We start from the raw sequence: 56,699 nt of genomic DNA, 5'->3' as shown, positions 1-56,699 counted from the left end.
ATCGGGGTCGCAGCATGAGGTCATGGAGGAAATCATCCGTGCCCTGAGGGAACTCCAGGGTGAATTCACGCGACGTGGTCTCGACACCACCATGTCCGACAAATCCCATTGGTTCTCCGTCGATCCCATTCCCACCCTCACGTGCTGCGAGTACCTGGGGCGCTGCGAGATCACCGTGACCGGGTTCGACTGCTACACGTGGCTCAACGGCAGCGGCGACCGCATGTACATGGACCGCGAGTTCGCCGAGGCCGTCGTGAACGAGGTGATCGCGACCCGCGCGGGGTTGGCAGGACGTCTCGGGTGCGCGTATCCGGCCCCGGCCCGATTCCGGCCGCGCCCCGTCTCCGTCGTTCCCCGGCCGCGACTGCCGCCGCTGCCCCGGAGGAAGCGAAGGCGTTGAAAGCGGACTTCTCCCCTCATATTGCTCGGGTGGAAAGTCGCACATTTCGGAAGTCCTGTGACTACTTTTCAGTAGCAGGTGCGCGGAGCAAGAAAAGGCCCTACTCTCTTCGCGCACGACGAATTCAGAAGACCCCGCGACGGTTAGACACCGCCCGGGGTCGTGGCCAGCAAGCAAGAATCTTTCAAGGAAAGGAAATTGCCAGCGTGCGCAAGTTTACCGCTGCCCTCATCGCCATGGCCAGGGCCTACGCGAAAGCCCTGCTCACCCCCGCCCGCGGACGCCACTCCGCCGCCGCGCGGCGGCGCCGTTCCACCCGGGTCCGCCCCTATGCACCGCTGCCGCTCCCCGAGCGGGCCGCCGCACCGACCCCGCCCAGGCCGACCGTGCGTCCGAACCGCCCCGCCGCTCCGGTGTCCCTCACCGCCCCGACCACGGCAGCCCCCGTCGCCGACGACGTCGCCCTGGTGCGCCCGTACTACGTAGCCCACGAACGGGAACTCGCCCGCGTCCAGGCCCGCGCGACCGCGCGCCTTCGCTCCTGGAGTGCTCCGTCCACGCCTTCGGCCCCGAAGACCCCGGTTCCTCCGCCCGCGCCGTCGACCGTTCCGGCCCCGCGTGTCCCCGTCGGCGACCTCCTGGCCACGCCCTGAGAGGGCCGTGCGGATACGGATGTCCCACTCTCATCAGTTGATTCGACCACCCTGGCCGTGGGGTCCCCGACCCACGACCGCTCCCCCTCAAGGAGCCCAGTGCCCAGCCGAGAACACGAGATCCCGCTGCGGATCATCCAGAACCTGCCCGAGATGGTGCCGGTCCTCCTCCAGGAGTCCCTGGGGATCGACCCACCTCCGCACACCGAAACGGTGCTCACGTCATCCGTCCTGACCAACTGCGACCCGAAGGAGTGGAACAGCGACGGTGCCGTCGTGCTCCGCAACGGCACCGAGCACGTCCTCGCCGTGGTGGTCGAGCGTCAGCACCGGGCGGACAGCCGAAAGAAGTCGAGTTGGCCCGCCTATCTGGTCACCCTCTACGCACGCCTGGGGTGCCCGGCGATCCTGCTCGTCCTGTGCCCCACGGACGGCATGGCGTGCACGTGCGCGGAGGCCATCCACATCGGTCACCCGGGCTTCGTCCTGTCGCCTCTGGTGATCGGCCCGTCCGCCACACCCGTCGTCGTCGACGCACGACGGGCGCGTGAGTTCCCAGAACTCGCCGTTCTCTCGGCCAGGGCGCACGGCGACGCCAACCCCGCGACCCTCGACGCGCTGATGGAGGCCCTGGACTCCATCGACCCTGATCGCCGCGCGTTCTACTATGACTACGTTATGGCTGGTCTTGGCGAGGCCGCCCAGAAGCACATGGAGGACCTGATGGCCGTGGACACCTGGGAATGGCAGAGCGACTTCGCCCGCAAGTACGTCGGCATCGGCCGCGAGGAGGGCCGAACGCAGGAGGCTGCCCGGAACGTGATCGTGATCCTCCAGGAGCGCGGTTTCACCGTCCCCGACCAGGTCCGTGAACGGATCGAGTCCTGCACCGACCTGGAGACCCTGGAGAAGTGGGTTCCCAAGGCTGTCGCCGTCGACCGCCCCGAGGACCTGTTCGACTGACGGTGACGGCGGACGAAACGGGCCCCGCTCCGGCCATCCGGAGCGGGGACCCTTCCGTGGACCTCAGGCCCTGGTCGCCCGCCCGGCGCGCAGATGCTCGGCCACCGCCGAGGCCGCCGCGCGCACCAGCGCCCGACACGGCTCGTCCGACGGCTCCGGCACCTCGTCGACCGGGAACCAGCCCAGGTCGTTCGACTCGTTCGGGTCCCGCACCAGCACCGCGTCCGGCGGCGCGATCGCCGCGAACTGCACGTCCAGGTGGTGACTCCCGCCCCCGCACGGAACCGCGTGCCGGTCCAGCCGGACCGGGGTCGGCAACAGGGTGATCCCCTCGATCCCCGACTCCTCGGTCGCCTCCCGCAGCGCCGCCCCGGCCAGCGTGGCGTCCCCGGGCTCGCAGTGGCCGCCGGTCTGCAACCACAGGTTGTGGATACCGTGCAGCACCAGCGCCACCCGGGAACCGTCCGCCGAGATGATCGCCGAACTCGCCGTCACGTGACCCGGCAGGCACTCCCGCCACATCGCGTCCTCGTGCGCGTCCAGGTGTTCCAGGTACGACCGGCGCAGCTCCTCCTGCCGGGCGTCGGGCGCGCTCCACGCGCCCAGCACCGCCCGGGCGTCCGCGTGCAACGACACTAGGCGTCCTCTCCGCGGTCGTCGCCCTCGTCCTTCTTCTCCTCGTCCTTCGCGCCGTCCGCGTCACCGGTCAGCTTCGAGATGTCGAAGTCGGCGTCCCCGAACTCCCCGCCGCCGCTGACGAACGCGTCCGGGTCGTCCAGGTCCGCGCCCGTGGGCATCAGGTCCGGGTGCTGCCACACCGCGTCGCGCCCCTCGATACCGCGAGCCTCCTCCAGCGCGGTCCACAGGGCCGACGCCTCCCGCAGCCGCCGCGGACGCAGTTCCAGTCCCACCAGGGCCGCGAACGTGTGCTCGGCGGGCCCGCCGGTCGCCCGGCGCCGCCGGGTCGCCTCGGCCAGGGCCCCCGCCTGCGGCAGCCGCTCGGACACCGCGTCCGACACCACCGTGGCCACCCAGCCCTCGATCAGCGCCAGCGTGGTCTCCAGGCGGGCCAGCGCCGCCTTCTGCTGCGGCGTGTCCTCCGGCTGGAACAGGCTCTCGCCGCCCACCCCGCCGGACAGCGCCTCCTGGAGGGCCTCCGGGTTGGTGAGGTCGATCCCGCCGAGCTTGTCCTCCAGACCGCTGACGTCGAACGACATCCCGGACGCGTACTCCTCGACCAGCCGGGACACGTGCGAGCGCAGCCACGGCACGTGCGAGTACAGGCGGTGCACCGCCGCCTCGCGCGCGGCCAGGTACAGCCGCACCTCGTCCTCGGGGATCTGGAGCCCCTCGCCGAACCTGGTCACACCGGGCGGCAGCAGGGCCGCGTTGCCCTCACCGGCCAGCGGCAGACCGATGTCGGTGGTGCCGATCACCTCACGCGCCAGCTCCCCGATGGCCTGCCCCGCCTGCTGGCCGACCATCATGCCGCCCATCTGCTGGACCATGCCCAGCAGCGGACCGGCCACGGACCGCATCTCCTCCGGCAGGTTCTGCCCCATCGCCTGCACGGTCTTGGACGTCAGCGGGTCGCACAGCTGCGCCCACGAGTCGATCGTCCGCTCGATCCACTCCGACCGGCTCCACGCCTGGGCGGTGTGGATCCCCGACGGCAGGTCGGTAGCCTGGTCGAGCCACAGGTCGGCGAGGCGGAGCGCCTCCTCGACCTTGGCGTAGTCGTGCGGCGGCACGCTCGGGTCACCGTGCTGGGACACCGTGTGCCGCGCGATGTTCTTGGCCATGTCCCAGTTGATCCCCGACTGCGACGACGCGCCGCCGGAGCCGCCCGGGCCCGGCTGGGCGGACATCATGTCGGCGAACTGCCGGAGCATGTTGGCCATCTGCTGTGGGTCGCCGAACGGGAAGTCGCTCGGCGTTCCGGAGTCTCCCCCGCCCGGGCGGCCGCTGCCGGCACCCGAGCCGGAGTCGCCAGAGCGGCGTCCGGACTCGTCATCGGGATCGTTCGGCATGCTGAAACCGAATGGCAGGTCGCTCACAATCAGACCTCAGGCAGGATTAGGTTTGGTCTCCACTGTCACGTTAGCTGGGAGTCGCCCGGAGTGAATACCGAAAGCAGCCAGGTTCGCCCAGAGCACAGCCCGTCCGAAGGCGCGGGCCCGGTGGTCGCGGTCACCGGCGCCGCCTCCGGCGTGGGTCGGCTCCTCGTGCAACGCCTGGCCGAGCGGAATGGTTCCGTGGCCGCCCGGGAGGTCGTGGCGATCGACGACGAGTTCTCCGACCTGGACGGCGTCACCTGGCGGATCGCCGACGTGTGCGACCCGGGGCTGGTCTCGCGGCTCGACGGCATCGACGTCCTGGTGCACACCGCCGACGACCGCTCCCTGGACACCAAACCCGCCAAGCGCCGCCAGCACAACGTCCGCGCCGCCCAGACGGTTCTGACGGCCGCCGCCGCCTCGGGCGTGCCGCGCGTCATCCTCGTCACCGGCACCATGGTCTACGGCGCGGCCCCCGACAACCCGGTGCCGCTGCCCGAGGACGCCCCGCGGGTGTCCGACAACAGCGCCGGGCTGACCGGCGACTTCGCGGAGATCGAGGCACTCGTCGAACGCGCCCGCCGGGCGCACCCGAGCCTGTCCGTGACCGTCGTCCGCCCCGCGCCGCTGGTCGGCCCCGGCCTGGACACCCTGCTCAGCCGCCACTTCTCCGCCCCCCGCCTGCTCACGGTCAAGGGCCACGAACAGCGCTGGCAGTTCTGCCACGTCGACGACCTGGCCGGCGCCCTGGAGCTGTGCGCCCTGCACGGCGTCGAGGGCGCCGACGGGGTCGTGACCGTCGCCAGCGAGGGCTCCCTCTCCCAGGAGGAGGTCGAGGAGATCGCGGGCATGAAGTCCTTCGAGGTCACCGCCAACCTGGCCTTCGGCGCCATCCGCCGCCTGCACCAGGCGAGGATCACCCCGGCCGCGGAGGGCGAACTCAAGCACCTCGTCTACCCCTGCGTGGTGGACTGCCGGACCCTGCGGGAGGCCGGTTGGAAACCCCGCTACGGCAACGGGGAGGTGCTCACCGCCCTGCTGGAGTACCGGAGCGGCAAACCCGCGCTGGTGGGCCGCGAGCTGGGCGCCAAGGAGGTCACCATCACCGCCGCGGGCGCGGCCGGGGCCGCCGCCGCCGCGATCGGGACCGCCGCCGCCATCCGCCATCTGCGCCGGCGCGGCCGCGGCTGAGCGCCGGACCCCGGGCGCGCCCCCGGATTCGTGCCCGACGACGAGACCGCCCCCCACCGGCATGGAGGACCCCACAGGGGTTGGCCCGACCCCGGGACCGGGCAGGTCGGGGTTGGTACCGTCGAAGCGTGCAAGAAATCACTCTCGCCGCCGTACGCGACACGCCCCTGTCCGTCGACGAGGTCCTCGCCGCCGTGGCGGACCCCCAGGCCGGGGGAACCGCCGTGTTCATCGGCACGGTCCGGGACCACGACCACGGGCGCGACGTCGCCCGACTGGCCTACTCGGCGCACCCCTCGGTGGAGGAGCGGCTGCGCGCCGTCATGGAGAAGGTGCTCGCCAGCACCACCGTCCCCGGACGGCCGGTGGTGAAACTGGCGGCCGTCCACCGCGTCGGGGACCTGGAGATCGGGGACGCGGCGGTGGTCGTGGCCGCCGCCGCGGCGCACCGGCAGGAGGCGTTCGACGCCTGCCGCCGCCTGATCGACGACCTCAAGGCACAGGTGCCGATCTGGAAGCACCAGTCCTTCGAGGACGGTCAGGACGAGTGGGTCGGGACGCCGTAGCCGCCCCTGCCGGAGGAGACCGGGCGCGCGGCGGGGTTCCGCACGGGCCGTAGGGTATGGGCATGCTTCGTCGTGTCCTGACCCTCGTCGTCGCCCTCGTCCTGCTCGTGGGGCTGGCCCTGGGCAGCCTCCACCTCCCCATGCCCTACATCGTGGCGACCCCCGGCGTCACGGTGAACACCGTGGGCGAGTTCGAGGACGGCCCGGTGATCCGGATCGAGGGAGCCGAGAGCTACGAGCACGACGGCGCGCTCTCCATGGTCACCATCCAGTACGCGGGCGGCCCGCAGCGGCGGCTCAGCGCGCTGGAGGTCCTCACCGCCTGGCTCTCGCCGAGCAACGCGGTCATGCCCGAGGAGCTGCTCTTCCCGGCCGACCGCACGCCCGAGGAGGTCAGCGAGCGGCAGACCGTCCAGATGAACGACTCCCAGACCGACGCGACCGCCGCCGCGCTGGGCCAGCTCGGCATCGGCTACGAGGCGGTCCCGGTGGTCGCCGACACCGTCGAGGACATGCCCGCCGACGGTCTGGTCCAGGCCGGTGACGTCATCGTCGAGATCGACGGCGAGCCCGTCCCCACGGACACCGGCGACGGCGAACGGGCCGTGGGCAGCGCGGCGGTCGTCGACGCGGTGAGCGCGCGCGAGCCCGGTGACGTCGTGGAGATGGTGCTGGACCGGGACGGCGAGACCGTCGAGGTCGAGATCACCACGGCGGAGGGCCAGGACGGCACGGCCGCCGTCGGCATCCTCATCACCGACGACACGGAGTTCCCGATCGACGTGGAGATCTCCGTCGGCGACATCGGCGGGCCGAGCGCCGGGATGATGTTCGCGCTCGGCATCATGGACCGGCTCAGCGAGGAGAGCCTGACCGGCGGCGCCCGCGTGGCCGGATCGGGCACCATCAGCGCCGACGGCCAGGTCGGCGGAATCAGCGGCATCCCGCAGAAGATGGTCAGCGCCCGGCGCGACGGCGCCGAGTACTTCCTCGTGGCCGCCGACAGCTGCGACCAGGTCGCCGACTCGGCGGCCTACGGGGAGCTGGAGGTGGTCCGGGTGGAGACGCTCGACGACGCGGTCGACGCCCTGGAGACCATCCGGACCGGCGAGGGCGCACTGCCCCGCTGCGAGGGCCTGGAGTAGGTCCCCCCCCCGCCCGGGACGGTCCGAAGCCGAGCACAGGACCGAAGCAAACAGGGCTCAGCCGTTCTCGGCCCGACCGTCCTCGTCGATGTCCAGGGTCAGCGCGAGCGCGGAGGTCAGCGCCGGGATCAGGTCGGCCCCGCTGAGCACCTCGGCCTCGCTGTCGTGGCTGCGCATCCGCATCGCGCAGTGGCGCGACCCGTCCCGCAGCACCCCGGCGACCATCCGGATCTCCTCGGTCTCCCGGCCGGAGGAGACCGGGTCCTCGCCCACGGTCAGGGTCTCGTCCGACCCCTTCACCACCAGGCGCTCCATGACCAGCGCGCACCCGGCCACGTCCTCCGGCCACAGGATGCGGCCCAGCGCCTCCTCCAGGGGGACGTCGTCGGGGAGCGGCTCCTGCTCGACCGGCGTCAGCTCCTCCGGGTCGACCGGGGAGTCGATCCCCAGCAGATCGGCCAGGGCCGGTTCCGCCTTCAGCAGCTCGGCGGTGGGCACCAGGGCGTACAGGCCCAGCGGCCGGTCCCACCCCTGCTCGGCGGCGTGGCGTTCCAGGTCCATGACGGCTTCGCGAATGTTCGACACACTCCCATGGTGACCGATGCGGGAGCCTCGCCGGTCCCGATCCCGGACAGTAGGGTCACCTTGGGCGCGCCGGTTGCCGGTCCGATACCCCAACGATGCTCGCTCGTCACCCGGACGGGGGGATTTCGGGAACCCGGCGTCCTCCGAATAAGTTCTCAGTAATAAGGCGCCACACGCGCACCGAACGCATCTACAAGCCAGAACGAGGGGGAGGCGTGAGCTTCCGATCGCCCGGCGCACCACCTGCGCGTATGCCTCGCCGATCAAGGTTGCTCGCGCCTGTCGCGGCGACCGTGGTCGTCATCATCGCGGGCCTGGCGCTCGCCGCGAACTTCTGGACCGATTTCAAGTGGTTCAGCTCCGTCGGATACACGACGGTGTTCCTGACCGAGCTGTGGACGCGCGTGCTGCTGTTCGCCGTCTCCGCGTTGGTCATGGCCGTCATCGTCGGCGCCAGCATCTTCTTCGCCTACCGCTCCCGGCCCGGCGTGCGGCCGATGAGCCTGGAGCAGCAGGGGCTCGACCGCTACCGGCAGTCGATCGACCCGCACCGCAAACTGTTCTTCTGGATCGCGGTCGGCGCACTCGCCCTCCTGGCCGGAGCCGCGGCCAGCGGTGACTGGCGGTCCTACCTCCAGTTCGTGCACGCGACCGACTTCGGCGTCGCCGACCCCGAGTTCGGCAATGACATCGGGTTCTTCGCGTTCGTCTACCCGTTCGTGCGCACGCTGCTCGGCTACGTGTACGCGGCGGTCATCCTGGCGTTCATCGCCGCGGTCATCGTCCACTACCTGTACGGGGGCGTGCGCCTCCAGAACGACAGCGGCCAGCGCGCCACCCCCGCCGCCCGGGTGCACCTGTCGGTGCTCCTGGGCGTCTTCGTGCTGCTGCGCGCAGGGTCGTACTGGCTGGACCGCTACGGCCTGGTCTTCTCCGACCGCGGCTACACCTTCGGCGCGTCCTACACGGACGTGAACGCGGTCAAGACGGCCCTGACGATCCTCACCGTCATCTCCGTCATCTGCGCCCTGCTGTTCTTCGCCAACATCTACTTCAAGAACACCATGGTCCCGATGGCCAGCCTCGGTCTGCTGGTCCTGTCCGCGGTGCTGGTCGGCGTCGCCTACCCCGAGATCGTCCAGCGCTTCCAGGTCCGGCCGAACGAGCTGCGCCTGGAGGAGCCCTACATCGAGCGCAACATCGAGTCCACGCGCGCCGCCTACGGCATCGCCGACGCCGAGGTGGAGAGCTACGACGCCACGACCGAGCTGACGCCGCAGGAGCTGGCGGCCGAGGCCGACACGATCCCGAGCGTCCGCCTGGCCGACCCGTCCGTGATCTCGCAGACCTTCCAGCAGATGCAGCAGGTCCGCGGCTTCTACGAGTTCCCGGACGTGCTGGAGGTCGACCGGTACCCGGACGCCGAGGGCAACCTGATCGACACCATCGTCGCCGTCCGCGAGTTGGAGGGGCCGCCCGCCGACCAGGACAACTGGCTCAACCGGCACCTGATCTACACCCACGGCTACGGCATGGTCGCCGCCGCGGGCAACCTGATCGACGCCGAGGGCCGCCCGGTCTTCACCGAGTACAACATCCCGCCCCGGGGCGAGCTGAGCGAGGTCACCGGCGAGTACGAGCCGCGGATCTACTACGGCCGCGAGGGCGCGGAGTACGTCATCGTCCAGGCCGAGCGCGAGTACGACCACCCGGTCGACCCGGAGGAGGAGACCGAGGAGGTCCCCACCCTGGAGGACGCCCTGGAGCCCACCGAGAGCCCCGAACCGGACGAGGCCCGCGCCCCGTCCGACTCCGACACCGAGGGCGGCTCCGAGGAGGGCGCCCAGGACGAGGGCGCCGACGGCGGCGAGGGCGCCGGCAACGGCGGTGACGAGGGCACCGAGGACGACGGGTCCCAGGCCTACAACCGCTACGAGGGCAGCGGCGGCGTCCAGCTGAGCAGCTTCTTCGACCGGATCCTGTACGCGATCAAGTACCAGGAACCGAACATCCTGCTCAACAGCGCCATCACCAGTGACTCGCGCATCATCTACGAGCGCGACCCGCTGGAGCGCGTGGAGCGCGTCGCCCCCTTCCTGACCGTGGACAGCAGCCCCTACCCGGCGGTGGTGGACGGCAGGGTCCAGTGGATCGTGGACGCCTACACCACGTCCAACGGCTACCCGTACGCCAAGCCGATCGACTTCAACCAGGCGGTCACCGACACGTTCACGGACGGTACGGCGCAGCAGGTCGGCGCGCTGCCCGGCAACGAGGTCAACTACATCCGCAACTCGGTCAAGGCGACCGTCGACGCCTACGACGGCACCGTCACGCTGTACGCGTGGGACGAGCAGGACCCGGTCCTCCAGACGTGGATGAGCGCCTTCCCGGGCATCGTGGAGCCCCGGGAGGAGATGAGCGAGGAGCTGCTCCAGCACGTCCGCTACCCGGACGACCTGTTCAAGGTGCAGCGCGAGATCATGCGCGAGTACCACGTGACCAACGCCGAGGCCTTCTACGGCGGTCAGGACTTCTGGACGGTCCCCGCCGACCCGACCACCGGGGACGACGCCCCGATGCCGGCGTACCGCCAGACGATCAACTACCCGGGTGACGACGAGCCCAGCTTCTCGCTGACCACCACGTTCGTCCCGCGCAACCGCGAGAACCTCGCGGCCTTCATGGCGGTCAACAGCGACCCCGGCTCGGAGGACTACGGCCAGCTGCAACTGCTGGAGCTGCCGCGCAGCACGGTCAACTTCGGTCCCGGCCAGATGCAGAACGCCTTCGACTCCGACGCGGCGGTCCGCGAGGTCCTGCTGCCGCTGGAGCAGTCCAACGCCGAGGTGACGCGGGGCAACCTGCTGACCCTGCCGTTCGCGGGCGGTCTGCTGTACGTCGAGCCGCTCTACGTCCAGGCCGGTGGCGGCGGTGCGGCCTCCTTCCCGCTGCTCCAGCAGGTGATGGTCGGCTTCGGTGAGGACGTCGCGATCGGCGGCAACCTCCAGGAGGCGCTGAACAACCTCTTCGGTGAGGGCGAGGCGCCGCTGCCCGACCCGGAGGCGCCCGCCGAGGACGAGGAGCCCGCCGAGGGCGACGCGGACGAGCCCGCCGACGAGCCCTCCGGCAACGAGGCGCTCACCGACGCGCTGAACGAGGCCGTCGAGGCATGGGAGGAGGCGCAGGAGAACCAGGAGCGGGCCAACGAGGACCTCCGGGAGGCCCTGGAGGCGATCGAGGAGGCGCTGAACGAGTAGTCTCCCGACCCCGCGCGGGGTTCGGGTGACCGGTCGACGGGGCGGGGCCTTCGGGCTCCGCCCCGCCGGCGTCGGACCGCCTCCGGAACGGGGTGGCCCACGTCTCGCGGCGTCGATTTGGGTTCACGGCGCGGACACGCTACTGTTGAGAACACAACGACGCGGGGTGGAGCAGTTCGGTAGCTCGCTGGGCTCATAACCCAGAGGTCGCAGGTTCAAATCCTGTCCCCGCTACCAGCGAAGAGCTGGTGTGGTCGGAGGGTGACCCTCCTTCCACACCGGCTTGTCGCATTTTTCTGGAGGTCGCCCTCCAGACCCCCGAGAGTGATGCCGGGCCCGGGAGAAATTCCGGGTCCGGTGCTTTTCACTCACCGCCCCGCTCCGGCGGGGATCGGAATGCATTCCGAACGGGTGGAAGTCGGCGGTGGTCGATCCAGGGCGCGAGTCCTGATACGGTTACCGAAGGTCGGGCCGCGAGGTCGGACCGGGGTGGATCCCCATCGGTCGTTCCTCAGGAAAAACCGATTTGCCACCCGGGGCGATAAGGCCCTAGAATAGGGATCAACGACGCGGGGTGGAGCAGTTCGGTAGCTCGCTGGGCTCATAACCCAGAGGTCGCAGGTTCAAATCCTGTCCCCGCTACCACCGAGGCCGGTGCGGTCGGAAACACAGTTTCCCTCCGCACCGGCCTTTTGCGGTTGAGCGGAAATCTCGCCCGGAACCACCGCGGCGGGGAAATGCCGGAAAGAGTCGGGGCCGATTTCCGTCCGCCGCCGGGAGAACACGTCGGGTCGCGGCCTCCCGGGAGACCGCGACCCGACGCCGGTGGTCGGAGGGTCAGCGCGTGCGGCCCTCCACGAGCTCGACCACGCGGTCGGCCCGCTCGGCGACCTTGGGGTCGTGGGTCACCACGACCACCGCCGCGCCGCGCAGCTCGGCCTGGGCCAGCAGCTGGTCCATGATCATCCGGCTGCTCGCGGCGTCCAGGGCGCCCGTGGGTTCGTCGGCGAGGATGAGCGCGGGTTCCCGGCTCAGCGCCCGCGCCAGCGCCACACGCTGCTGCTCGCCGCCGGAGAGCTGGTGCGGCTGCGAGTCGAGGCGGTGCCCCAGACCGACGGACTCCAGCAGTTCGCGGGCGCGGGCGCGGCGGCGGAACACGGGCACCCCGCCCAGCACCATCGGCACGCCCACGTTGGCCAGGGCGCTGCGCCGCTCCAACAGATGGAACTGCTGGAAGACGAAGCCGATGCCCTCACCGCGCAGCCGGGACCGGCGGCCCTCGCCCAGGCGGGTGGTGTCCACGCCGTCGAAGACGTAGCTGCCGCCGCTCGGCCGGTCCAGCAGGCCGAGCAGGTTGAGCAGGGTGGACTTGCCCGATCCCGACTGGCCGACGATCGCCACGACCTCGCCGCGCGCCACCTGGAACGTGCAGTCGTACAGGACGTCGATACGCGTGCCCGAGACCATGAAGTGCCTGGTCACACCCTCCACACGGAGGAGTTCGGAGGTCTGGGCCGCCGGCGGTGCGGCCTCCGGAAGGGGTGTGTCGACCGACATCTACTCGCCCTCCATGAAGTACTCGTCCTCCGCGAACTCCTCCTCGGGGTCCCCGGGAACGTCGAACCGGGGGTCGAGCGGGACCGGGTCCAGGATCTGCTCCCCGACGCTGAGACCCTCGGTGACCTCCACCAGGGAACCGTCGGACACACCCAGGGCGACCTCGCGCGTCTGTCGGGAACCGTCCTCGGCCACGACCACGACCTCGCCCTCGTCGGAGGCGCCGCGCACGGCGGTCACGGGGACGGCGATGACGTTGGAGACGTCCTCCACGGCGACCGACAGCTTCCCCGTCACGCCCTCGTACGCCTCGACGCCGGCGGGGACACGGCAGACCAGCTCGGTGCCGCCTCCGCCGCCCCGAGCGTCCTCGCCGTCCTCGGCGGGGGCGCCCCCGCCGCCCCGCTCGGCCGGGCCCAGGGAGACGAACTCGCACGTGGTGGGCGCGGGACCCTGGTCGATGCTCAGTTCGATGTCGCGGGGCTCGCCGCCGAAACGGTACAGGTCGTTCGACGGGACTGACGCCACGGCCCAGAACTCGTCCGGGGCGACCGTCGCCACGACCGCCCCCGGTTCGACGACGTCACCGTCGCGCAGGTCGCCGATTCCGGAGACGTCACCGGTGCGGGGCGCGTAGAGCGTGACCTCGCGTGCGGCGGGGGCCTCGGCCCCCTCCCCGCCGGTGGCCGTGGTGTTCGGAACGGACAGGGTCACGATCGGGGCGCCGTTCTCGACCGGGGCGCCGTCGCCCACCCAGACACGGGTGACGGTGCCGCCGTTCCGCGCCGCGACGTCCTCGCCGGGGGCGGCCCGGACGGTGGCGTCCAGCACCATCACCGAGCTGACCGAGCCCAGCTCCACCGTGAACGGCACGCTCGCCTCCAGGGCGGCCTGCTCCACGGGGACCTCCGGGCCGCCGACACCGCCGAGCACCCGCGGCAGCATGACGTAGGCGCCGCCGCCCAGCCCCGCCAGGAGCACGAGCCCGGTACCGGCGATGATCCACTTCTTCTTGCTCATCTTGAGTCTCCTACTCGCGGAGTCCGGCGACGACGGACGCGCGCAGCGCCCGGGCCGCGGGGATGATCCCGGCCAACAGTCCGACGGCCGCGGCGCTGCCCAGCCCCAGGAGCACACCGCTCGGGGGGACGCGCAGGTCGACGCCGGGCGGGACGAGGTCGAGCTCGGTGACGACCGCCGATCCCAGGGCGGCCAGCGCCCAGCACCCGGCGAGGGCGACGATCCCCGCCACGACCGACACGACCACGGCCTCCATCACCACGGCCACGAAGAGCGTGAACCTGGACGCGCCCAGGGCGCGGTAGGTGGCCAGCTCGCGACGGCGCTCGCGCACGGTGACCAGCCCGACGTTGAGCACGCCGAGCAGACCGGTGCCGAGGGTGATGAAGGCGATGCCGAGGAGACCCCAGGTCATGTAGAGCAGGGGCTCCTCCAGCATCTCCGCGCTGTCGGCGCGGTAACTCCAGATCGCGTTCTGGGGGTCCTCGACCCCCCACCGCCAGGCGACCGTCCGCAGCGACTCGGAGAACCCCTCTCCGTAGTCCTCGACCCCCGGGTGGTCCGGGTCCAGCCGGACGACGTAGGCGTTCGAGCCGCCGTAGAACCCGAACCCCTCCTGTGGCGCCTCCTCGGAGTCGGGCGGGGCGAAGAGGATCTCCTCGGTGGCGGGGGAACGCAGGAGGTAGGCACTCTGCCAGGTGAAGTCCATACCCGAGTCGGCGATGACACCGACGACGCGGGCGTCCACCCACCGGTCCGTGCCGATCTGCACCCGGGTGAGATCGCCCATCGAGGCGGCGAGGGACTCGTTGACCACCAGGACGGGGGCGAGGGACTCGCGGTCGGCCTCGGTGAACCAGCGTCCCCGTGTCATGGTGATGCGGCGGATGTCGCCGAGTTCGGGGTCGACGCCGCGGATCTCCACGTCGGGCACGTCGGCGCCGCCGGAGCGGACGCGGACGGCGCCGCTCGGCATCTGGTAGAGCGAGACCTGTTCGCCGCCGGCGCGGTACAGGTCCTCCTCCAGGGCGTCGCGGTCGGTGACGTCGCCGTTGATCTCGACCTGGAGGGTCGCGGCGCGTCCGCCCTGGATCTCGCTGTAGGCGACGGCGTAGCGCTGCCCGAAGTCGCTGCCCGTGACCACGAGGATCAGCGCGCCGACACCGACGACGACACCGGCGCAGGACAGGATGGTCCGGGCGATGTTGGCCCGGGAACCGGTGAAGGCGAGCACGATCCCGGCTGTGAGGGAACGTAGCATTCGGCCCCTTCCCGTGTGTGGGGCCCGGCGCCGTCGGGGCGGCCGGGCCCGCGTGAATCGGGTGGTTTCACGACACCCAACGAAGGGAAGAGGAGTTTCGGTTCACGGCGGGACCGGGTGTGTGGCCGCAGGGGGCGGCGGAACCGGTCGGGGGTCAGCCGACGGAGAAACCGTCACAGGTCAGCGGGGCGCCGGAGGCGCTGTCGCTCCAGATAACGGTATGGACACCATCGGTGGGGGCGGCCACGGTGGCCCCCTCGGCGGGGGCGGTGAAGTCCTCGGGGTAGTCGACGTGGGACCAGGACCCCGGGGAGAGGGTGGCGTCGGCGGAGGACGAGGAACCGTCCGGGGCCAGGACGGTCACGGTCACCCCGGTGACCCCGGTGCTCTCGGCGGCCAGCAGGCCCAACCGGACGGGGGCGCCGGGGGAGACGTCGGTACGCGGCGCCTTGGTCCGCCAGGTGTCCGGGGTGGGGGAGTCGACGGCCGGGGAGCACATGAAGGTGTCGGGGTCGAACACGGTGTCGGGGAGGGCCGTGGGCTCGGACGAGGCGGAGGCGCGCACCTGGTCGGCGATCATCGCGTCGAGTTCCTCGGGCGTGTACCCGTGTCCGCCACCGCAGGCGGCGGCCGAGACGAGGGCCGCGGCGGGGGCGAGGAGGGCGGCGGCGCGGCGGAGCGCGGCGCTCAGGGGTGTCGTGGTCAGCACACCCGGCAGATTACTACCCGGGGTGAGGATTTGGGTGTGGAAAGTGACGGTCGTCGGTCGGGCGCTCACCGGCCCCGGGTGGCGGACACGCCCTAGCGGACGGGGGCGGGGCCGCCGTTGAGCCAGGTCAGAGCGGAGTCGTGGAGCAGACCGTTGCTGCACACCAGCGGTCCGCCGTCCTCGAAGTCCCCACCGCGCAGGTTGGTCGCGCGTCCACCGGCCTCCTCCAGGATGATCGGCAGCGGCGCGGCGTCCCAGAGCGACAGCTCCGGCTCGGCTGCCACGTCCACGACGCCCTCGGCGACCATCACGTGGGACCAGAAGTCGCCGTAGGCGCGCGTGCGCCAGACCGAGCGGGTCAAGCCGAGGAAGGAGTCGAGCAGACCGCGCTCCTCCCAACCGGTGAGCGAGGAGTAGCTGAACGAGGCGTCGGCGAGCTCCGACACCTTGGACACGTGGCAGCGGGTGGCCTTCGACAGGCCGCGTCCGGTCCAGGTGCCGCCGCCCCTGGAGGCCCACCAGCGGCGGTGCAGGGCCGGGGCGGACACCAGGCCGACGACCGGCCGGTCGCCCTCCAGGAGCGCGACCAGGGTCGCCCAGACGGGGACGCCGCGGACGTAGTTCTTCGTCCCGTCGATGGGGTCGATGACCCACACACGGTTGCTGTTGCCGGTCTTGCCGTACTCCTCGCCCAGGACCGCGTCCCGGGGGCGGGCGCGCGAGAGCACACCGCGCAGGGTCTCCTCGACCAGGCGGTCGGACTCGGTCACCGGGGTCAGGTCCGGTTTGGTGTCGACCACCAGATCGAGCGCGCGGAACCGCTTGAGCGCGAGGTCGTCGGCAGCGTCGGCGAGCACGTGGGCCAGCCGCAGATCATCGTCAAAGGACGCCATGGCCGGTAACGCTACCCGGCCCGGGACGCCGGTGGCGATGGGGGCACCCCCGCGTGACCAGAGTGTTAGTCACACCGGGGCCGCCGGAGGGTCCGGGAGGACGGGGCGCCGGGACCGTTCGGTGGGAGGATGGGGGGATGGAGACCGCGAGCGGACGCAGGCACGCCGAGGGGATGTCGGCGCGGGAGCGGTTGATGGACGCCGCCTACGCCGAGATCGTGGCCGGGGCGTGGCAGGGACAGCGGATGGCCGACATCGCGGCGGCGGCGAAGGTGTCCAGACAGACCCTGTACAACGTGTTCGGCAGCAAGGAGGGGCTCCTCCAGGCGATCGTGGTGCGCGAGGTCAACGGGCTGTTGGACACGGTCGTGCGGCTCCTGGAGACGGAGGAGCACGATCCGGCGCACGCCGTGAGCCGGGCGACGCGGCTGATCCTGCTGAACGCGCGCGACAACCCGCTGCTGCGGGCGGTGGTGACCGGTGACCGGGAGCTGCTGCCGGTGCTCACGACGAGGTCGGCGCCGCTGCTGGACGTGCTGGGGGAGCGGATCGCGTGGCGGGTGGGGGAGCGCTGCCCGTGGGTGGACGCGTCGCTGGCGGAGTCGGTGGCGGACGTGGCGGTGCGGCTGACGGTCTCCTACGCGTTGCAGCCGATCGACCCGGAACGGGCGGCGGAACGGGTCGAGCGGGTCGTGCACGGGATGCTGTCGCGCGGACGCTGAGAAGGGGGGCGTCTCCGGTGTGGGAGGAACCGCTGTCGGAGCGGGAGCGGCGGAAGGTGCTGAGGAAGTACATGCCGCACGGCCGGATCACCGCGCTTCCGGTGCGCCGCGCCGAGCGGTTGGTGCTGTTCGACCAGGTGGCGCGTGCCTTCGAGCCGGGTGTCCGGTACACGGAGGCCGAGGTCAACGCGGTGCTGGCGGGGTTCAGCGCGGACCTGGCGGTGCTGCGGCACGGCCTGGTGGACGAGGGGTTCATGGAGCGCGACCGGTCGCGGTACTGGCGCTGCGGCGGGACGGTGGACCTGTAGGGGCGCGGTCGGGCCGGAGGGGGTGCCCCCCGGCCCCGGGTGTTCGTGTGCCGGAGCGGTCAGTCGAAGAGCTGGTCGGCGTCGGTGACCGTCACGGCCCGATCGAGCCAGGACTCCAGCTCGGTGAGGTCGGCGCACCGTTCGATGCGGTCGCGGGCGGAGTCCGAGACCGGGACGTCGCGCACACGGAGGACACGCAGCAGGGCCTTTCGCTCGCCCTCGATCCGGCCCACCACCTGACCCTCGATGCGGCCTTCCTTGAGGCCCTCCTCACGCCCCTGCCCGACGTACTTGCGGGCGAAGTCGCTCTGCCACTCGTAGGTGCCGGTCGCCATGAGTTCCTCCCACTTCTGCCGAGCCGCCGCGCTGAGCTTGGACTCGATGAAGTCATAGTAGACAAGCCTGGTGTGTTCGGGCAGGGCGTCCAGGGCCGCTTCGGCGGCCTTGAGGACGGCGGGGTCGTCGCCGTGTGCGGCCACCGACAGCACGGACAGTTCCGGCAGACGCCTCGCCTGGTCGACGTCGTCGACCACCGGTGTGTTGCTCGGCCCCAGGACCGCGGGCGCGAAGGCGGTCCCGCCGGCCTCGAACTCGACGGGGGTCCGCGCCCACACCTCGGTGTTCCTGTCAGGGCAGACCACCATCAGTCTGACCGGGCAGCGCAGCATCTCTCTGACGGTGGCCACGTACAGCGGCCAGGTGTACGGCTTGTCCTGGTCCTTCTTCTGTTGGACCTCGGCGATGATGGCCAGCACCTTGGCCCCGTCATGGTCGTGCAGGACGATGACGTCGTCGGACCTGAAGGGCACGGGCTTGAGCTTGGTGTGGTCGGTGCAGCCGATCTCCGCACGGGCGAAGTCGGGCACCGGGAAACCGATCGTGTCGCGTAGCACGGCAGGAGCCAGTTCCGGATTGTTCTGGAACAGGCGCACCTGGAGCTCGTGGTCGAATCCGGGCATGGCAGGAGACTACCGAGCGTGACCGACAGATGTCGGGAAACCGGTGAATCCGTCCGTGCCCGGAGCGCTCCGGCGCGGCCGGGCGCTAGGCCCCGGGCTCCTCGTCGAGGGTGCCCTCCCGGCTGGCGAGCAGACGGCGCATCGACCCCACGCGGTCGGGGTCCAGGCTCCCCTCGGCGAGGGCGGAGGCCACGGCGCAGCCCTCGGCGCCCTCCTGGTGGGTGCAGTCCGCCGGGCACCCGTGGGCGACCTCGTCGATGTCGGCGAAACCCGCCACGATGTCCTCCGGCTCGATGTGCGCCAGCCCGAAACTGCGCACCCCGGGGGTGTCGATCAGCCAGCCGCCCTCGAAGGGCAGCGCGACGGCGGAGGTCGAGGTGTGGCGGCCCCGGCCGGTCACCGCGTTCACGTCGCCCACGGCCCGGTCGGCCCCGGGGATCAGCCGGTTGACCAGCGTCGACTTGCCCACCCCGGACGAACCCACGAACACGCTGGTCCGGCCGGCCAGCCGGGACCTGAGCCCGGACAGGTCCCCCTCCGGGCTCAGCACCTCGTACGGCAGCCCCAGGGGCTCGTAGACCCGGAGCAGGTCGTCGGGGTCGGCGAGATCCGCCTTGGTCAGGCACAGGAGCGGTTCGAGCCCGGCGTCGTAGGCCGCCACCAGGCACCGGTCGACGAAACGGGGCTGGGGCGCGGGGTCGGCGAGCGCGCACACGATGGCCAGCTGGTCGGCGTTGGCGACGATCACCCGCTCGACGGGGTCGGTGTCGTCGGCGGTGCGGCGCAGGACGGAGCGGCGGTCGCGGACCCGCACGACGCGGGCGAGGGTGTCGGGCCGCCCGGACAGGTCCCCCACCACGTCGACGCGGTCGCCGACGACGATGGAGCCGCGGCCCAGCTCACGGGCCTTCATGGCCACGACGGGGACGTCGTTCACCAGACACCGGTACCGGCCCCGGTCCACGGCGGTGACCAGACCCTCCACGGCGTTCTCGTGCCTGGGCCGCTTCCGGGTGCGGGGCCGGGAACCGCCCCGGGCGCGTACGCGGATGTCGTCCTCGTCCAGGTGGCGTCCCCCGCCCCGCGTCCGGCTCATGCCAGGACCTCCGCCCAGAGGCCGGGGAAGTCGGGCAGCGTCTTGCGCGTGGTGGCGATGTTCTCCACCTCCACCCCGGGCACCGACAGGCCGATCACCGCGCCGGACGTGGCCATCCGGTGGTCGTCGTAGGAGTGGAACACGCCGCCGTGCAGCGGGCGGGGGCGGATGACCAGGCCGTCGGGCAGCTCCTCGACGTCACCGCCCAGGTGGTTGATCTCGGTCGCGAGCGCGGCGATGCGGTCGGTCTCGTGGCGGCGCAGGTGCGCGATCCCGGTGAGCCGCGAGGGCGTGTCCGCCAGGGCGGCCACGGCGGCGATGGTCGGGGTGAGTTCGCCGACGTCGCGCAGGTCGGCGGTGATGCCGTTGATCCGACCGGTGCCGCGCAGGGTCAGGTCGGTACCGGAACGGGACACCTCGCCGCCCATGCGGGTGAACAGGGACCGCAGTTCGTCGCCGGGCTGGGTGGTGCGCTCGGGCCACCCCTGGATGGTCACCTCGCCCCCGCTGACCAGGGCGGCGGCCAGGAACGGCGCGGCGTTGGACAGGTCGGGTTCGACGGTGATCTCGGTGGCCTTGACCGGTCCCGGCTCCACCCGCCAGGAGTTCTCCCCGGTGGAGACCGCCACCCCCACGGCTCGGAGCATCTCCACCGTCATGTCCAGGTGCGGCTGGGAGGGCACGGGCGGACCCTGGTGGCGCACGTGCACGCCCTGGTCGAACCGGGCGCCGCTGAGCAGGAGCGCCGAGACGAACTGGGACGACCCGGAGGCGTCCAGGGTGACCTCGCCGCCGGGCACCGCGCCGGTGCCGTGGATGGTCATGGGCAGGGCGCCGCAGCCGCCGTCGTCGATGTCCGCGCCGAGGGCGCGCAGGGCGTTCAGGAGTTCGTCGACGGGCCGTTCGCGGGCGCGCGGGTCGCCGTCGAAGTGGACGTCGCCGGTGGCGAGGGCGGCGAGCGGCGGAACGAAGCGCATGACCGTTCCGGCGTTGCCGACGTCGACCGACGCCGGGCCGCGCAGCGCGGCGGGGGTGACGACGAGGTCCGCGCCGTCCTGGACGACGCCCACGCCCAGGGCGCGCAGCGCGCCGACCATGAGTTCGCTGTCACGGCTGGCGAGCGGGCGGCGCACGACGCACGGCGTCTGTGACAGCGCCGCCAGTACGAGCGCCCGGTTGGTCACGGACTTGGAGCCGGGCAGGGACAGCCGCGCGCTCACCGGGCGCTGGGCCGTGGGAGCGTGCCAGTGGTGGTCGGCGGGGCGCGAGGAGTCAGGCATGCCTCAAGGTTATCGGGACCGAGGCCGTGGACGGCGATGACGGGCGTATTCTGGGAGCGCCATGGTGTATCTGGATCACGCAGCCACGACCGAGGTCCGTCCGGAGGTCGTCGCCGACCTCACGGAGGAGCTCGGCTCCCTCGGCAACCCCTCGTCGCTGCACGGCCACGGCCGCGCCGCGCGCCGCACGGTCGAGGAGGCGAGGGAACGCCTCGCGGGCGCCCTCGGCTGCACCCCGCACGAGGTGGTCTTCACCGGCGGCGGCACCGAGTCCGACAACATCGCGGTCAAGGGCCTGTACTGGTCCCGCAACGCCGAGGACCCGCGGCGGCGGCGGATTCTGGTCAGCGCGGTCGAACACCACGCGGTCCTGGACCCGGCGCACTGGATGGCCGAGCACCAGGGGGCCGTCTTCGAGGCGCTCCCCGTGGACGGCTCGGGGCGTGTCGCCCCCCACGCGCTGAGGGAGGCGATCGAACGCGACCCCGGTTCGGTCGCCCTGGTCTCGGTCATGTGGGCCAACAACGAGGTCGGCACCGTGCAGCCGGTGGCCGAACTGGCGGCCGTGGCCGCCGAACACCGGATCCCCTTCCACACGGACGCCGTCCAGGCCGTCGGAGCGGAGGCGGTGGACTTCGCCGCCAGCGGCGTCAGCGCCCTGACGGTGAGCGGCCACAAGCTCGGCGGCCCGGTCGGGGCGGGCGCCCTGGTCGTCGGCCGGGGACTGGCTCCGGTTCCCGTCCTGCACGGCGGCGGCCAGGAACGCGACATCCGCTCGGGCAGCCTGTCCACGCCCCTGCTGCGCGGGCTGGCCACGGCCGTCGACCTCGCCGTGGCCGAGCGGGAGGAGCACGCCAAGCACCTGGCCTCGCTCCGGGACGAACTGGAGGAGCGCGTGCGGGCTGAGGTGCCGGACGTCGTCGTCAACGGCGACCCCGACGGGAGGCTGCCCGGGATCTCCCACCTGTCCTTCCCCGGCTGCGAGGGGGACGCGCTGCTCATGCTGCTCGACGCGCGGGGCATCTCCTGTTCGACCGGGTCGGCGTGCTCGGCGGGGGTCGCCCAGCCCAGCCACGTGCTCCTGGCGATGGGGGCCGACCCGGACACCGCGTTGAGCAGTCTGCGGCTGTCCCTGGGCCGGACCTCCACCACGGAGGACGTCGCGGCGCTGGCCGGGGCGATCGGACCCGCCGTCGAGCGGGCCCGCGCGGCCAGGGCCAAACGGCGTCGCTAGGTTCCGTCCGGGGCGGAGGCCCGCGACGGGCACGGCTCAGTCGCCGGAGCGCTGGATCGTGACGGACTCCAGCACGACGTCCTCCACCGGGCGGTCGCTCTGGTCGGTCTCCACCCGGGAGATCGCCTCCACCACCGCGTAGGACTCGTCGTCGGCCACCTGGCCGAAGATCGTGTGCCTGTCGTTCAGGTGGGTGGTCGGCGCCACCGTGATGAAGAACTGCGACCCGTTGGTGTCCGGGCCCGAGTTGGCCATGGCCAGCACGCCCGGTTCGTCGAAGGTGCGGCCGGAGTCGAACTCGTCGGCGAACGTGTACCCGGGGCCGCCGCGCCCGGTCCCCTCGGGGTCGCCGCCCTGGATCATGAACCCCTCGATCACCCGGTGGAAGACGGTCCCGTCGTAGAAGGCCGCATCCCCGGTCACCGGGTTGGGCACGCCCTCCCCCTCGGCGAGGTCGACGAAGTTGGCGACGGCCAGGGGGGCGTCCTCCGGGAAGAGCTCCACCGTGATGTCGCCCTCGCTGGTGCTCAGCACCGCGCCCTCCACGTCCGACACCCCCGTGTCCGACACCTCCGTGTCCGTTCCGCCCTGGCAGGCCGTCGCGGCCAGCAGGGCGGCGGAGGCCAGGAGCGCGGTCGCCGGCGGGGTCAAGCGCTTCATCGGTTCACTCCCGAGGTGAGGTTCGCGGCTGGGCGTCACTCAGAGTACTGGGACAGGAGGGGGTGTCCCACCCCGGGGCACGCCGACCACCCGGAGCCGCGCGGGTCAGCGGGGTCCGGGAGGATGTTCCGAACGCGTCCGGTCATGGGACGGCATTGTCGGTTCTTGTACTGACTTATCACGGACCGCCGCACCCGCCCTGTCGCTTGACCAGCCCCACCGCCACGGGAGAGGGTCGGATGAAGGGGCGGGTCCGACCCGAGGGACACGGCCCGCCCGACCGGCGACGGGAGAGGATTCGGGAGTGAACACTGCGTTGCCGTCTGCGATGTGGCTCCCCTTCGGCGCGCGGGTACTGCGCGCCAGGTCCGACAGGGGGCTCTCGCGCGCCGAGCTGGCCAGGACCGTCGGGGTGACCGACGACAAACTCCGCGAGGTGGAGGACGCGCACTGCCGACCGGCCCGGACGCTGGTCGAGCGGGTGGACACCGCACTGGGCGCCGACCACCAGCTGGTCGACGCCTGGGCGATCACCCTCCAGGCCGAGGCCTTCCCCAACGAGTTCGGGGACATGCGGGAGCTCGGCACGCACGCGGCGCGGCTCTGGGAGCACCAGCCCATGGCCGTGCCCACGTTCCTGCGCACCCGGGAGTACTCCCGGGCCATCCTGGGGCCCGCCCACCCCGACCTCGGCGCCGACCAGGTCGAGGCCATGGTGGAGGAGGAGATGGCCCACCGGGCGGCGATGACCGGACCGGAGGGCCCCCGGCTGCGGGTGGTGCTCAACGAGATCGCCCTGACCCGGCCCCAGGGCGGCGCGGCCGTCATCAACGCCCAGCGCGCCTTCCTGGCCGACCTCATCGAGGCGGGCATCGTCACCATGGGCGTGATCCCCGAGCAGACTCCACACCACCCGGGACTGGGGGGAGCCTTCCGGCTGATGGAGTTCGAGGACCGGCCCAGCATGGTCTACGCGTTCGCCGCGCAGGGGGGAGACCTCACGGCCGAGACCGAGCAGGTCGGACGGTGCACGATGGTGCGCGACGCCATCGAGGGCGCCGCGGTCGAACTGACACCGGACTCGGAGATCCTGACCGCGCGGTGGCCCGGGCGCTGACCCCCGAGCCGACCCGCCCGTTGGGGGGACGCCCGGGATGGGCTAGGTTGCCCGCCATGGATATCGCGATCACTTCCGGGTACGTCGTGCCCGTCGACGGGGACCCCGTCGACGGCGGCACGGTCCTCATCTCCGACGGCACCATCACCGCGGTCGGCCCGGACGCCGACGTCACCGTCCCCGAGGGGGCCACGGTCGTCGACGCCTCCGGAAAGTGGGTGCTGCCCGGCTTCGTCGAGGCGCACGGACACATCGGCATCGACGAGGAGGGCGTCGGCTGGGCGGGCGACGACACCAACGAGATGACCGACCCCAACGGCGCCCGCATGCGCGCCCTGGACGCCATCAATCCCGCCGACCGGGGCTTCGTCGACGCCCTGTCCGGCGGTGTGACCAGTTCCGTCGTTAAGCCCGGCTCCGGCAACCCGATCGGCGGCCAGACGGTGGCGGTCAAGTGCTGGGGCCGCAGCATGGAGGACCGGCTGATCAGGCAGCCGACCAGCGTCAAGAGCGCCCTGGGGGAGAACCCCAAGCGCGTGTACGGGGAGAAGAAGCAGCTGCCCTCGACACGGCAGGGCGTGGCGGCGGTCATCCGCGACGCGTTCACCAAGGCGCAGGACTACAAGGCCAAGCGGGACCACGCGGCGGCCGAGGGCACCCCCTTCGACCGGGACAACGCCATGGAGGTCCTGGTCCGGGTCCTGGACGGCGAGTTGCCGTGGTGCCAGCACGTCCACCGCGCCGACGACATGCACACGGCGATGCGCCTGGCCGACGAGTTCGGGTACCGCCTGATCATCAACCACTGCACCGAGGGCCACCTGCTCGCCGACGAGATCGCCGCGCGCGGTGTCCCCGTGATCTCGGGCCCGCTGATGACGAGCCGCTCCAAGGTCGAGGTGAAGAACAAGACCCTGGCCAACCCGGGCATCCTCGACCGGGCGGGGGTGAAGGTCGCGCTGACCACCGACCACCCGGTCGTCCCGATCGAGTTCCTCGTGCACCAGGCCACCCTGTGCGTGAAGGAGGGTCTGGACCGCGACACCGCGATCCGAGCGATCACCCTCAACCCCGCCGAGATCATGGGGATCGACGACCGGGTGGGCGCGCTGCGGCCCGGCCTGGACGGCGACGTGGTGGTGTGGTCGGGCGACCCGCTGGACGTCATGAGCCGCGCCCTGCGCGTGTTCGTCGAGGGCCGCGAGGTGTACACCTACGACGAGGAGCGCCGGGAGGGCGTGGTCGCGGACGCCTTCTACCGCGAGGAGCGGGCGGCCTCCTGAGGCCCCTCAGGTGCGCGGCCGGGCCCCGGAGGGCGGTCGCACCCGGGTCTGAGGCATGGCTGGCCGGCGAAGATAGGGAAAACCTCCCATAGTGGGGGCGCCCTCCTTAGCGGAAGTCTGGTGTGGGCCGGGACGCACGGTCCCGGCCCACCGGACCACCAGGAGGACGCCATGCACCCCGACATCCACGCCCGAGCCGCCGATCTCTACCGCGCCGAGCGGGAGCGCGAGGCCCGCGAGGCCCGCGAGGCCCGAATGGCCCGCGAGGCGCGAAGGGCCCGCGAGGCGCGAAGGGCCGCCGGGAAGCGCGCGGACCGCCGGGCCGGGAGGGGCGGGTCAGCCCAGCGCGCGAAGACCCCCCGCGGCCGCGACGCCGCTGTCCGTCAGGTCCAGGACCGCGGTGGCGCCTTCCATCTTCAGGCGTGAGAGGAGGTCGGGCGCGTCCCCGGGGCCGCCCTGGAGGAGCACCAGCGGAGCGCCCGCGGCCACCGCCGCCAGGAGGACCGAGGCGTCCTCGCCGAACACGGACAGCGGGGTGCCGGGGCCGATCACGAGCCCCACGCGGTCCTCGCCCGTGAGCGACCACCGCTCGGCGCGCTCCCGCGCGGCCGAGACCAGTTCCGCTCCGGTCCACTCGCGTCCGCTCGCGTACGCGGGCGACCCGGGGTCGAGCGGGTAGGGGGAGAAGTGATCGCCGTGCCCCCGGGCCTCGGTGGTGTAGTCCAGCACCATCGGCGGCAGGTCCCGCAGGGGCAGCCCGAGCGGGTGCAGCGACGCGCCCATGACCTCCTCCGCGCCGCTGTCGAGAGCCGACTCCAGCCGGTCGGCGTCGGCCACCGCGATCTGCGCCCCCTCGGGGAACGCGTCCGCGTCCACGGGCACCGCCACGGCCCCGACCGACCAGGACGACAGGAGCCAGACGATCGACTGCCAGTGCACGGGCAGCGCGACCGCCACCCGGTCGTCCGGCTGGGTCCCGAAGCCGTCCACCATCATGTTCGCGGTCTTGGACACCCAGTTGTCGAGGGTGGCCGGGGAGAGCTCGACCCTGCCTCCCAGCGCGTCGTAGGAGGTCACGAAGGGGTGAGCGGGGGCGGCGGCGACGAGGTTCCGCCACAGCTGTGCTGGAGTTTCGGACATGCCGCCACTCTAGGGCGTGTGTCGCGGACACCCACCCCGCTGCGCGGCGCCCCCGCTCCCACGGGGTTCGGGCGGTGGTTCCCGCCGGACATTCCCTCCGGGCTCTGCCGACCGACCGCCCCGATGTGTGCGCCACGCCGGCCGAGCTGCCAGAGTGTCTCCATGCGCTTGCCTCCCGGACGGATCCTCGCCCGTGTCACCGCGCTCCCCGCCATCGCCGTGTCGGCCTGGCTCTTGGTGGCCTTCCCCCTCCTGGCGCTCGGCCTGTTCACGCCCCTGGCCGGGATCGTCGTCGGTGTCCCCGCGGTGGTCGCGGCGTGTGCCCTGGTGCCCCGGCTCATCCCGGACCCGGACGAGGACGTGCCCTGGTGGCCGGTCGTCCTCGTGCTGCTGATCGCCGCGGGCTTCGCCGTCGTGCAGATCGCCTACCACGCCGAGGCGCTGGTCATCCGCCGTGACCCGGCCTCCTACGCCATGTACACGGTGTGGATCGCGGAGAACGGATCCCTGCCGATCCCCCTGCGCACCGACCTCATCGCCGGGGACGACCCCTCGCTCAGCTACCAGAGCCTCGCCCAGTACCAGCGCGGTGACGTCATCTGGCCGCAGTTCATGGCCGGCGCGCCCCTGTTGACCTCGATCGGCTACTGGCTGGGCGGCCTCACCGGCATGCTGGTGACCACCCCGGTCCTGGGCGCGCTGGGCGTGCTGACCCTCGCCGGGCTCACCGCCCGCCTGGTCGGTGCCCGCTGGGCCCCGCTGGCCGCGATCGTCCTGGCCGTGTGCCTGCCCCAGCAGTGGGTCAGCCGGTTCACCTACAGCGAGCCCGCCACCCAGATCCTCCTGCTCGGCGGTCTGGTCCTCGCCTACGACGCGCTCTCCCGGCGTTCCTTCCTGCGCGACCGGTGGTCCGCCCAGCACACCCTGGCGGCGGCAGCGGGGCTGTCGTTCGGCCTCGGACTGGTGGTGCGGATCGACGTCCTGCGCGACCTGCTGCCCGTCATCGGCTTCGTCGGGCTGCTGCTGCTCGCCCGCCGAGGCCAGGCCCTGCCGCTGCTGGGCGGACTCGTCGTCGGCTCCGGTATGGGCCTGTACGCCGGGTACGGCCTGTCCCGCCCCTACCTGGAGTACCTGTCCGACTCGCTCAACCCCCTCCTGGTGATCACCGCCGTCGTGATCGCGGTCACCGTCGTCGCCACCGCCGCCCTGTGGCGGCACGGCGTCCCCCGCGTGGAGCGGGTCCGCTGGTTGCCCAACGCAATGGCCGTCCTCGCCCTGGTCGCGATGGTCGGCTTCGCGATCCGTCCCCTGCTGTGGCCCGACTACGGCCACGGCAGCGACTTCACCGACCGCTGGGTCGCCGCCGTCCAGGAACGCGAGGGGCTGCCGATCGAGGGCAGCCGCACCTACTACGACCTCAGCCTCTACTGGGTCGGCTGGTACGTGGGTCTGAGCACCGTCCTGTTCGCCGCGCTCGGCCTCGCCCTGATCCTGCGCCGCGTCACGGAACGCCGCGAACCCCAGTGGGTCCTGCCCACCATGCTGCTGGTGTGGACGGTGGGCACCACACTCCTGCGACCCGCCATCACCCCCGACCACCCGTGGGCGAGCAGGCGGCTGATCGCCCTGGTCATCCCGGCGTTCATCCTGTTCGCCGTCTGGTTCCTGGCCTGGCTCACCCGCTACTGCGACCGCGCCGTCCGCGCCGACGGCGGCGGTCCGGTCGCGCGCTCCCTCCCGACCGTGGTCGCGGCGGGTGCCGCGGCCGCCATGATCGTGCCGACCGCCACCACCGCGGCCAACGGCATCATGGGCTACCGGCAGGACGTGGGCACGGTCGCCGCCACGGAGAACCTCTGCGCCCACCTACCCGACGACGGGTCGGTCGTCGTGGTCGACGGCGGCATGGCGGGCAACTACCTGCCGCTGCTGCGGAACGTCTGCGGGCTGCCCACCGCGGCGATGGACGAGCCCACGCCCGGGGACGTGGCGCGGGTCGTCGGGGAGATCCACCGGCGGGGCCGCACCGCCGTGCTCGCCGCGCCCGACGCGGCCCCGCTCATGGAGCTGACCGGCGGCGCGGCCAGCCCCGTACGGCCCTTCCACGTGGTCGCCGACATGGATCCCAGTACCCTCATGAAACCGCCCACCGGCCACTGGACCTTCCGCGGAAGCGTCTGGGTGGCCGTCATCCCGGCCGAGGACTGACCAGCCCGCCCGGCCCCGACCAGACCGCTGAGACGAACGCATGAGCGACACACCCGACAACATCCAGGACCCGAGCGCGGACGAGGAGCCCGTGCGGGTCACCATCGTGCTCCCGTGCTACAACGAGCAGGACCACGTCCTCGACGAGGTCAAGCGGATCTGCTCGGCGATGGACGCCTCGGGGTACGGCTACGAACTGCTGGCCGTGGACGACGCCTCCACCGACGACACCCTCGCCCGGCTGCGCGACGCCGAGGCGCTGTACCCACGGCTGCGCGTGGTCGCCTTCGGCCACAACGGCGGCTCCGGGACGGTGCGCCGGATCGGCAGTCAGCGGGCGCGCGGCGAGTTCGTGGTGTGGACCGACGCGGACATGAGCTACCCCAACGAGCGGATCCCCGAGCTGGTCGCGATGCTCGACCAGGACCCCGGGATCGACCAGGTGGTGGGCGCGCGCACCCAGGAGATGGGGTCGCACAAGGCGCTGCGCGTCCCGGCCAAGTGGGTCATCCGCAAGATCGCCGAGAGCCTCACGGGCACCCGCATCCCCGACCTCAACTCCGGCCTGCGCGTGTTCCGGCGCGACGTCGCCCGCCCCTACCTGCGGCTGCTGCCGCCCGGGTTCTCCTGCGTCACGACGATCACCCTGGCCTTCCTGTCCAACCAGCACCCGATCCGGTACGTGCCCATCGAGTACGCCACACGGGCGGGCACCTCGAAGTTCCACTTCGTCAAGGACGCCTACCGCTACATCCTCCAGGTGCTGCGGATGGTCATGTACTTCAACCCGCTCAAGGTGCTCATGCCGCTGGCGCTGACGCTGCTGGGGGTCGGCGCCGCCAAGTTCGTCTTCGACCAGGTGCGGGACCTGTTCTACATCGCCAACAACACGGTCATGATCCTCATGACGGGGCTGATCCTCGCGGCGATCGGGCTCCTGGCCGACCTCATCGTCCGCTCGCGGGAGGGCGCGTGAGCGCCGCGCCGACCCGGGTCGCGCTCGTGGGGCCCGCCCACCCCTACAAGGGCGGCGGAGCCCGGCACACCACCGAACTGGCGCACCGGCTGCGTGCGCTCGGCCACCCGACGGCGATCGAGTCGTGGCGGGCGCAGTACCCGGCGGCGCTGTACCCCGGACGGCAGACCATCACCGACCCGGAGGGCGAACCCTACCCCGACACCCGCCACGACCTGGCCTGGTACCGGCCGGACGGCTGGTGGCGGACCGGACGCCGCCTCGCGGACACGACCGACCTCGTGGCGCTGACCCTCTTCTCCCCCGTGCAGGTCCCCGCCTACCTGGGGGTTCTCGCGGGCGTGCGCTCCCGGCGCGCGGACACGCGGGTGGTCGCGCTGTGCCACAACGTGCTCCCGCACGAGCGCCGGGCCGTGGACGTGTCCCTGACCCGCGCCCTGCTGCGCCGCGTCGACGCCGTCGTCACCCACTCACCGGACCAGGCCCTCCTCGCCGAGGGGCTGCGGGGGGCGGCACGGTCCCGACCCGTGGTGGCTCAGATGCCCCCGCACCTGCCGGAGACGGGCGGCCCGCGCCCCGCCGCCCCGGGGGAGCGGCGGCATCTGCTGTTCCTGGGCATCGTCCGCCCCTACAAGGGGGTGGACGTCCTCCTGCGGGCGCTCGCCGCGGGCGCTCCCGAGGACGTCACGCTCACCGTGGCGGGCGAGTTCTGGGGCGGCTCCGGTGAGCTGGCGGAGCTGGCCGGGGAACTGGGGGTCGCCGACCGGGTCCGGTTCCGCGAGGGGTACGTGCCCGCCGCCGACCTGCCGGGACTGTTCGCCGAGGCCGACGCGGTCGTCCTGCCGTACCGGACGGCCACCGCCACGCAGAACGTCTGGCTCGCCCACGAACACGGTGTGCCGGTGGTGGCGACCCGGGCCGGGACGCTCGCGGACCACGTACGCGACGGGGTCGACGGGCTGCTGTGCGCCCCGGACGACGTCGCGGACCTGGCCCGCGCGCTGAAGGAGTTCTACGCCCCCGGGGAGCCGGAACGGCTGCGCTCCGGGGTCCGCCCGGTGGACGCCGCGCCGTACTGGCGGGCCTACACCGAGCGGCTCCTCGGAGCGTGAGACCACCGGGCCGGTGTATGGCGCCGGATCAGTGGTGCCCCTCCGTGACCTCGGGCCCGGACACGTCGGGCCAGGCGTCGTTCCACTCGGTGGTCTCGTAGAGCGTGTACGCGACCACGTCCCCGGGCTCGGCCCAGTCGGCCGCCCACTCCGGGACCTCGACCACCACCCGCTCGGAGGACAGCAGCAGGCCCGTCCCGGGGTCGAACAGGAGACGTTCCTCGTACCGCCCGTCCAGCAGCCCCTCGACGTCGTAGGCGACGCCCACGGCGGGCCGGCCGGACACGTCCTCGGCCACGCCTTCGGCCGCACGGACGCCGGGCAGCTCCGCCAGGATCTCGTAGACCCCCGCCCTGACCTCCGGTGGCAGGGGACGGCCGAGGTTGACCCTGACGGTCTCGACCGATGGGTCGGGCACGACGACGAAGCCCGCCTCCGCCGCGTCCTCCTCGTTCAGCCGCTCCTCCGACTCGGGCCGCAGCATCTCACGCAGGCGCTCGGGGTCGGAGGGCAGGCCCTGGAGGTCCTGGGCACTCATCCGGGTGTCACCGAAGAAGTAACTGACAGTGCCGGGTGTGAACGGCCCTTCCTCCTCTTCGTCGCCGCGGGGGATCTCCCACCGCTCCTCCTCCCGCGGCCAGCGGGTGGGGGAGCCGTCGCGCTTCCACGCCTCCCGGCCGCGCTCGGCGACCAGGGACCAGTCCGCCGACATGAGTTCGTGGGTGGCCTGGCCGGTCTCGGTGTCCACCCACGACTGGACCTCGGTGATGCTGTACACCCCGTACCGGTCGCCCTCGGGGCCCACGCCCCAGGCGTCGGCCGAGACGTGGTGCTGGTACCAGACGGCACCGTCGACCGGCTGGGACCGGACAGCCTCGGCGAGGGGAGCCATGACCTCCGTCGCTCCGTCGTCGGCGGACCCCTCTGTCGGGGAGGCCGGGGTCAGTGTGACCGGGTCCGGTCGCGTGAACCCGAGCGGTCCCAGGACCAGGACGGCGAACGCGGCTCCGGCCACCAGGACGGCGGCACCGGAGACGGCCAGCGGGAGCCGCCCCGGCACGGGTCCGGACCCGAACCTCCGGGCCGCCGACGCGGCCGCGTTCGGGTGACCGGGCCGCCAGGCCAGGCGGGCGTTCAGCGAGTCGGAGGTCGGTTCGGGAACGTCCTCGCGCATGCGGCGAAGGTGGTCCATCTCGTTCACTGGTCGGTCTCCTTCGCGGTGAGCGGGTTCTCGGAGAGGGCGGCGCGCACCCGCTTGCGGGCCCGGTGCAGACGGGACCGGACGGTGCCGACCGGGATGCCCAGGACCGAGGCGACCTCCTCGTAGGTGAGGTCGCCCCAGGCGACGAGCAGCAGCACGTCCCGGTCGCCCTTGGAGAGCCGCGCCAGGGAAGCGGCGAGCCGTGCCGACACGCTCTGGGCGTCGACCCGCTCGCTCACCCGGTCGGCGTGGTTCTCCAGGACCGGGTCCACCCCGGTCCTGGCCAGCGCGCGGTAGTGGCGGGTCTCGCTTCTGTGCTGACGGCGCACCAGGTTGGTGGCGATCCGCCACAGCCACGGGCGGGCGTCCGGGCGGGCGGGGTCGTAACGGTGGCGTGCGAGGAACGCCGTGCGAAAGGTCTCGGAGACGATGTCGTCGGCGTCCGCCTGACCGAGCCTTCGGGCCACGTAGCGGTGCAGGGCGGGCGCGTGCCTCCGGAAGATGGTGCTGAAGTGCACCGAATCGGTGAGGGACCGCCGGATCACGGCCGCGTCGGATGCCTGGTCGGCATCCTCGACGCGGCCGGTTCCGGAATCGACCAGGGACATGGAGTGGGTCCCATCGGTTGGGGATGCTTACACCCCTGTTAGCCCGATCCCCGGAAAAGGGTTCACGCTGATTCCGATCCGTCCCCGTGGTCGGCGGACGGCGGCGCGTGTCCCGGGTCAGGCGTTCCGGTCGGGGGCCTGCGGGCCGTACGGGTGGACGGGGGCGTCCGGCGGACCCGGTGTCCTCGTCGACGCCGAACGGGCGGTCCTGGACAGCGGCAGGGACAGCCCCGCCCAGGCCACGTCCGCGACCGTCATGACCAGGCGGGACAGGACCGCGACCACCAGCGCCGCCCCCGCGTCCACGACCGGCGCGAGCGCCACGACCAGCACCGCCTCGCGCACGCCCAGACCGGCGGGGGCGAACACCACCAACAGCCCCAGCGTCCACGCCAGCGCGTAGGCGCCCACCGCGGGACCGAACGACCGGACCGGGTCGCCGCCCACCGCCCACGTCAGCACCCACACGTGCGCGCCCAGCGGCACCCAGGCCGCCAGGGTCCACGCGACGGCGGCGGCCATCGCGCGACCGGGGAGCCGGAGCGGACCCGCCTCGGCGACCTCCCGGAACCGCGCGAACGGCCGGGCCGCGAGGCGCACCCCCCAGCCCACCACGCGCGGGTGCAGGGCCGCCAGCAGCAGCGGCGCCAGGGCCAGCGCCCACCACCACCGCCGGGCCGCCTCGGCGGACGACAGCGGCAGCGCGACCGCCGCCACGGCCAGGCTCACCGCGACCGTCACCCCGACCGCGAGCAGGGTCGCGGCCGCGCCGCGCACCCGCGGCACCTCCCAGTCCCTGCCCAGCTCCACCTGGGCGACGAACGCCCACACCGACCCGGGCAGGTACTTGCCGAGCTGGCCCACGAACATCACCCGCGCCGCCACCCCGCCCGGCAACGGCGACCCGAGCCCGGAGAGCAGCGCCCGCCAGGCCATCATCTGCCCCGTCAACCCCGCCATGCCCGCCAGCACCGCCACCGGCAGCACCCACAGGGGCAGCGCCGCCGCGGCCTCGCGCGCCTGCTCCCAGTGCGCGCGCACCGCCAGAACCGCGCACAACAGGAGCACGAGCAGCACCGCGAGCCGCACCCACGGGTCACGCCGAAGCCGAGTCAGCACGGGCCCTCCCTCCACCTGGCCGGTCCACCGATGATCCCAGACCGGCGCCGCGGGTGTCCCGCCGCGTTCGGCGCTTCGGGCGGGGTGGGGCGTGATCCCCGGGGCTACCGCGGCGTAGGGTGCGGTCATGAGTGGTGCGAACGACCAGGGAACCGACCCCTCCCCGACCCCTTCCGCGATGCGCCGGGCGCTGGCCCGCGCCCGCGACGGCAAGACCCTCGACGTCACCGAGGCCGAAGTCCTCCTGCACGCCCGCGGCGACGACCTGGAGACCCTCCTCGACCACGCCGGGCGGGTCCGCGACGCCGGGCTGGAGGCGGCCGGGCGGCCGGGCGTCATCACCTACAGCCGCAAGGTCTTCGTCCCGCTCACCCGGCTGTGCCGGGACCGCTGCCACTACTGCACGTTCGCGACCGTGCCCGGCCGCCTGGAATCGCCGTTCCTCTCCCCCGACGAGGTCCTGGAGATCGCCCGCCAGGGGGCGGCCCTGGGGTGCAAGGAGGCCCTGTTCACCCTCGGCGACCGACCCGAGGACCGCTGGACGGCGGCGGCCGAGTGGCTGGACGCCCACGGGTACGACGACACCCTCTCCTACGTCCGGGCCATGGCCGTCATGGTGCTGGAGGAGACCGGTCTGCTGCCGCACCTCAACCCGGGGGTGCTCACCTGGTCGGACTTCCAGCGCCTCAAGCCGGTCGCGCCGTCCATGGGCATGATGCTGGAGACCACCTCCACACGGCTGTTCACGGAACGGGGCCAGGCGCACTACGGCAGCCCGGACAAGGACCCGGCCGTCCGGCTGCGGGTCCTGGAGGACGCGGGCCGTTCCAGCGTGCCGTTCACCACCGGCATCCTCCTGGGCATCGGCGAGACCGTCCGCGAACGCGCCGAGTCGGTCTTCGCCATGCGCGCCGCCGCCCGCCGCTACGGGGGCATCCAGGAGGTCATCGTCCAGAACTTCCGCGCCAAGCCGGACACCGCGATGATGCACCGGCCCGACGCCGAGCGTGAGGAGATGGCCGCCGCGATCGCGGTCACCCGCCTGGTCATGGGGCCGAGGGCGCACGTGCAGGCGCCGCCCAACCTCATCGGGGCCGAGCGCGGGGGAGTGGACGAGTACGCGCTCATGGTCCGCGCGGGCATCGACGACTGGGGCGGGGTCTCCCCGCTCACCCCGGACCACGTCAACCCCGAGCGGCCGTGGCCGCAGATCGACGATCTGGCCGCGCGCACCGCCGCGCTGGGCTTCACCCTGCGCGAGCGGCTGACGGTCTACCCGGAGTACGTCCGGATGGGCGAGCCCTGGCTGGATCCGCGGGTGGCCGGGCACGTCGCGGCGCTCGCCGACCCCGAGACCGGTCTGGCGGCGCCGGACGCGCCGGTCGTGGGCCGTCCGTGGCAGGAGCCCGAGGCCGTGCTGGTCTCCTCGGGCCGCACCGACCTGCACACCGGGATCGACGAGGCGGGGCGGACCGGGGACCGGCGCGGCGACTTCGACTCGGTCTACGGAGACTGGGACGAACTCCGGTCGGGCGTGGACCGGGAGGGCGCCGTGCCCCGCCGGTTCGACCCCGAGATCGCCGCCGCGCTGCGCGCCGCAGAGGCCGACCCCGCGGGGCTCTCCGACGACGAGGCGCTCGCCCTGCTGCACGCCGACGGTCCCGAACTGGAGGCGCTGGCGGATCTGGCGGACCGGGTCCGGCGCGACGCCGTCGGCGACGACGTCACCTTCGTGGTCACCCGGAACATCAACTTCACCAACGTCTGCTACACCGGCTGCCGGTTCTGCGCCTTCGCCCAGCGCCGCACCGACGCCGACGCCTACACGCTCTCCCTCGACCAGGTCGCCGACCGGGCCGAGGAGGCGTGGAGCGCGGGGGCCACCGAGGTGTGCATGCAGGGCGGGATCCACCCCGACCTGCCCGGCACCGCCTACTTCGACATCGCCGCGGCAGTCCGCGACCGGGTGCCCGGCATGCACGTCCACGCCTTCAGCCCGATGGAGGTGGTCAACGGGGCGGCCCGTACCGACCTGCCGATCCGCGAGTGGCTCACGCGGGCGCGCGAGTCGGGGCTCGGATCGATCCCGGGGACGGCCGCGGAGATCCTCGACGACGAGGTCCGCTGGATCCTGACCAAGGGCAAGCTGCCCGCGAGCGAGTGGATCGAGGTGATCACGGCCGCGCACGACCTGGGAATCCCCACGACCTCCACGATGATGTACGGGCACGTGGACTCCCCGCACCACTGGGTCGCCCACCTCAGGCTGCTGCGCTCGCTCCAGGAACGCTCCCGGGAGCGCAACGGCCGCCCGGGCTTCACCGAGTTCGTGCCGTTGCCGTTCGTGCACACCAACGCGCCCCTCTACCTGGCGGGTCTGGCCCGGACGGGTCCGACGGTGCGGGAGAACCGGGCGGTGCACGCCCTGGCCCGGCTGCTGCTGCACGGGAGCATCGACAACATCCAGTGCTCGTGGGTCAAGCTCGCCGAGGACACCTGCCGCCGGTTGCTGGCGGGCGGGGTCAACGACGTGGGCGGCACGCTCATGGAGGAGACGATCAGCCGGATGGCGGGGTCGGGACAGGGGTCGTACAAGACGATCAGCGACATCCGCGCCCTGGTCGCGCCGACCGGACGCCCGCTCCGCCAGCGGACGACGCTGTACGGCGAGGTCGACGAGGAGCGGCGCCGGGTGGCGGAGGCCAGCGACGGGGTCGCACCCAGCGTCCGGCGGACGTCCCTGCCGATCGTGTGAGGAGGCCCCGCGACTCTGGGACACGAGAGTATGCACGGAGTATGATCGGAGTATGACGAACAAGCGCGTCACCATCAGCGTTCCGGAGGAGATCGTGGACAAGGCCCAGCGCGCGGTGGATTCCGGGCAGGTCGGTTCGGTGTCGGCGTACTTCACCGAACTCGCGGCGAACGCGCCGGACTGGGCGGGTGTCCGGGCGACGCTCGATGAGCTGAAAGCCGAGGTCGGAGAGGTTTCGGCCGAGGACCAGCAGTGGGCCAGGGAGGCTCTGGGACTGGACGAGGCGGACGAGTTCCCCGGTTTCGAGGACAACTCTCACGCCGCTGCCTAGGGTTCTCGGCATGAAGCACATCGTCCTCGACGCGGGATTCCTGATCGCCCTCGAACGGAGGGATCCTCGGGCCTATCAGGTTCAAGAACTCCTGTATGAGGCGAGGGCCGTCGCACACGTATCCGTAGGAGTGCTGGCCCAGGTGTGGCGGGGTGATCCCCGTCAACAGGTCATCGCCCGGCTCCTGGAGTTCAAGGGCGTTCTCGCGCACCCGTTGGACCCCGGGAGCGCGCGCCGGATCGGGGTCCTGCTCGCCCGTAGCGGTACAAGCGACGTGGTCGACGGCCACGTGGCCCTCTTGGCCGCAGAGCTGAACGCCAGGGTCTTCACCTCCGATCCGGACGACATCGGCAAGCTGGACCCCACGCTCACGATCGTGCGGATCTGAGAACCGGGAAAGGGGCGCGACGCCGTCTCCGGCGCCGCGCCCCTTCGTGCGGGGTGGGGTCAGCAGGAGCCGAGGGACTCCCAGGCTCCCCACTGGCCGGTGGTGCCCGGCTCGGCCTGGGTCCACCACTTGGCCCGGTAGGCCGCGCCGTTGTGCGTCACGGTGTCGCCCTGGGTGTAGGTCTCCCCGGAGACCCAGGCCGGAGCGGCGCAGTCGTCGGGGTTGCCGTCACCGCCGTCGCCTCCGTCACCGCCCGCGGGCGCGTCGACCAGCGTGCCCTCGCGGGGGTTGTCGTAGGTGATGGCGTACTCGTTCCCGCCGACATCGATCCGGAAGTTCGACGGCTGCGCGATCGGGAGCCGGTAGCTGAGCACGAAGTCCAGCGAACCGCCCGCCGGGATGCTCTTCCAGCTCGGCACGGTCAGCTCCACCCGGTGGAAGTCGCCGTCCAGGCCGCCGACGTTGTCGCCCCGCTCGTGGCCGTTCTGCACGTGGGTGAGCCCCATGCCGGACTGGTCGCTCATGTTGGCCGGGGCCGAGGTGCCGTAGTCGAACGTGATCGTCGAACCGCCGGGGATCTCTCCGGCCGAGTTGTTCGTGATGGTCACGTCCGGGGTGATCGGGTAGTTGTTGTCGCCCAGCGCGAACCCGTGGAAATCGACGTCGACGTCGAGGACCTCCGCGGGGGCGGGGGTCTCCGCCTTCGTCGCGCCGTAGGGGCCCGCGGTGCTGAGCGTCTGGTGGAGGCTGGTGATGAGCGTGTCGCCCATCTCGTACTGGCCCTTGGCGTCGTTGTAGGAGTAGTCGCCGGCCATCTCCCAGATCATCACGCCGCCCAGGCCGGTGTCGGCGACGTAGTCCGCCTTGGCGGCGATGGTCCGGTCCGCGTCGCCTGACAGGAACGTGTTGGTGGTGGAGTTCCACCACCACTCGTTCTTGGTCACGTCGTCCCAGTGGCGGGTGTAGTCGCCCTCGATGTCGTCGGTGATCCCGTAGTCGGCCACGTAGTCGCCGACCACGCCGTCCTCCAGGTTCAGCACGTGCCAGATCGGGTTCGCCCCGGCCGCGATGGCGTTCCCGGTCACGGGGTCGCTGTCGTGCCACAGGTTGTCGATGCCGTCCGCGCCGTCACCGCAGGGAACGGAGATGCCGGTGCCGGGCTGGCACTGGGTCTGGTCGGGCAGCGCCGCGGTGCCCCACAGGCCGTTCTGTCCGCCCTCGACGTCCTTCCACCCGCGGGTGTAGAAGGGCACGCCGAGGTTGATCCGTCCGGCCTGCATGGCGCCGCGGAAGTAGTGGTGGGCCCAGTCGGCGTTGAGGTAGCCGATGCCGTCGTAGGCGTTGTACACGTCGGCCAGCTCGGGGTCCTGGCCGCTGTCGTAGAGGGCGCCGTTGTGGCCCACGAAGTGGTTCCAGGTGCCGTGCAGGTCGTAGGTCATCATGTTGACGAAGTCCAGGTACTGCACGACCTGGTGCACCTCCTGGCCGCGCAGGAGCCAGCCGGAGGAGGGGACCGCGGCGGTCAGCTGGTAGTACGTGCCGTCCTCGGCGGAGGCTTGGTCGAGCTTCTCGCGCAGGACGCGCATCAGCTCCTCGTAGCCCTCCCACAGGTGCCCGCGGCGCTGGTCGGAGATCCAGAAGTCGTCGGGGTTGCCCGCGCCGTTGTTGGACGTGGCGTACTCGTAGTCGATGTCGAGGCCGTCGAAGCCGTACTCGCGGACGAACTCGACCGCCGAGTCGGCGAAGGTCTCGATGCCCTGGTGGTTGACGCCGGTCTCGGTGGTGGTCATCGAGTAGAAGCCGCCCGAGGCCACGCGCTCGCCGTCGGGGCCGAAGTAGCCGCCGGTCTCAGCCCAGCCGCCGACGGCGACCAGGGTCTTGACGCCCGGGTGGTCCTTCTTGAACTTGTTGAGCTGGTTGAAGTGGCCGTTGTAGGGGAACTCGGGGTCGGGCTCCAGGCCGGGCTCGTCCCAGATCATGCCCGTGGCCGGGTTGTCCGGCGAGTCCGGGCCCACCGAGAGCCGGTTGTCGCCGTCGACGTGGCCGAAGGCGTAGTTGATGTGTGAGATCCGGTCCCAGGGGATGTCGTCGACCAGGTACTCCGGCTGGCCGTTGGAACCGTTGCGCCAGCTGGTGAAGTAGCCGATCACCCGGCGGTCGAGGTCGTTGGGGAGGATCTCGCGGCCGTCGGCGTCGTACACGTCGCAGTACGGGACGTCCACGCCGGGGGTCTGGTGGAGGCCGTCGGGCCGGCAGTCGGCGTTGGTGGCGGGGGCGGCCGGGGCCTGTGGAGCCTGGGGTGTCTGGACGGCGGCGTTCACGGTCGGCGCCGTGAGGAGCATGCCGGCGGACATGCACAGCCCGGCGGCCGCGGCTCCGAGGGCGCGTGCCCATCGGGCGGGTCGGCCCCGGCGCGGGGAGGGACGGGAGGGCATGGGGGACCCTTTCTGGAATCGGTTTCTGGGTACACCGCGGGCCCCGCCCGCGGCCGGAGCCGGGGGTGGGGTCGTGGTGACGGCAGGGGGACCGGGGACGCCGGGGACGGCGCCGGGGCCGGTCGCGGGGGAGCGGTGGGGTGGGCCGTCACGCGAGGGGAGTGAGGTGACGGCCCACCCCGGGAGGGGGTGGAAGCGGGGTCGGGAGCGGCCCCGCGCGGGGTTCGTGGTGTGTGGTGGCCGCCGCCCGCCGTGTGCGGGGGGTGTCCGCCACACAGTCGCTAACAGGCGCCGACGGTCTCCCAGACGCCCCACTGGCCGGTGGTGCCGGGCTCCTCACCCAGCGTCCACCACTTGGCGCGGTAGACGGTGCCCTGGTGGGAGACGGTGTCACCGCCGGTGTAGACGGTGTCGGCGGACCAGGCCGGAGCGGTGCAGTCCACCGGCGGGTCGGTGGGGCCGTCGGTCGGTCCGTCCGTGGGTCCGTCGGTGGGTTCGTCGGTCGGCGGGGTCGTCGGGCCGTCGCCGAGGCGTGCGGAGATGTCGCGGGCGAACCGGTAGCCGTTGGTCGCGTCCCAGTTGATCGACCAGGTCATGACGCCGCCGATGGGGCCGTACGGGGTGGTCGGCGCGTACCGGCCGCAGCTGGTCCCGGCCTCCAGGCAGTCGAGGGCGGCGATGACGCTGCTCGTGGGCATGTACCCGCCGCCCGCGGCCGAGGGGACGGCCGGGACGCCCAGGCCGACCTGGCTCGGGGACAGGCCCATCTCCAGCTGGATGCACGCCTGGGCGGCCACGAAGTCGACCGTGCCCTGGCTGTAGATCTGGCCGTCGCACCCCGCCATCGTGCCGGAGTTGTAGTACTGCATGTTCACGATGGTGAGGATGTCGGAGATGTTCGACGCCAGCTGGTAGTACTGCTGGCTGGGCGCCTGGAAGTCGATGGTCTGCGGGGCCATCGCGATGATGAGGTCCGGCCCGGCGCTCGCGCGCAGGTCGCGCAGGGCGGACTCCATGTACTGGGCGTTGATCCCGTGTTCGAGGTCGATGTCGATGCCGTCGAACCCGTACTCCAGCATCAGCGCGTGGGCCGTGTCGGCGAAGTTCCGCGCCTGGGTGGCGTTGGTGACGTTCACGTGTCCGAGCTGGCCGCCGACGGAGAGGATGACCTTGCGGCCCTCGGCCTGGATGGCGGCGATGTCGGAGCGGAACTGGGCGTCGGTGTAACCGTTGAGCTCGTCGCTGGCGAGGTTGAACGTGATGCCGCCGTCGAGTGAGGGGTGGTTGTCGGCGAAGGCGACCGCCACCAGGTTGTACTCGGACGGGATGTCGGCGAGGGTCAGCACCGTGGACCCGTTGTCGAAGTTGTGCCAGTAGCCGGTGAGCCACTGCTGCGTCTGCTGCGCGGAACCGGTGTCGGACACGGTCTCGGCCTCGTTGGCGGCCAGGGCGAACTGGCTGGCGCCACCGGCCAGGAGCGCCGAGGCGACGACGGCGAAGGCGCCGGTCAGGACCGCCCTGGCCCGTGAGGGCGTCTTCCTTCGGCGGCTTCGTTCGCGGAGATGGTCGAGCATGGGGGGTGCTCCTCTCGTCGAGCGGGGGCGACGAACCGGCTCTGGGGGCCTTAATTGTTAAGAAACCTTAGAGTTGCTTGACCGGTGCGTCAACGAAAACCGTAAGGAAAGTTTGCGATTTTTCGGAGGCATGGTGGGAACCCGTGCCGTGTGTGACTCCTGGGCTCCAACAGGTCATCGAGGTCTCTGAGCACACGAAAAGCGGCCAGCGTCCCCGGAGGGGACACCGGCCGCCCGTCGTCACCGCCGTCACCGTACGGTCACGAAGTCCTCCGGATCGCGTGGCGGACGCTCCCGCGGCGGCTCGGCCGCGTGTCCCACGGCCACCGCCCCCATCGGCTGCCAGTCCTCGGGCACGTCCAGCACCTCGCGCACGACGTCCGGGCAGAACATCGTCGAGGAGATCCAGGCCGACCCCAGGCCCTCCATCGCCAGCCCGACCAGCAGACTCTGCACCCCGGCGCCCATCGCCACCAGGAACATCGACCGCTCGGCGGTCGCTCGGCGACGGTCGGGGTAGGGGTGCGCCCCGTCGGCGACCAGGAACGGCACCACGAGGTACGGCGCCGCGCGCAGGACGTCGCCGCGGCGAGTCCGACGGGCGATCGCCTCCTCGGAGAACCCGTCACCCCGCAGGTCGGCCACCCACGCGTTCAACATGGCGTCCAGCAGCCGCTTGCGCGTGCGCTCGGACTCCACGAGCACGTACCGCCACGGGGTGGTGTGGTGCGGTGCGGGGGCCGTCACCGCCGCGCCGACCGCGCGCCGTACGGCGGCCGGGTCCACGGGGCCGTCGGTGAACGCGCGGACGGTCCGCCGGGCGGGGACGACGTCGCGCGACCCGTAGCGGAACAGGTCGGCGTCGGCCGAGCGCACCAGCGTGCCCGCTCCGGGGCCGTCCTCCTCGGTGACCAGGGCGCCCAGACCGCTGACCACCGCGACGGGCACACCGCTGGCCTTGCCCTTGACCAGTTCGCCCGCGCCCGCGATCTCGTCGGCGACCGCGTTCACGGTCACCTCCATGAGGTTGCCGTGCGTGTCGGCGGCGCCGCGCAGGTCCTGGAGGACCGTCAACCCCGCCGCGCCGATCGCCACGTCGGTCTGGCCGACGCGCCACGGGCGGCCGAAGGTGTCGGAGACGACCACGGCCACGTTGACCCCCAGACGCTCACGCAGCCCCGCGCGCAGCGCGCGGGCGGAGGCGTCCGGGTCCTCCGGGAGCAGGAGCACGGTGCCGGGCTCGACGTTGGAGGCGTCCACCCCCGCGGCCGCCATGACGAGTCCGTGCCGCGTCTGCGTGATCCGGGTGCGGCCCGCGCGGGCGACCACGCGCACCGTCTCGGCGTCGATCGCCGCCTCGCGGTCCATCCGTCGGGCGCGGCCCTCCGCCTTGCTGACGATCTTGGAGGTCACCACGAGGACGTCACCGTCCACCAGCGGGGCGCCGGAGGCGGCCACGGCGTCGGCGACCAGGGCCACGAGGTCGTCGCCCGCCCGCACCTCGGGGATGCCGGACAGGCCGCGTACCCGCATGTCGTCTGTCACGCGCGCCCCTCGGAGAGTTCGACCGCCAGGTCCACCGCCGCGCGGGCGATCGCCTCGGTGGCGGCCGGATCGCTCATGTACAGCGGACGCGAGCGCACCTCGATCCCCTCGACCTCGATGCCCGTGTCGGCCTCGTCGACCAGCCAGCCGTCCAGCAGGTCCGAGCCCAGGTGCTCGGCGACGGCGGCGGCGCTCGTCTCCACCCCGATGGCGGCGAGGCAGGCGTCGGCCATCCCGCGCACGGGCGCGCCCCCGATGATCGGTGAGACACCGACCACGGTCTTGTCGACCAGGGCGTCGCGGATGCCGGGAACACCCAGCACCGACCCCACACTGACCACGGGGTTGGACGGCGGCAGGATCACGGCGTCCGCCTCGGCGATGGCGGCCAGGACGCCCGGAGCGGGCTTGGCCGACTCGGCGCCGACGCTGACGATCTGTTCGGCGGGCAGCGCGGCGCGGTGCCGGATCCACCACTCCTGGAAGTGGATGGCGCGGCGGCCCTCCTCGTCCTCGACGACCACGTGCGTCTCCACCTGGTCGTCGGTCATGGGCAGCAGGCGCACACCGGGCTTCCAGCGGTCGCACAGCGCCTCGGTGACCGCGGAGAGCGGGTATCCGGCCGCGAGCATCTGCGCGCGGACGATGTGGGTGGCGGTGTCCCGGTCGCCCAACCCGAACCATGTGGGGCGCATGCCGTAGGCGACCAGCTCCTCCTTGACGGTGAAGGACTCGTCGGCCCTACCCCAGCCCTGCTCCTCGTTGATGCCCCCGCCCAGGGTGTACATCACAGTGTCCAGATCCGGACAGATCCGGAGTCCGAACAGGGTGATGTCGTCACCGGTGTTGCCGATGACGGTGATGGGGCTGTCTGTGCTCTGGTTTCCGGTGGTGGGAGCGTCGATCCCGAGCGCCGCCTTCAGGCCGCGCAGGAACCGTGCCCCGCCGATACCTCCGGCCGGTACGACTATCCGCATGCGTCCAAGTCTGGCAGGCTGGGGGCGTGTATGAGTCGTCTGCCCCGCCCGTGGGCCGCGACCTCGGCGTGACCGTACCCGCGCGGGGAGTCTTCGAACCCCGGGGCCGCGCTCGCCATCTCACCGGTCGGCTGTGTCCGATGTCCCCATTCCCCGTCGGGGCGCGGCCGACGCACCTGACAGCCCGACGATATCCACGCTTCCCCAGTCTCGATGGTGGGGAACCAGCGGAGGGGAACCTCTCTTGAACAACGAAACACTCGATCGCCTGCGCCCACTGGGGGCCTGGGTCCTCCTCGGGGCCGTGGGCGCGACCCTGCTCTCCGGGCTGGTCCGCCTGATCGTGCGGGCCAGCGACTACACCGGAGGATTCGCCTTCGGGGTGGAGTCCGCGGCCTCCAGCTTCTTCGGGCTGTGGCACGTGATCCTCCTGGCCACCGCCGTCGCCCTGGTCGTGACCAGCGAGCGCACGCGTCCGTCGGCCGCCCCCGTCGTCGTCACCGCGATGATCATGGTCGGCGTCGGGCTGCTGTTCGCGATGATCTCCCTGATCACCGGCTTCATCGTCCCCGAGAACGTCGGGATCGGCTTCGCGGGCTTCTTCACGACGCTCGCCCAGGGCGCGGTGCTCGGCCTGCTCGGCTTCGTCCTCCTCAAGGTCTTCAACGACCCGACGCTGGTGCCGCGCGCGACGCCGCAGGGCCAGTACAACCCGCAGCAGTCGTACGGCGTCGGCCAGCAGCCCTACGCCCAGCCGGGCTACCCCGCCGCCGACCCGACGCAGACCGGGTCGGGCCAGGTGTACGGCCAGAACCCGGCCCAGGCGGCGTCCGGTCAGCAGCAGGGCTACGCCCAGTACGGTCAGGAGGCCCAGCCCTACGACGCCTCCGCGCAGCAGGGTTATGACGCCCAGCAGCAGGTCGCGTACGGCACGGGCGGTCAGCAGGCGTACGACCCGTCGGCCCAGCAGGCGTACGGGACCGGGGCTCAGCAGGCGTACGACCCGTCGGCCCAGCAGGGCTACGATCCGTCCGCGCAGCAGGGTTATGACGCCCAGCAGCAGGTCGCGTACGGCACGGGCGGTCAGCAGGCGTACGACCCGTCGGCCCAGCAGGCGTACGGGACCGGGGCTCAGCAGGCGTACGACCCGTCGGCCCAGCAGGCGTACGGGACCGGGGCTCAGCAGGCGTACGACCCGTCGGCCCAGCAGGCGTACGGGCAGCAGTACGGCGACGCGTCGGCCCCGCAGCAGTCCTACGCCTACGGCACCGGGGCCCAGCAGTCCTACGACCCCTCCCAGTACGCGCAGCAGTACGGCCAGCAGGACGCCTCCGCCCAGGCGTACGACCCCGCGCAGTACGCGCCGCAGTCCTACGACGCCCAGCAGGGGGGCGAGCAGGCCGTCTCCTCGGGTGAGCAGGCCGCCCAGGACGCCATCCAGTACGGCTGGTACCAGGGGGCGGACCAGGGGCAGCAGGCCCAGCAGGCGCAGGACACACCGTCCGACAGCGGAGTTGACCCTTTCTTTAACTCCGGTGAGCAGGCCGGTGCGGACGCCTCCGGACAGAGTGGCGCGTCGTACGGCAGCCAGTACGAAGCGGGCTCCGGTTACGGCTCTGACCAGCAAGGACAGGGCAACAGCGGGGGTCAGCAGGGCTGGTACGGCGGCGAGGGCAACCGCTGATCGCCCCCGGCGCGTCCGCGCCCCCTCCGCCCGGGAAGGCCGTGAATTGCGTGGTAATTCACAGAACGGACATGGCACGATCGTCGTTGGCGGTTCGTTACATGATATTCAGTGGATTACCACGCAGGGCGCTTGACTCCTGGTCACGGGCCCGCGTGTAATTTCAAGGTGGGATTCCACCCGGCCTGGGGGACGAAAAGGGCCGGGGACATCTATGGGGGGCAACAGGAGGTGCGCATGAGCGAGGTGATCCCGCTGGCGCACGGCTCGGACGAGGATCTGGGCTGGCAGGAACGTGCCCTGTGCGCGCAGACCGACCCGGAGGCGTTCTTCCCCGAGAAGGGCGGCTCGACGCGGGAGGCGAAGAAGGTCTGCCAGTCGTGCGAGGTACGTGCGGAGTGCCTGGAATACGCGCTGGAGCACGACGAACGCTTCGGCATCTGGGGGGGACTCTCCGAGCGTGAGCGCCGAAGGCTGAAGAAAGCCGCCGGAGGGGATTTCGATTTCCTGGCGGAGATGCTCTAGGGGCACACGCGCCGAGCGCACCCGGACCGCGAGTCCGGGTGCGCTTTTTTCATGTTCCACGCCGTTTGGGACTTTGGTGGGTATTGCGCCACACATCCGTCGTGTCGTGAATGAGCCGATAAGGAGCTATCCGGGCGCCTTGGGGGAACAGCCCCGTGGTACGCCGGCGTGGCGTATCGTGATGACCCGCGCCCACCGTGCCGGACCGGCCACGTCGGGCCAACCGTGCCGAACCGGACCCCGGACACGGCCGACGGGCGCCCGGCGCCACCGCGCGCCCGAAGGCCGGGGCGCCGCCCCCCACCCGGAAGAGAACACACCACAGCCGTGCTTGACCACGATCCCGCCCGACACGTCGTCACCGCGGTCATCGTCTCCCACGACGGCGCGCGCTGGCTGCCGGAGACCCTCGCGGCCGTCCGCGGCCAGTCCCGGCCCGTCCAGCGCGTCGTGGCCGCCGACACCGGCAGCACCGACGGCAGCGCCGCCCTCCTCGCCGAGTACCTGCCCGACGACGCGATCCTCGACCTCCCGGCGACCACCGGATACGGCGACGCCGTCCGCCGGGCGCTCGACCTGCCGCGCTCCACCGCCCCCGTCAGGGACGCCGCCGACGACGCCGTCGAGTGGATCTGGCTCATCCACGACGACCTCACCCCCGAACGCGACGCCCTCGAACAACTGCTGGCCGCCGCCGACCAGGACCCGCGCGCCGCCGTGCTCGGCCCCAAACTCCGCGACTGGTTCGACCGCCGCCGCCTGGTCGAGGCGGGCGTCACCATCGACGGCGCGGGCCGCCGCGAGACCGGTCTCGAACAGAGGGAGTTCGACCACGGCCAGCACGACGGCACCCGTCAGGTCCTCGCCGTGTCCAGCGCGGGCATGCTCGTCCGGCGTGACGTGTGGGACCGGCTCGGCGGGTTCGACCCCGCGCTCCCCCTGTTCCGCGACGACATCGACTTCTGCTGGCGCGTGGGCGGCGCCGGACTCCGCGCGCTCCTGGTCACCGACGCGGTGGCCTACCACGCCGAGGCATCGGCCCGCCGACGCCGCCGGATCACCGCCACCCGCAACCACCCGCGCCGGGTCGACCGCAGGCACGCCGTGTTCGTGCTCCTGGCCAACCTGCCCGCCGGCGGCATGGCGGCCGCGCTCGTGCGCAACTCCCTGGCCTCCCTGCTGCGCGTGGTGATGTACCTGCTGATCAAGCAGCCCGGCAACGCCCTGGACGAGGCCGCGGCGATCACGCTCGTGTACCTGCGCCCGTTCCGCCTGGCCCGGGCGCGCCTGCGGCGCCGCCGCGACCGCCGCCGCACCTACAGCGCGATCCGCCCGTTCCTCGCCCGGGGCGTGGCCCTGCGCCAGTTCGCGGACGCCCTCACCGGCGTCCTGTCCGGAGAGCCCGTCCTCAACACCCCCGGTCGCCACCAGGCGGTCACCGTCCCGCCCAGCCCCGACGACGAGGAGGCGGCGCTCGCCGACCAGACCAGCTTCCTGCGCCGCGTCGTCCTCCGGCCGGGCGTGCTGCTGATCCTGGGTCTGACCGCCGTGGCGGTCGTCGCCGAGCGCTCCCTGCTCCTCGGCGACCTCCTCGCGGGCGGGGCACTGCCCCCGGTCGCCGGTACGGCGGGTGACCTGTGGTCCCTCTACCTGGCCGGATGGCCCGACCACGGGCTCGGATCGAACGCCCCGGTCCCGCCCTACGTCGGCCTGCTCGCCCTGCTGTCCACACTCACCCTGGGCCAGCCCTGGATCGCCGTCTCCGTGATCCTGCTCGGCTGCGTCCCGCTGGCCGGGTTCACCGCCTTCCTGCTCGCCCGTGAGGTCGTGCGGCCGCGCCCGGTCCGCCTGTGGGCCGCCGCCGTCTACGCGCTACTGCCGGTGGCCACCGGAGCGATCGCGCAGGGGCGCCTGGGGACGGCCCTGGTCCACGTCCTGCTTCCGGTCATGGGGCTGCTGGCGGTCCGGCTGGTGTCGCTGCCGCCCCGACCGTCCCGTCGCGCCGCTTGGGGGCTCGGCCTGGTCCTGGCCGCGGCCACCGCGTTCGTCCCCCTCGTGTGGGCGCTGTCACTGGTCACCGGGGTCCTGGTCGCGGCGGCCTTCGGACACCTGGGGCGGCGGCTGTACGTGAGCGTCGCGCTGAGCCTGGCCGTCCCGATCGTGCTGCTGCTCCCGTGGTCGTTCGAACTCCTCCGGCACCCCACGCTGTGGCTGCTGGAGGCGGGCCTGCACACGCCGACGGAGGCGGCCGCCGCCGGGCACCTGCTCCTGTTCTCCCCGGCCGGGCCCGGCACCCCGCCGATCTGGGTCATGGCGGGCTTCGCGGCCGCCGCCCTGTGCTCGCTCCTGCTCCTGCGCGACCGGACGATCGTCGCAGCGGGCTGGTCGTTGGCCCTGTTCGGGCTGCTCGTGGCCGTCGCCGCCAGCCGACTGGTGATCGAACCGCACTCCGGCGGACCCCCCTCCCCGGCCTGGCCCGGCGCGGCCCTGTCCTTCGCCGCCGTCGCCGTCCTGCTGTCCGCCGCGACCGCCGGACGGTCGCTCGGCCCCATGATCCGACTCGGCGGGCTCCGTCGCGTGTTCGCGGTGTCGGTGGCGGCCCTCGCGTCGACCACGCCGCTCTGCGCCGCCGCGCTGTGGATGTGGGAGGGCGTGGACGGGCCGCTCACCGGCCGGGCGGACATGGTGGTGTCGCGCGCGCTGGAGGTCATCGACCGGGACGGGACGCGACCCCGCACCCTGGTCGTCACGCCGGGGGAGGGCGGCGTCGACTACACCGTCCTGCGCGGGGAGGAGCCCAGGATCGGGCAGGAGGGCGTCGTCCCCACCGAGGAGGCCAGGGAGTTCATGGACAGGGCGGTCGCCGAACTCATCGCCGGTCAGGGCGGGGAACACCTGCACGACCTGACCGACTACGGGGTCCAGTACGTGCTCTACCCGCGACCGGAGATCGGCGACGCCCACGACGTCTCGATGGTCACCACCCTGGACGGCACCCCCGGTCTGCTCCGGGTGTCGCTGTCCGACCGCTACGGTCTCTGGCGTGTGGTGGAGCCCACCGGAGCCCTGCGCGTCGTCGCCGGGGAGGGTGAACCCCGGGTACTGGAGGCCGGCGCCGATCTGCCCGCGGGCGACGCCGGGCGGCGGCTCCTCCTGGCCGAGTCCGCCGACGACGGATGGCGGGCCACGCTCGACGGGGCCGACCTCGCCCCGGTCGCGACGGAGAACGGCCTCCAGGCATGGGAACTGCCCCCCGCCGGAGGTGAACTGCGCGTGTGGCACGCCGACCCGGCCCACACCGTGTGGCTGGCCGCCCAGGGGGCGCTGCTGCTGGTGGTCGCCGTCCTGGCGGCGCCCGGTGCCCGCACCGAGGAGGAGGCGCGGTTGATCGAGTCCGCCACCGCGCCGCGACCGCGGCGGCCACGCTGGCGCGGGCACCGCTCCCGCAGGGGCGGACGCCGCCGTGCCGGTCGGGTCGCGACCACCCGGAGGGAGGGGTAGATGCGGCTGATCGTGGAGAACCGGTTCGCGCTGTTCGGCCTGGTCGCCCTGGCGCTGGCCGCGTTGTTCGGCATCACCCTCGTGCCGGTGAGCGACCCGCTCGGGGCCGCCGAACCCGGCACGGTCCGCCCCGACCTCACCGCGCGCGTGTGTCCGGCGCCGGGGGCCGAGAGCACCGTCGCCGCCTACGCGCCGCGCGTGGGCCGGGACGACGCCGGCAGGCTCCGGGCCGACGTCGGCGAGGAACTCACCGAGCCCGGCACCGTCTGGCTGGCCGGGACCGGGGAGGGTGACGGCCCCACCGTCCTGCGCGCCGAGGGCAGTCTCGCCTCCGGGCTCGACTCGGCCCAGACCACGGTGACCGAGGACGGGGTGACCGAGGTCCGCTGCGCCGAGCCCTCGACGAGCACCTGGTTCGCCCTGCCCGGCGGCAGCGGGGGCGCCGGGGTCGGCAGCGACGGGCGTGGGCACGTGATCGACGGGGTGGACGAGGGAGACCCGGTGGAGACCGAGACGCTCACCGTCCACCTGGCCAACCCGTCCCGGACCGCCGCGACCGCCAGCGTGGACGTGTACACCACGGACGGGCTGTCGTTCTCGAACGAGAGCCGGGGGATCTCCGTGCCCGCCGGAGAGTCCGTCGAGTTGGAACTGACCGAACTGATCCAGCAGTCCGCCTCACTCGGCGTCCACGTGCGCACCAGCACCGGCCGCGTGGCCGCGTCCCTGCTCGCGGAGCACTCCTCCGGCGCGGTCTCCTGGGTTCCCCCCACCGGGGGGCCCGCCGAGCGGCACGTGATCCCCGGCCTGCCCGAGGGGGAGGGGACGCGACGGCTCTTCGTGACCTCACCCGGGGGCGACCTCGCCGAGGCCCGGGTACGCGTCCTGCCGGTCGACGGCGACGAGGAGGAGCTGACCCTGGACGTTCCGCCCTTCGGCTCCGCCTGGGTCACCCTGGAGGCGGCGCTGGCCGGGCGCCCCGGCACGGTCGTCGTGGAGTCCGACGTGCCGGTGGTCGCCGGTGCCCTCGCCGAGGACGCCGACACCGCCTACCCGGCCGCCGTGGACCCGCTCGCCCACCCCCTGGACACCACCGCCGTCCTGCCGTTCGTCCCCGACGGCGTGGAGGTGGAACTGGTCATGACCGCCCTCGACGGGGACGCGCACGTGGTGGTGACGCCGGTGGGCGCCGACGGGACCCAGGGCGACGCCGTGCGTGTCGACCTGGCCGCCGGGGCCACGCTGGTGTCCGGAGCCGACTGGGACCTGCCGTCGGAGGAGGGCAACACGGTCCGGCTGGAGCTGCTGGAGGACTCCGGACCGGTGCACACGGCGAGGATCCTCAGCACCGGGGACGGGTGGAGTGTCCTGCCGGTGCCTCCGGCGCCCGTGGAGGTGCAACTGCCGATCGCACGCGGATCGATGGTGGGCGTCGTGCCGTGAGCTGTGTCCGTCCTGGTCCGCCGCTCCGCTTCGGCCCGGGTTCGGGCTCACGCCTCGGGGTCGACGGACTCCGGCTCCACGCCCAGCAGGTTGGCGACCTCCTCGACGACCGCCTCGTGGACCAACAGGGCCATCTCCTCCGGATCCTTGGTCCGGATCTCCACCGGACGGCGGTAGATCACGATGCGGGCCCTGCCGTTCGGATCGGTCTCCAGGCGGGAGAAGGGGATCGACTCGGTCATGGGGCCGAGGGCCGGAATCGGCGGGACGTCCTCGACGAGGAAGTCCACGTTCGCCAGTTCGCGCGCCCACAGACGTTCCAGGCGTTCGACGGCGTCCAGCACAAGATCGTCGAAGGCCTGCGCTCGGCTGCGGTAAACCGGCAGGTCGGAGGGCACGAGAGGACCGCGGATGCCTCGGCCGCGGCGGTCCCGGCGCCGCACTCGGTCTGGTTGGCCACTGGAAAGGCGCACTCGTCGCACACTTCGAGACTAAGCCATCAACCGCCCCTCGCGTAGCCCCGATGCCCCGGAACACGGACGCACGGGGCACACGGCGGAGGCCGTCGTGGGACGATGCTGGCGTGTCCCTCGGTAAAGGCATACAGTCAAACGCTGTGAGCCATGTTCGACGCTGCTCCCGTACCGCGTGCAGGCAGCCCGCCGTCTTCACGCTCACGTACGTGTACGCCGACTCCACCGCCGTGCTGGGCCCCCTCGCCGCCTACGTGGAACCGCACTGCTACGACCTGTGCGCCGTCCACGCCGACCGGCTGACGGCTCCCCGCGGCTGGGAGGTCGTGCGGCTTCCGGTCGAGACGTCGGGCGGCGGTCCCGGCAGCGACGACCTGGAGGCCCTCGCGGACGCCGTGCGTGAGGCGGCGCGCCCGCCCTCGCCCGCGGACGAGGTCGTCGGCGAGGGGACCGAGACCCTGCGCCGCGGCCACCTGCGCGTGGTCCGCTCCGACCCCGGCCGGGGCGACCACGACCCCCGCGACCGGGGCTGAGCTCGTCGCGGCGGTGACCGGGTCCGCCGATCCCCGTTCTCGTCACCCTCCGTGAGCGGTTCCGCCACCCCCGGGTGCCGTCGGCCGTCCGCGGCCCCTTGCTACGTTTGTACGGCGCGGGCCCCGGGGTCCGCGCGCCACCGAATCAGGAGCAGGACCGAACGGCCGGAGAAGACGTGGTTGACCTCCGAAGCATCTTCAAGGCATACGACGTACGCGGTGTGATTCCGGACACCCTCAACGCCGACATCGCGCGGGCGATCGGCGCCGCCTTCGCCCGTGTGGTCGGCGGCCCTGCCGTCGTGGTCGCGCACGACATGCGCCCCTCCTCACCCGACCTGGCCACGGCCTTCGCCGACGGCGTCACCTCCCAGGGGGTCGACGTCGTGTTCACCGGGCTCGGTTCGACCGACCTCCTCTACTACGGCTCCGGCCACCTCGACCTGCCCGGCGCCATGTTCACCGCCAGCCACAACCCGGCCGAGTACAACGGCATCAAGATGTGCCGGGCCGGGGCGGCGCCGATCAGCGGTGAGACCGGCCTCGACGAGATCCGCCGCCTGGCCGAGTCCGGGGTCCCCGAGCACGACGGGCCGAAGGGCGCCGTCACCGAGCGGGACCTGCTGCCGGGCTACGCCGCCTACCTGCGCGAGCTGGTCGACCTGTCGGACATCCGACCGCTGAAGGTGGTCGTCGACGCGGGCAACGGTATGGGCGGGTACACGGTCCCGGCGGTCCTGGAACAGGGCCTGCCGCTGGAGGTCGTGCCCCTGTACTTCGAGCTGGACGGCACCTTCCCCAACCACCCCGCCAACCCGCTGGACCCGGCCAACCTGGTCGACCTCCAGGCCAGGGTGCGCGAGACCGGCGCCGACATCGGGCTGGCCTTCGACGGTGACGCCGACCGCTGCTTCGTGGTCGACGAGCGCGGCGAACCCGTCCCCCCGTCGGCCGTCACAGCCCTGGTCGCCGCCCAGGAGCTGGAGCGCGAACCGGGCGCCACGATCATCCACAACCTCATCACCTCCACCGCCGTCCCCGAGATCGTCCGCGAACGCGGCGGCGTCCCCGTCCGCACCCGCGTCGGCCACTCCTTCATCAAGGCCACGATGGCCGAGACCGGCGCGATCTTCGGCGGCGAGCACTCCGCCCACTACTACTTCCGTGACTTCTGGCGGGCCGACACGGGTATGCTCGCGGCGATGCACGTCCTGCGGGTCCTGGGCTCGGACGACCGTCCGCTCTCCCGGATCACCGAGGAGTACTCGCGCTACGCGGCGTCCGGGGAGGTCAACTCCACGGTCACCGACGCCCCCTCCCGGATGGCGGCGGTCCGCGCGGCCTTCGACGGCAGGGACGGCGTCACCGTCGACGAACTCGACGGCCTGACCGTCCACCTGCCGGACGGATCCTGGTTCAACCTGCGTGCCTCCAACACCGAACCGCTCCTGCGGCTCAACGTGGAGGCGCCGGACGAGGGGACCGTGGCGAAGCTGCGCGACGAGGTCCTGAGCATCGTCCGAGCCTGACCAGGCATTCTGGTGGGGAGGCTCCGCGCCGGGCACGGCAGTCCGCCCGGCGCGGACGTGCCCGGGGCGCCGAAAGCGCCACAGGCACACCCACGAGCACACGAGGAACGAGAACATGAGCACGAAGATCGACGGGTGGCTGCTGGACATCCTGGCCTGCCCGCAGAGCCAGGCTCCGCTCCGGCACGACCCCGAGACCGACGAACTGGTCTGCGACGAGAGCGGTCTGGCCTATCCGATCCGGGACGGCATCCCGGTGCTGCTCGTCGACGAGGCGCGAAAAATCGATTGAGGCCGGATGGAACGTTCTGGCCGCTTCAGCAGTCAAAACGGCTACGGAGCGAGGTGAGGGGCACCGTCCGGGCGCGACCGTCCCAGGCGCGGGCCCGCCGCCCGCCCCGTACCCTGTTGCTGCGCGCCCCGCACCGAAGCCCTGGAGGACACTGATGCCCGGTCCCGAACCGCTACAGCCGAGCGATCCCGCAGCGTTCGGCGCGTACCGCGTGACCGGCCGTCTGGGCAAGGGCGGGCAGGGTGTGGTCTACCTCGCCGAGGACACCGAGGGCGACCAGGTCGCCGTCAAGGTGCTCAACGACCAGTGGTCGGGCGACGGTGAACTGCGCAGGCGGTTCGCCAAGGAGGTTCGGGCCGCGCAGAAGGTCGCGTCGTTCTGTACGGCCGCGATCCTCGACGCCCAGCTCGACGAGGATCCGCCCTACGTGGTCAGCGAGTTCGTGCCGGGCAGGGACCTGCAGGACACCGTCGCCAAGGGCGCCCCGCTGCGGGGGCCCAAGCTCCAGCGGCTCGCCGTGTCCACCGCCACCGCGCTGGTGGCCATCCACAAGGCGGGCATCGTCCACCGCGACTTCAAACCGGGCAACGTGCTGCTGGGGCCGGACGGCCCGCGGGTGATCGACTTCGGTATCGCGCGCATGGACGACGGTACGGCCACCATGACCAACTCGATCGTGGGCACTCCCTCCTACATGGCGCCCGAACAGATCGAGGGGCGCGGGGTCACCGACAAGTGCGACATCTTCGCCTGGGGCTGCGTGATGGCCTTCGCCTCCACCGGGCACGCGCCGTTCGGCGCGGACACCGTTCCGGCGGTGGTGCACCGTGTGATCAGCGCGCCGCCCGAGCTGGACGGCATGGATGAGGCGCTGCGGCCGATCGTCGAGTCCTGCCTGGACAAGAACCCCGAACACCGACCCAGCGCGCAGACCCTGCTCATGCGCCTGCTGGGCCACGAGGGGGCCGAGGACGCCCACTCCACCGACGACGCGCTCCAGCGGGGCGAGCAGATCGCCCAGGCCGGGGGCGCGTTCACCGGCGGGCAGGCGCCGCCGATGGGGCAGCAGGCGCCGCCGCGGACGGGGCCCCAGCAGGGTTTCGGGGGCTACCCGCCGCACGTGTCCGACCCGCGAATGTCCGACCCGCGGATGGGCCAGAACCCGGGCACGTCGAACCCGCGCCCCATGGGCCAGCCCATGAACGCCACCCCGCCCCCCGCCTTCGGCGCCCACCCGGGCTCCACGAACCCCCGACCGGGCATGCCCGGCCCCTACCCGCAGCACCAGCAGCGGCCGATGCCGCCCGTGGGCAACCCGAACCAGACCTACGCCCGCCCCGGGGCGCGTCAGCCGATGCCACGCCCGGTGGAACAGGAGTCGGTGCTCCAGCAGAGCTGGGTGATCCCGGCGGTGCTCATCACCATCGTGATCCTGATCCTCGTCCTGGTGCTGCTGGCGGTCAGTCAGTAGGACAGTGCCTGTCCCGGGCCTTCCGGCGTCTCGGGCGCTCTCAGACGCGGGTGAGCGCGTTCATCGCCCGTGAGACCGCCTCGTCCACCAGGTCGCGGATCTGCGGCCAGCGCTCGTCGACGCAGTCGGTCGGCATCACGGTGGCGCTGTCGGCCCCGGAGATGTCCAGCACGTCGCGCACCCCGTCCGGTGTGGTGAGCCGCGCGTCGGCGGTCACGGCCAGGACACCGGTGTGCGGGCGGCCGACCTCCTGCACGACCACGAACAGCGTCAGCGACGCGTCGCCGACCACCATCTCCAGAACCGTCCACCAGTGCGCGGCACCGGGGGTGAGGACCGTCCGGGAGGCGGGGACGGGGGCCGTGTCCGAGGTCTCCTCCTCGTTGTCGTCGAAGCCGCCCGACCGCACGACCGTACGGGCGTCCGGGTCCAGGGACTGGAGGATGAGGGACAGCGACGGCTGACGGGACCGCACATAGTCCTGGATCCGTCGGCACGTCACCGACGCCAGCGGGGGGATGCGCTCCCGCGGGGGCGGAACACTCGCGGGCGCCCAGCACAGTTCGTCGCGCAGAGCCCCGGTGACCAGGCGCGCGAAGCGGTGGACCAGCGCGACGAACCGGTCGTCGTGGTCCCGACCGTCGGACGGCGGCGGAAAGGCGCGCGGGACCGGTGGCAGGGGCGGGTAGTCGGCGCGCTGGAGGACCAGGGAGGCGAGGATCCACGGCAGCACCCACGGCGGGTCGCCGTCGGCCCCCTCGGCGCCGCGGTCGGCCCCCTCCTCCGCGGTGTCGAGCCCCCGAAGGACCGAGACGCACTCGGCGAAGGTGTAGGCGGCACGGATCACGGGATGGGCGGGCACGACGGCGGCCTCGGCCAGTCGACGGGCCTCCTCCTCCCCGAGGGGGCGGTCGGGAGAGCGGGAGGCGCAGTCGGTCGGGAGGCCGGCCGTGCGTCGGGCCAGTTCCCGGACGTAGTCGGCGGAGATCGGCTGCCCGGACATCCCCTCCTCGGAGGTGGACACCACCAGGTCCTCCAGGGCCGGCGCCCCGCCCAGGTCCAGGACGCGGCGTCGGATCAGGGCGCGACGCGCCGCCGCGCGCGCGTCCCGGGGCTGGCCGTGACGGTGCCGTGTCCAGATCGACCGGAGGCGGTCCACGTCGGTGAGCTCGTCGCGCACACGGCCCGGGAGGCGGTTCAGGGCCACGCCGCTGCTAAGGGTATCCACGTGTGGATCCGTAGCCCGCGGACTCGGTGCCAAAACCTACCCAGGGGCCCGCTCATGTGGCCGTTACCGGACGCTCATGCGTGTCAACCCACGGTGTTTGTGAGCGTCGTCGGTTCAGGCGCGGCGGTGGTGGAGCAGCCGCATCGCCTTCTCCTTCTCGAAGTCCATCGCCCGGGCCGGGGCGGCGGTGAGTCTGCCGAGCCGTTCCCCGTGCTCGCGCACCCGCGCCAGGACCTCGGGTTCGGCCAGCACGCGCAGCGCGAACGCCAGGGCGGCGGGCGGGATGTCGAACTCGCGCTCCATCTCCAGGCCGACCGCGATCGTGCGCAGGTCCTCCTCGGTGAACCGGCGGTGGCGGTGGCCGCGCCCGGTGGGCCGCTCCTGTGTGCGGGGAAGCAGCCCCAGCCCCTCGCGGTAGCGCAGCATGCGCGCGGTCGTGCCCACCCGCTCGGCGGCGGCCGAGATCGGCACGGGCCCGCCCGGCGTGGAGAACCGGTCGGATGCGGGCGAGGCGTCGTCGAGGGCGGCCATGAACGCGAGCCTAGTCCACTTTCCGCGCGGGTCGAAGCAAACCTGACAATGCATTGTCAACATTACTCCACGCGCGCGCGAGCGTGCCTAGAATCAGGGGCGCCACCACGATGACGAGTGAGGAACGCATGGCTTTCGACTTCAAGGTCGCCGATCTGTCCCTGGCCGAGTTCGGCCGTGACGAGATCCGGCTCGCCG

General features: G+C 72.3%; 49 protein-coding genes and 2 tRNA genes. 28 read left to right on the top strand and 23 right to left on the bottom strand.

The genetic code is table 11. From position 1 onward, the window contains the following. Positions 1-91 precede the first annotated feature (91 nt). The 3 genes from DVR05_RS01735 to DVR05_RS01725 all read left to right on the top strand — a co-directional run bounded on the left by DVR05_RS01735 (position 92) and on the right by DVR05_RS01725 (position 2,019). The gene (locus tag DVR05_RS01735; RefSeq protein WP_157982372.1) at positions 92-403 is read left to right on the top strand and encodes a hypothetical protein; all 312 of its coding nucleotides are present in this window, start codon (positions 92-94) and stop codon (positions 401-403) included. 206 nt (positions 404-609) lie between these two features. Further along, entirely contained in the window at positions 610-1,056 is a 447-nt protein-coding gene (locus DVR05_RS01730; RefSeq protein WP_116244020.1) for a hypothetical protein, read from the top strand. A 99-nt stretch (positions 1,057-1,155) separates the two neighbouring features. Continuing rightward, positions 1,156-2,019 carry a hypothetical protein gene (locus tag DVR05_RS01725; RefSeq protein WP_116244019.1) on the top strand — a complete coding sequence of 288 codons (864 nt, stop codon included), beginning with the start codon at positions 1,156-1,158 and terminating at the stop codon, positions 2,017-2,019. A gap of 63 nt (positions 2,020-2,082) precedes the next feature. On the opposite strand, the gene DVR05_RS01720 is transcribed toward DVR05_RS01725, so the two are convergent. Together DVR05_RS01720 and DVR05_RS01715 are read right to left on the bottom strand one after the other, a co-directional pair. Next, complete coding sequence (locus DVR05_RS01720) at positions 2,083-2,655, bottom strand: NUDIX hydrolase (protein WP_116244018.1); 573 nt, start codon at positions 2,653-2,655, stop codon at positions 2,083-2,085. Continuing rightward, positions 2,655-4,076, bottom strand: coding sequence for a zinc-dependent metalloprotease (locus tag DVR05_RS01715; RefSeq protein WP_116244017.1), 1,422 nt, complete (start codon positions 4,074-4,076; stop codon positions 2,655-2,657). The genes DVR05_RS01720 and DVR05_RS01715 overlap by 1 nt, the downstream gene beginning before the upstream one ends. Before the next feature lie 123 nt (positions 4,077-4,199). Between DVR05_RS01715 and DVR05_RS01710 the strand changes: the two genes are divergently transcribed. The 3 genes from DVR05_RS01710 (at position 4,200) to DVR05_RS01700 (ending at position 6,978) form a co-directional block, all read left to right on the top strand. After that, positions 4,200-5,267 (top strand): NAD-dependent epimerase/dehydratase family protein, encoded by a 1,068-nt coding sequence (locus tag DVR05_RS01710; RefSeq protein WP_116244016.1) that lies wholly within the window; start codon positions 4,200-4,202, stop codon positions 5,265-5,267. 128 nt (positions 5,268-5,395) lie between these two features. Continuing rightward, positions 5,396-5,833: a molybdenum cofactor biosynthesis protein MoaE gene (locus tag DVR05_RS01705; RefSeq protein WP_116244015.1), complete on the top strand. Its 438-nt coding sequence runs from the start codon at positions 5,396-5,398 to the stop codon at positions 5,831-5,833. A gap of 62 nt (positions 5,834-5,895) precedes the next feature. Next, on the top strand, positions 5,896-6,978 hold the full coding sequence (locus DVR05_RS01700; RefSeq protein ID WP_198658994.1) for a PDZ domain-containing protein: 1,083 nt from the start codon (positions 5,896-5,898) through the stop codon (positions 6,976-6,978). A 57-nt stretch (positions 6,979-7,035) separates the two neighbouring features. Here DVR05_RS01700 and DVR05_RS01695 read toward each other — a convergent pair whose 3' ends face one another. Next, a complete protein-coding gene (locus DVR05_RS01695) occupies positions 7,036-7,563 on the bottom strand; it encodes a PPA1309 family protein (protein ID WP_232831923.1) in 528 nt (175 codons plus the stop codon). A 293-nt stretch (positions 7,564-7,856) separates the two neighbouring features. Between DVR05_RS01695 and DVR05_RS01690 the strand changes: the two genes are divergently transcribed. The 3 genes from DVR05_RS01690 to DVR05_RS01680 all read left to right on the top strand — a co-directional run bounded on the left by DVR05_RS01690 (position 7,857) and on the right by DVR05_RS01680 (position 11,468). Next, positions 7,857-10,823, top strand: a complete 2,967-nt coding sequence (locus tag DVR05_RS01690) for a UPF0182 family protein (protein WP_116244013.1) — start codon at positions 7,857-7,859, stop codon at positions 10,821-10,823. A 160-nt stretch (positions 10,824-10,983) separates the two neighbouring features. Then, positions 10,984-11,060 (top strand) — tRNA-Met (locus DVR05_RS01685). 331 nt (positions 11,061-11,391) lie between these two features. After that, positions 11,392-11,468 (top strand) — tRNA-Met (locus DVR05_RS01680). 192 nt (positions 11,469-11,660) lie between these two features. Here the strand turns inward: DVR05_RS01680 and DVR05_RS01675 are convergent. The 5 genes from DVR05_RS01675 to hisN all read right to left on the bottom strand — a co-directional run bounded on the left by DVR05_RS01675 (position 11,661) and on the right by hisN (position 16,263). Further along, positions 11,661-12,380, bottom strand: coding sequence for an ABC transporter ATP-binding protein (locus tag DVR05_RS01675; RefSeq protein ID WP_116244012.1), 720 nt, complete (start codon positions 12,378-12,380; stop codon positions 11,661-11,663). Then, the gene (locus DVR05_RS01670) at positions 12,381-13,400 is read right to left on the bottom strand and encodes an HlyD family efflux transporter periplasmic adaptor subunit (protein ID WP_116244011.1); all 1,020 of its coding nucleotides are present in this window, start codon (positions 13,398-13,400) and stop codon (positions 12,381-12,383) included. It lies immediately after the preceding gene. A gap of 10 nt (positions 13,401-13,410) precedes the next feature. Then, complete coding sequence (locus tag DVR05_RS01665) at positions 13,411-14,661, bottom strand: ABC transporter permease (protein WP_116244010.1); 1,251 nt, start codon at positions 14,659-14,661, stop codon at positions 13,411-13,413. Between the two features lie 154 nt (positions 14,662-14,815). After that, the gene (locus tag DVR05_RS01660) at positions 14,816-15,370 is read right to left on the bottom strand and encodes a hypothetical protein (RefSeq protein WP_116244009.1); all 555 of its coding nucleotides are present in this window, start codon (positions 15,368-15,370) and stop codon (positions 14,816-14,818) included. Positions 15,371-15,462: 92 nt separating this feature from the next. Continuing rightward, the gene (gene hisN / locus DVR05_RS01655) at positions 15,463-16,263 is read right to left on the bottom strand and encodes a histidinol-phosphatase (RefSeq protein ID WP_116244008.1); all 801 of its coding nucleotides are present in this window, start codon (positions 16,261-16,263) and stop codon (positions 15,463-15,465) included. 137 nt (positions 16,264-16,400) lie between these two features. Here hisN and DVR05_RS01650 point away from each other — a divergent pair, with 137 nt between their 5' ends. Continuing rightward, positions 16,401-16,985, top strand: a complete 585-nt coding sequence (locus DVR05_RS01650; RefSeq protein WP_116244007.1) for a TetR family transcriptional regulator — start codon at positions 16,401-16,403, stop codon at positions 16,983-16,985. Positions 16,986-17,002: 17 nt separating this feature from the next. Beyond that, entirely contained in the window at positions 17,003-17,293 is a 291-nt protein-coding gene (locus DVR05_RS01645) for a DUF2087 domain-containing protein (protein ID WP_116244006.1), read from the top strand. A gap of 59 nt (positions 17,294-17,352) precedes the next feature. Here the strand turns inward: DVR05_RS01645 and DVR05_RS01640 are convergent, their stop codons facing one another. From DVR05_RS01640 to aroA, 3 genes are all read right to left on the bottom strand, one after another. Continuing rightward, positions 17,353-18,252 carry a hypothetical protein gene (locus tag DVR05_RS01640; protein WP_116244005.1) on the bottom strand — a complete coding sequence of 300 codons (900 nt, stop codon included), beginning with the start codon at positions 18,250-18,252 and terminating at the stop codon, positions 17,353-17,355. 85 nt (positions 18,253-18,337) lie between these two features. Further along, positions 18,338-19,348, bottom strand: coding sequence for a ribosome small subunit-dependent GTPase A (gene rsgA / locus DVR05_RS01635; RefSeq protein ID WP_116244004.1), 1,011 nt, complete (start codon positions 19,346-19,348; stop codon positions 18,338-18,340). Then, complete coding sequence (aroA, locus tag DVR05_RS01630; RefSeq protein WP_116244003.1) at positions 19,345-20,628, bottom strand: 3-phosphoshikimate 1-carboxyvinyltransferase; 1,284 nt, start codon at positions 20,626-20,628, stop codon at positions 19,345-19,347. Before aroA ends, rsgA begins: the two co-directional genes overlap by 4 nt. A 61-nt stretch (positions 20,629-20,689) precedes the next feature. On the opposite strand from aroA, the gene DVR05_RS01625 reads away from it, so the two are divergent. Then, positions 20,690-21,862, top strand: coding sequence for a cysteine desulfurase family protein (locus DVR05_RS01625; protein ID WP_116244002.1), 1,173 nt, complete (start codon positions 20,690-20,692; stop codon positions 21,860-21,862). Positions 21,863-21,898: 36 nt separating this feature from the next. Here the strand turns inward: DVR05_RS01625 and DVR05_RS01620 are convergent, their stop codons facing one another. Then, positions 21,899-22,522, bottom strand: a complete 624-nt coding sequence (locus DVR05_RS01620; RefSeq protein WP_116244001.1) for a peptidylprolyl isomerase — start codon at positions 22,520-22,522, stop codon at positions 21,899-21,901. A gap of 304 nt (positions 22,523-22,826) precedes the next feature. Here DVR05_RS01620 and DVR05_RS01615 point away from each other — a divergent pair, with 304 nt between their 5' ends. Together DVR05_RS01615 and DVR05_RS01610 are read left to right on the top strand one after the other, a co-directional pair. Beyond that, positions 22,827-23,639 (top strand): helix-turn-helix transcriptional regulator, encoded by an 813-nt coding sequence (locus DVR05_RS01615; protein ID WP_116244000.1) that lies wholly within the window; start codon positions 22,827-22,829, stop codon positions 23,637-23,639. Between the two features lie 56 nt (positions 23,640-23,695). Further along, positions 23,696-24,922 carry an amidohydrolase gene (locus DVR05_RS01610; RefSeq protein ID WP_116243999.1) on the top strand — a complete coding sequence of 409 codons (1,227 nt, stop codon included), beginning with the start codon at positions 23,696-23,698 and terminating at the stop codon, positions 24,920-24,922. 336 nt (positions 24,923-25,258) lie between these two features. On the opposite strand, the gene DVR05_RS01600 is transcribed toward DVR05_RS01610, so the two are convergent. Then, positions 25,259-26,062: a TIGR03089 family protein gene (locus tag DVR05_RS01600; protein ID WP_116243997.1), complete on the bottom strand. Its 804-nt coding sequence runs from the start codon at positions 26,060-26,062 to the stop codon at positions 25,259-25,261. A 162-nt stretch (positions 26,063-26,224) separates the two neighbouring features. Between DVR05_RS01600 and DVR05_RS01595 the strand changes: the two genes are divergently transcribed. Genes DVR05_RS01595 through DVR05_RS01585 form a run of 3 tightly spaced genes read left to right on the top strand, consistent with a single transcriptional unit; the run spans position 26,225 to position 30,358 of the window. Continuing rightward, a complete protein-coding gene (locus DVR05_RS01595) occupies positions 26,225-28,270 on the top strand; it encodes a hypothetical protein (protein ID WP_116243996.1) in 2,046 nt (681 codons plus the stop codon). 40 nt (positions 28,271-28,310) lie between these two features. Next, positions 28,311-29,246, top strand: coding sequence for a glycosyltransferase family 2 protein (locus tag DVR05_RS01590; protein WP_116243995.1), 936 nt, complete (start codon positions 28,311-28,313; stop codon positions 29,244-29,246). Continuing rightward, the gene (locus tag DVR05_RS01585; RefSeq protein ID WP_116243994.1) at positions 29,243-30,358 is read left to right on the top strand and encodes a glycosyltransferase family 4 protein; all 1,116 of its coding nucleotides are present in this window, start codon (positions 29,243-29,245) and stop codon (positions 30,356-30,358) included. Before DVR05_RS01590 ends, DVR05_RS01585 begins: the two co-directional genes overlap by 4 nt. A 28-nt stretch (positions 30,359-30,386) precedes the next feature. Here DVR05_RS01585 and DVR05_RS01580 read toward each other — a convergent pair whose 3' ends face one another. The 3 genes from DVR05_RS01580 to DVR05_RS01570 form a co-directional block, all read right to left on the bottom strand. Next, positions 30,387-31,550 (bottom strand): CU044_5270 family protein, encoded by a 1,164-nt coding sequence (locus tag DVR05_RS01580; protein ID WP_232831929.1) that lies wholly within the window; start codon positions 31,548-31,550, stop codon positions 30,387-30,389. Between the two features lie 5 nt (positions 31,551-31,555). Then, on the bottom strand, positions 31,556-32,167 hold the full coding sequence (locus DVR05_RS01575) for an RNA polymerase sigma factor (protein WP_116243992.1): 612 nt from the start codon (positions 32,165-32,167) through the stop codon (positions 31,556-31,558). Between the two features lie 117 nt (positions 32,168-32,284). Beyond that, positions 32,285-33,286 carry a lysylphosphatidylglycerol synthase domain-containing protein gene (locus DVR05_RS01570; RefSeq protein WP_232831922.1) on the bottom strand — a complete coding sequence of 334 codons (1,002 nt, stop codon included), beginning with the start codon at positions 33,284-33,286 and terminating at the stop codon, positions 32,285-32,287. Between the two features lie 127 nt (positions 33,287-33,413). Here DVR05_RS01570 and DVR05_RS01565 point away from each other — a divergent pair, with 127 nt between their 5' ends. From DVR05_RS01565 to DVR05_RS01555, 3 genes are read left to right on the top strand one after another with little or no spacing between them, the layout of a single operon-like run. Then, positions 33,414-36,041 carry a bifunctional FO biosynthesis protein CofGH gene (locus DVR05_RS01565; protein WP_116243991.1) on the top strand — a complete coding sequence of 876 codons (2,628 nt, stop codon included), beginning with the start codon at positions 33,414-33,416 and terminating at the stop codon, positions 36,039-36,041. A gap of 52 nt (positions 36,042-36,093) precedes the next feature. Then, positions 36,094-36,372, top strand: a complete 279-nt coding sequence (locus tag DVR05_RS01560; RefSeq protein ID WP_116243990.1) for a hypothetical protein — start codon at positions 36,094-36,096, stop codon at positions 36,370-36,372. A 10-nt stretch (positions 36,373-36,382) separates the two neighbouring features. Then, positions 36,383-36,760, top strand: a complete 378-nt coding sequence (locus DVR05_RS01555; RefSeq protein ID WP_116243989.1) for a PIN domain-containing protein — start codon at positions 36,383-36,385, stop codon at positions 36,758-36,760. Positions 36,761-36,819: 59 nt separating this feature from the next. On the opposite strand, the gene DVR05_RS01550 is transcribed toward DVR05_RS01555, so the two are convergent. The 4 genes from DVR05_RS01550 to cofD all read right to left on the bottom strand — a co-directional run bounded on the left by DVR05_RS01550 (position 36,820) and on the right by cofD (position 43,291). Continuing rightward, entirely contained in the window at positions 36,820-39,195 is a 2,376-nt protein-coding gene (locus tag DVR05_RS01550; protein ID WP_232831921.1) for a chitinase C-terminal domain-containing protein, read from the bottom strand. Positions 39,196-39,476: 281 nt separating this feature from the next. Next, complete coding sequence (locus DVR05_RS01545; protein WP_116243988.1) at positions 39,477-40,769, bottom strand: glycosyl hydrolase family 18 protein; 1,293 nt, start codon at positions 40,767-40,769, stop codon at positions 39,477-39,479. A gap of 249 nt (positions 40,770-41,018) precedes the next feature. Continuing rightward, entirely contained in the window at positions 41,019-42,302 is a 1,284-nt protein-coding gene (locus DVR05_RS01540) for a coenzyme F420-0:L-glutamate ligase (RefSeq protein WP_369974485.1), read from the bottom strand. An 8-nt stretch (positions 42,303-42,310) separates the two neighbouring features. Beyond that, entirely contained in the window at positions 42,311-43,291 is a 981-nt protein-coding gene (gene cofD, locus DVR05_RS01535; protein ID WP_116243986.1) for a 2-phospho-L-lactate transferase, read from the bottom strand. Between the two features lie 244 nt (positions 43,292-43,535). On the opposite strand from cofD, the gene DVR05_RS01530 reads away from it, so the two are divergent. From DVR05_RS01530 to DVR05_RS01515, 4 genes are all read left to right on the top strand, one after another. Continuing rightward, positions 43,536-44,975, top strand: coding sequence for a hypothetical protein (locus DVR05_RS01530; protein ID WP_116243985.1), 1,440 nt, complete (start codon positions 43,536-43,538; stop codon positions 44,973-44,975). 237 nt (positions 44,976-45,212) lie between these two features. After that, entirely contained in the window at positions 45,213-45,500 is a 288-nt protein-coding gene (locus DVR05_RS01525; RefSeq protein ID WP_013154770.1) for a WhiB family transcriptional regulator, read from the top strand. Between the two features lie 327 nt (positions 45,501-45,827). After that, positions 45,828-49,001, top strand: coding sequence for a glycosyltransferase family 2 protein (locus tag DVR05_RS01520; protein WP_116243984.1), 3,174 nt, complete (start codon positions 45,828-45,830; stop codon positions 48,999-49,001). Continuing rightward, the gene (locus DVR05_RS01515) at positions 49,002-50,444 is read left to right on the top strand and encodes a DUF5719 family protein (protein WP_116243983.1); all 1,443 of its coding nucleotides are present in this window, start codon (positions 49,002-49,004) and stop codon (positions 50,442-50,444) included. Between the two features lie 47 nt (positions 50,445-50,491). Here the strand turns inward: DVR05_RS01515 and DVR05_RS01510 are convergent, their stop codons facing one another. Further along, entirely contained in the window at positions 50,492-50,887 is a 396-nt protein-coding gene (locus DVR05_RS01510) for a metallopeptidase family protein (RefSeq protein WP_116243982.1), read from the bottom strand. Between the two features lie 173 nt (positions 50,888-51,060). Between DVR05_RS01510 and DVR05_RS01505 the strand changes: the two genes are divergently transcribed. From DVR05_RS01505 to DVR05_RS01490, 4 genes are all read left to right on the top strand, one after another. Next, positions 51,061-51,450, top strand: a complete 390-nt coding sequence (locus tag DVR05_RS01505) for a DUF3499 domain-containing protein (protein WP_116243981.1) — start codon at positions 51,061-51,063, stop codon at positions 51,448-51,450. 176 nt (positions 51,451-51,626) lie between these two features. Then, on the top strand, positions 51,627-52,979 hold the full coding sequence (locus tag DVR05_RS01500) for a phosphomannomutase/phosphoglucomutase (protein ID WP_116243980.1): 1,353 nt from the start codon (positions 51,627-51,629) through the stop codon (positions 52,977-52,979). Between the two features lie 115 nt (positions 52,980-53,094). Next, positions 53,095-53,271, top strand: a complete 177-nt coding sequence (locus DVR05_RS01495; RefSeq protein WP_017596839.1) for a Trm112 family protein — start codon at positions 53,095-53,097, stop codon at positions 53,269-53,271. 154 nt (positions 53,272-53,425) lie between these two features. Beyond that, positions 53,426-54,742 carry a serine/threonine-protein kinase gene (locus DVR05_RS01490; RefSeq protein ID WP_116243979.1) on the top strand — a complete coding sequence of 439 codons (1,317 nt, stop codon included), beginning with the start codon at positions 53,426-53,428 and terminating at the stop codon, positions 54,740-54,742. Positions 54,743-54,782: 40 nt separating this feature from the next. Here DVR05_RS01490 and DVR05_RS01485 read toward each other — a convergent pair whose 3' ends face one another. Next, the gene (locus DVR05_RS01485; protein ID WP_232831920.1) at positions 54,783-55,970 is read right to left on the bottom strand and encodes a hypothetical protein; all 1,188 of its coding nucleotides are present in this window, start codon (positions 55,968-55,970) and stop codon (positions 54,783-54,785) included. Positions 55,971-56,084: 114 nt separating this feature from the next. Continuing rightward, positions 56,085-56,501 carry a MerR family transcriptional regulator gene (locus tag DVR05_RS01480; RefSeq protein ID WP_116243977.1) on the bottom strand — a complete coding sequence of 139 codons (417 nt, stop codon included), beginning with the start codon at positions 56,499-56,501 and terminating at the stop codon, positions 56,085-56,087. Between the last annotated feature and the right edge of the window lie 198 nt (positions 56,502-56,699).

The sequence above is a fragment of the Nocardiopsis sp. FIRDI 009 genome, assembly GCF_003386285.1.
GTDB lineage: Bacteria > Actinomycetota > Actinomycetes > Streptosporangiales > Streptosporangiaceae > Nocardiopsis.
Note: the sequence above shows the minus strand (reverse complement) of the source record. Positions and strands in the feature narration are given on the sequence as shown.

What these genes read in the sequence shown, in the direction of transcription:
- DVR05_RS01735 (WP_157982372.1), top strand. Translation starts at nt 92, where the DNA reads ATGTCCGACAAATCCCATTGGTTCTCCGTCGATCCCATTCCCACCCTC.
- DVR05_RS01700 (WP_198658994.1), top strand. Translation starts at nt 5,896, where the DNA reads ATGCTTCGTCGTGTCCTGACCCTCGTCGTCGCCCTCGTCCTGCTCGTG.
- DVR05_RS01675 (WP_116244012.1), bottom strand. Translation starts at nt 12,380, where the DNA reads ATGTCGGTCGACACACCCCTTCCGGAGGCCGCACCGCCGGCGGCCCAG.
- DVR05_RS01670 (WP_116244011.1), bottom strand. Translation starts at nt 13,400, where the DNA reads ATGAGCAAGAAGAAGTGGATCATCGCCGGTACCGGGCTCGTGCTCCTG.
- DVR05_RS01665 (WP_116244010.1), bottom strand. Translation starts at nt 14,661, where the DNA reads ATGCTACGTTCCCTCACAGCCGGGATCGTGCTCGCCTTCACCGGTTCC.
- hisN (WP_116244008.1), bottom strand. Translation starts at nt 16,263, where the DNA reads ATGGCGTCCTTTGACGATGATCTGCGGCTGGCCCACGTGCTCGCCGAC.
- DVR05_RS01650 (WP_116244007.1), top strand. Translation starts at nt 16,401, where the DNA reads ATGGAGACCGCGAGCGGACGCAGGCACGCCGAGGGGATGTCGGCGCGG.
- DVR05_RS01640 (WP_116244005.1), bottom strand. Translation starts at nt 18,252, where the DNA reads ATGCCCGGATTCGACCACGAGCTCCAGGTGCGCCTGTTCCAGAACAAT.
- rsgA (WP_116244004.1), bottom strand. Translation starts at nt 19,348, where the DNA reads ATGAGCCGGACGCGGGGCGGGGGACGCCACCTGGACGAGGACGACATC.
- aroA (WP_116244003.1), bottom strand. Translation starts at nt 20,628, where the DNA reads ATGCCTGACTCCTCGCGCCCCGCCGACCACCACTGGCACGCTCCCACG.
- DVR05_RS01625 (WP_116244002.1), top strand. Translation starts at nt 20,690, where the DNA reads ATGGTGTATCTGGATCACGCAGCCACGACCGAGGTCCGTCCGGAGGTC.
- DVR05_RS01620 (WP_116244001.1), bottom strand. Translation starts at nt 22,522, where the DNA reads ATGAAGCGCTTGACCCCGCCGGCGACCGCGCTCCTGGCCTCCGCCGCC.
- DVR05_RS01610 (WP_116243999.1), top strand. Translation starts at nt 23,696, where the DNA reads ATGGATATCGCGATCACTTCCGGGTACGTCGTGCCCGTCGACGGGGAC.
- DVR05_RS01600 (WP_116243997.1), bottom strand. Translation starts at nt 26,062, where the DNA reads ATGTCCGAAACTCCAGCACAGCTGTGGCGGAACCTCGTCGCCGCCGCC.
- DVR05_RS01595 (WP_116243996.1), top strand. Translation starts at nt 26,225, where the DNA reads ATGCGCTTGCCTCCCGGACGGATCCTCGCCCGTGTCACCGCGCTCCCC.
- DVR05_RS01590 (WP_116243995.1), top strand. Translation starts at nt 28,311, where the DNA reads ATGAGCGACACACCCGACAACATCCAGGACCCGAGCGCGGACGAGGAG.
- DVR05_RS01580 (WP_232831929.1), bottom strand. Translation starts at nt 31,550, where the DNA reads ATGGACCACCTTCGCCGCATGCGCGAGGACGTTCCCGAACCGACCTCC.
- DVR05_RS01575 (WP_116243992.1), bottom strand. Translation starts at nt 32,167, where the DNA reads ATGTCCCTGGTCGATTCCGGAACCGGCCGCGTCGAGGATGCCGACCAG.
- DVR05_RS01565 (WP_116243991.1), top strand. Translation starts at nt 33,414, where the DNA reads ATGAGTGGTGCGAACGACCAGGGAACCGACCCCTCCCCGACCCCTTCC.
- DVR05_RS01560 (WP_116243990.1), top strand. Translation starts at nt 36,094, where the DNA reads ATGACGAACAAGCGCGTCACCATCAGCGTTCCGGAGGAGATCGTGGAC.
- DVR05_RS01555 (WP_116243989.1), top strand. Translation starts at nt 36,383, where the DNA reads ATGAAGCACATCGTCCTCGACGCGGGATTCCTGATCGCCCTCGAACGG.
- DVR05_RS01550 (WP_232831921.1), bottom strand. Translation starts at nt 39,195, where the DNA reads ATGCCCTCCCGTCCCTCCCCGCGCCGGGGCCGACCCGCCCGATGGGCA.
- DVR05_RS01545 (WP_116243988.1), bottom strand. Translation starts at nt 40,769, where the DNA reads ATGCTCGACCATCTCCGCGAACGAAGCCGCCGAAGGAAGACGCCCTCA.
- DVR05_RS01540 (WP_369974485.1), bottom strand. Translation starts at nt 42,302, where the DNA reads ATGCGGGTACGCGGCCTGTCCGGCATCCCCGAGGTGCGGGCGGGCGAC.
- cofD (WP_116243986.1), bottom strand. Translation starts at nt 43,291, where the DNA reads ATGCGGATAGTCGTACCGGCCGGAGGTATCGGCGGGGCACGGTTCCTG.
- DVR05_RS01525 (WP_013154770.1), top strand. Translation starts at nt 45,213, where the DNA reads ATGAGCGAGGTGATCCCGCTGGCGCACGGCTCGGACGAGGATCTGGGC.
- DVR05_RS01515 (WP_116243983.1), top strand. Translation starts at nt 49,002, where the DNA reads ATGCGGCTGATCGTGGAGAACCGGTTCGCGCTGTTCGGCCTGGTCGCC.
- DVR05_RS01495 (WP_017596839.1), top strand. Translation starts at nt 53,095, where the DNA reads ATGAGCACGAAGATCGACGGGTGGCTGCTGGACATCCTGGCCTGCCCG.
- DVR05_RS01490 (WP_116243979.1), top strand. Translation starts at nt 53,426, where the DNA reads ATGCCCGGTCCCGAACCGCTACAGCCGAGCGATCCCGCAGCGTTCGGC.
- DVR05_RS01480 (WP_116243977.1), bottom strand. Translation starts at nt 56,501, where the DNA reads ATGGCCGCCCTCGACGACGCCTCGCCCGCATCCGACCGGTTCTCCACG.